50 protein-coding genes and 1 pseudogene (2 of these 51 only partly in view) are annotated in these 57,136 nt (G+C 63.0%); 25 read left to right on the plus strand and 26 right to left on the minus strand.

Annotated features, from left to right (window positions below):
* Both ABID26_RS03435 and ABID26_RS03440 read left to right on the plus strand, forming a co-directional pair.
* Window positions 1–398, plus strand: partial view of an SDR family NAD(P)-dependent oxidoreductase gene (locus ABID26_RS03435; RefSeq protein WP_292371719.1) — the 3' portion only. The gene continues 376 nt to the left of window position 1, outside the view; 398 of the gene's 774 nt are visible here — the last part of the coding sequence; its start codon lies beyond the left edge, outside the window; the stop codon is at window positions 396–398.
* Between the two features lie 43 nt (window positions 399–441).
* Complete coding sequence (locus ABID26_RS03440) at window positions 442–1,287, plus strand: DeoR/GlpR family DNA-binding transcription regulator (protein ID WP_354413821.1); 846 nt, start codon at window positions 442–444, stop codon at window positions 1,285–1,287.
* Between the two features lie 380 nt (window positions 1,288–1,667).
* Here the strand turns inward: ABID26_RS03440 and ABID26_RS03445 are convergent.
* A pseudogene (locus ABID26_RS03445) lies at window positions 1,668–1,932 on the minus strand (FAD-dependent oxidoreductase); the annotation flags it as partial.
* A 164-nt stretch (window positions 1,933–2,096) separates the two neighbouring features.
* Here ABID26_RS03445 and ABID26_RS03450 point away from each other — a divergent pair.
* The 6 genes from ABID26_RS03450 (at window position 2,097) to ABID26_RS03475 (ending at window position 10,592) form a co-directional block, all read left to right on the plus strand.
* Window positions 2,097–3,287 (plus strand): hypothetical protein, encoded by a 1,191-nt coding sequence (locus ABID26_RS03450; protein WP_354413823.1) that lies wholly within the window; start codon window positions 2,097–2,099, stop codon window positions 3,285–3,287.
* A 409-nt stretch (window positions 3,288–3,696) separates the two neighbouring features.
* Window positions 3,697–3,885 (plus strand): hypothetical protein, encoded by a 189-nt coding sequence (locus ABID26_RS03455; RefSeq protein ID WP_292371725.1) that lies wholly within the window; start codon window positions 3,697–3,699, stop codon window positions 3,883–3,885.
* Window positions 3,886–5,212: 1,327 nt separating this feature from the next.
* A complete protein-coding gene (locus tag ABID26_RS03460; RefSeq protein WP_354413825.1) occupies window positions 5,213–6,064 on the plus strand; it encodes a sulfurtransferase in 852 nt (283 codons plus the stop codon).
* Between the two features lie 20 nt (window positions 6,065–6,084).
* Window positions 6,085–6,327 carry a hypothetical protein gene (locus ABID26_RS03465; protein WP_354413827.1) on the plus strand — a complete coding sequence of 81 codons (243 nt, stop codon included), beginning with the start codon at window positions 6,085–6,087 and terminating at the stop codon, window positions 6,325–6,327.
* A gap of 223 nt (window positions 6,328–6,550) precedes the next feature.
* A complete protein-coding gene (locus ABID26_RS03470; RefSeq protein ID WP_292371731.1) occupies window positions 6,551–8,857 on the plus strand; it encodes an adenylate/guanylate cyclase domain-containing protein in 2,307 nt (768 codons plus the stop codon).
* Window positions 8,858–9,392: 535 nt separating this feature from the next.
* Window positions 9,393–10,592 (plus strand): NAD-dependent formate dehydrogenase, encoded by a 1,200-nt coding sequence (locus tag ABID26_RS03475; protein ID WP_354413829.1) that lies wholly within the window; start codon window positions 9,393–9,395, stop codon window positions 10,590–10,592.
* Window positions 10,593–11,670: 1,078 nt separating this feature from the next.
* On the opposite strand, the gene ABID26_RS03480 is transcribed toward ABID26_RS03475, so the two are convergent.
* The 5 genes from ABID26_RS03480 to ABID26_RS03500 all read right to left on the minus strand — a co-directional run bounded on the left by ABID26_RS03480 (window position 11,671) and on the right by ABID26_RS03500 (window position 16,883).
* On the minus strand, window positions 11,671–12,570 hold the full coding sequence (locus ABID26_RS03480) for a carbohydrate ABC transporter permease (protein ID WP_354413831.1): 900 nt from the start codon (window positions 12,568–12,570) through the stop codon (window positions 11,671–11,673).
* 70 nt (window positions 12,571–12,640) lie between these two features.
* Entirely contained in the window at window positions 12,641–13,918 is a 1,278-nt protein-coding gene (locus ABID26_RS03485; protein WP_354413832.1) for an ABC transporter substrate-binding protein, read from the minus strand.
* 51 nt (window positions 13,919–13,969) lie between these two features.
* The gene (locus ABID26_RS03490; RefSeq protein ID WP_354413834.1) at window positions 13,970–14,767 is read right to left on the minus strand and encodes a carbohydrate ABC transporter permease; all 798 of its coding nucleotides are present in this window, start codon (window positions 14,765–14,767) and stop codon (window positions 13,970–13,972) included.
* Between the two features lie 15 nt (window positions 14,768–14,782).
* Complete coding sequence (locus ABID26_RS03495) at window positions 14,783–15,931, minus strand: ABC transporter ATP-binding protein (protein ID WP_354413836.1); 1,149 nt, start codon at window positions 15,929–15,931, stop codon at window positions 14,783–14,785.
* A 148-nt stretch (window positions 15,932–16,079) separates the two neighbouring features.
* On the minus strand, window positions 16,080–16,883 hold the full coding sequence (locus tag ABID26_RS03500) for an SDR family NAD(P)-dependent oxidoreductase (RefSeq protein WP_354413839.1): 804 nt from the start codon (window positions 16,881–16,883) through the stop codon (window positions 16,080–16,082).
* A 187-nt stretch (window positions 16,884–17,070) separates the two neighbouring features.
* Between ABID26_RS03500 and ABID26_RS03505 the strand changes: the two genes are divergently transcribed.
* Genes ABID26_RS03505 through ABID26_RS03520 form a run of 4 tightly spaced genes read left to right on the plus strand, consistent with a single transcriptional unit; the run spans window position 17,071 to window position 21,000 of the window.
* Complete coding sequence (locus tag ABID26_RS03505; RefSeq protein ID WP_354413841.1) at window positions 17,071–17,910, plus strand: DeoR/GlpR family DNA-binding transcription regulator; 840 nt, start codon at window positions 17,071–17,073, stop codon at window positions 17,908–17,910.
* Between the two features lie 14 nt (window positions 17,911–17,924).
* Window positions 17,925–19,433 carry an FGGY-family carbohydrate kinase gene (locus ABID26_RS03510; protein WP_354413843.1) on the plus strand — a complete coding sequence of 503 codons (1,509 nt, stop codon included), beginning with the start codon at window positions 17,925–17,927 and terminating at the stop codon, window positions 19,431–19,433.
* The gene (locus ABID26_RS03515) at window positions 19,430–20,194 is read left to right on the plus strand and encodes an HAD family hydrolase (protein WP_354413846.1); all 765 of its coding nucleotides are present in this window, start codon (window positions 19,430–19,432) and stop codon (window positions 20,192–20,194) included. The genes ABID26_RS03510 and ABID26_RS03515 overlap by 4 nt, the downstream gene beginning before the upstream one ends.
* Window positions 20,191–21,000: a BtpA/SgcQ family protein gene (locus ABID26_RS03520; RefSeq protein WP_354413849.1), complete on the plus strand. Its 810-nt coding sequence runs from the start codon at window positions 20,191–20,193 to the stop codon at window positions 20,998–21,000. Before ABID26_RS03515 ends, ABID26_RS03520 begins: the two co-directional genes overlap by 4 nt.
* Before the next feature lie 387 nt (window positions 21,001–21,387).
* On the opposite strand, the gene ABID26_RS03525 is transcribed toward ABID26_RS03520, so the two are convergent.
* Both ABID26_RS03525 and ABID26_RS03530 read right to left on the minus strand, forming a co-directional pair.
* Window positions 21,388–22,743 carry an FAD-binding oxidoreductase gene (locus tag ABID26_RS03525; RefSeq protein ID WP_354413852.1) on the minus strand — a complete coding sequence of 452 codons (1,356 nt, stop codon included), beginning with the start codon at window positions 22,741–22,743 and terminating at the stop codon, window positions 21,388–21,390.
* 1,329 nt (window positions 22,744–24,072) lie between these two features.
* Window positions 24,073–24,582: a DUF1772 domain-containing protein gene (locus ABID26_RS03530; protein WP_354413853.1), complete on the minus strand. Its 510-nt coding sequence runs from the start codon at window positions 24,580–24,582 to the stop codon at window positions 24,073–24,075.
* Window positions 24,583–24,887: 305 nt separating this feature from the next.
* On the opposite strand from ABID26_RS03530, the gene ABID26_RS03535 reads away from it, so the two are divergent.
* Window positions 24,888–26,600: an HAD family hydrolase gene (locus tag ABID26_RS03535; protein WP_354413856.1), complete on the plus strand. Its 1,713-nt coding sequence runs from the start codon at window positions 24,888–24,890 to the stop codon at window positions 26,598–26,600.
* 28 nt (window positions 26,601–26,628) lie between these two features.
* On the opposite strand, the gene smc is transcribed toward ABID26_RS03535, so the two are convergent.
* From smc to ABID26_RS03550, 3 genes are all read right to left on the minus strand, one after another.
* Window positions 26,629–30,087, minus strand: coding sequence for a chromosome segregation protein SMC (gene smc / locus ABID26_RS03540; protein ID WP_354413858.1), 3,459 nt, complete (start codon window positions 30,085–30,087; stop codon window positions 26,629–26,631).
* A gap of 60 nt (window positions 30,088–30,147) precedes the next feature.
* The gene (locus ABID26_RS03545; protein WP_354413861.1) at window positions 30,148–30,891 is read right to left on the minus strand and encodes a DsbA family protein; all 744 of its coding nucleotides are present in this window, start codon (window positions 30,889–30,891) and stop codon (window positions 30,148–30,150) included.
* Window positions 30,892–31,083: 192 nt separating this feature from the next.
* On the minus strand, window positions 31,084–31,584 hold the full coding sequence (locus ABID26_RS03550; RefSeq protein WP_354413863.1) for a DUF721 domain-containing protein: 501 nt from the start codon (window positions 31,582–31,584) through the stop codon (window positions 31,084–31,086).
* 32 nt (window positions 31,585–31,616) lie between these two features.
* Between ABID26_RS03550 and mutY the strand changes: the two genes are divergently transcribed.
* Both mutY and ABID26_RS03560 read left to right on the plus strand, forming a co-directional pair.
* Window positions 31,617–32,735: an A/G-specific adenine glycosylase gene (mutY, locus tag ABID26_RS03555; protein ID WP_354413865.1), complete on the plus strand. Its 1,119-nt coding sequence runs from the start codon at window positions 31,617–31,619 to the stop codon at window positions 32,733–32,735.
* A 10-nt stretch (window positions 32,736–32,745) separates the two neighbouring features.
* Window positions 32,746–33,357 carry an HAD family hydrolase gene (locus ABID26_RS03560; RefSeq protein WP_354413867.1) on the plus strand — a complete coding sequence of 204 codons (612 nt, stop codon included), beginning with the start codon at window positions 32,746–32,748 and terminating at the stop codon, window positions 33,355–33,357.
* Between the two features lie 148 nt (window positions 33,358–33,505).
* Here ABID26_RS03560 and ABID26_RS03565 read toward each other — a convergent pair whose 3' ends face one another.
* Window positions 33,506–34,639 (minus strand): site-specific DNA-methyltransferase, encoded by a 1,134-nt coding sequence (locus ABID26_RS03565; protein ID WP_126101432.1) that lies wholly within the window; start codon window positions 34,637–34,639, stop codon window positions 33,506–33,508.
* A gap of 289 nt (window positions 34,640–34,928) precedes the next feature.
* Between ABID26_RS03565 and ABID26_RS03570 the strand changes: the two genes are divergently transcribed.
* Window positions 34,929–35,618 carry an HAD family hydrolase gene (locus ABID26_RS03570; RefSeq protein ID WP_126101433.1) on the plus strand — a complete coding sequence of 230 codons (690 nt, stop codon included), beginning with the start codon at window positions 34,929–34,931 and terminating at the stop codon, window positions 35,616–35,618.
* Between the two features lie 30 nt (window positions 35,619–35,648).
* On the opposite strand, the gene ABID26_RS03575 is transcribed toward ABID26_RS03570, so the two are convergent.
* Window positions 35,649–36,392 carry a hypothetical protein gene (locus ABID26_RS03575; RefSeq protein WP_126101434.1) on the minus strand — a complete coding sequence of 248 codons (744 nt, stop codon included), beginning with the start codon at window positions 36,390–36,392 and terminating at the stop codon, window positions 35,649–35,651.
* 128 nt (window positions 36,393–36,520) lie between these two features.
* Here ABID26_RS03575 and thrC point away from each other — a divergent pair, with 128 nt between their 5' ends.
* From thrC to ABID26_RS03595, 4 genes are read left to right on the plus strand one after another with little or no spacing between them, the layout of a single operon-like run.
* Window positions 36,521–37,918: a threonine synthase gene (gene thrC, locus ABID26_RS03580; RefSeq protein ID WP_354413871.1), complete on the plus strand. Its 1,398-nt coding sequence runs from the start codon at window positions 36,521–36,523 to the stop codon at window positions 37,916–37,918.
* A 14-nt stretch (window positions 37,919–37,932) separates the two neighbouring features.
* Window positions 37,933–39,225 (plus strand): M16 family metallopeptidase, encoded by a 1,293-nt coding sequence (locus tag ABID26_RS03585; protein ID WP_292372642.1) that lies wholly within the window; start codon window positions 37,933–37,935, stop codon window positions 39,223–39,225.
* A 15-nt stretch (window positions 39,226–39,240) separates the two neighbouring features.
* Window positions 39,241–39,837, plus strand: a complete 597-nt coding sequence (locus tag ABID26_RS03590; protein ID WP_292366830.1) for a GNAT family N-acetyltransferase — start codon at window positions 39,241–39,243, stop codon at window positions 39,835–39,837.
* A gap of 3 nt (window positions 39,838–39,840) precedes the next feature.
* Entirely contained in the window at window positions 39,841–42,729 is a 2,889-nt protein-coding gene (locus tag ABID26_RS03595; RefSeq protein ID WP_292339378.1) for an EAL domain-containing protein, read from the plus strand.
* Window positions 42,730–42,906: 177 nt separating this feature from the next.
* Here the strand turns inward: ABID26_RS03595 and ABID26_RS03600 are convergent, their stop codons facing one another.
* Complete coding sequence (locus ABID26_RS03600) at window positions 42,907–43,512, minus strand: YqgE/AlgH family protein (protein ID WP_126102807.1); 606 nt, start codon at window positions 43,510–43,512, stop codon at window positions 42,907–42,909.
* Window positions 43,513–43,639: 127 nt separating this feature from the next.
* Between ABID26_RS03600 and ABID26_RS03605 the strand changes: the two genes are divergently transcribed.
* The 3 genes from ABID26_RS03605 (at window position 43,640) to ABID26_RS03615 (ending at window position 45,484) form a co-directional block, all read left to right on the plus strand.
* Window positions 43,640–44,446 carry a protein-disulfide reductase DsbD domain-containing protein gene (locus ABID26_RS03605; protein WP_354413875.1) on the plus strand — a complete coding sequence of 269 codons (807 nt, stop codon included), beginning with the start codon at window positions 43,640–43,642 and terminating at the stop codon, window positions 44,444–44,446.
* A gap of 79 nt (window positions 44,447–44,525) precedes the next feature.
* A complete protein-coding gene (locus tag ABID26_RS03610) occupies window positions 44,526–45,008 on the plus strand; it encodes a peroxiredoxin (protein ID WP_292366828.1) in 483 nt (160 codons plus the stop codon).
* Complete coding sequence (locus tag ABID26_RS03615; protein ID WP_292303432.1) at window positions 45,008–45,484, plus strand: DUF2938 domain-containing protein; 477 nt, start codon at window positions 45,008–45,010, stop codon at window positions 45,482–45,484. Before ABID26_RS03610 ends, ABID26_RS03615 begins: the two co-directional genes overlap by 1 nt.
* A 12-nt stretch (window positions 45,485–45,496) precedes the next feature.
* Here ABID26_RS03615 and ABID26_RS03620 read toward each other — a convergent pair whose 3' ends face one another.
* The 12 genes from ABID26_RS03620 to coxB all read right to left on the minus strand — a co-directional run bounded on the left by ABID26_RS03620 (window position 45,497) and on the right by coxB (window position 55,314).
* Window positions 45,497–46,090: a histidine phosphatase family protein gene (locus ABID26_RS03620; protein ID WP_292366825.1), complete on the minus strand. Its 594-nt coding sequence runs from the start codon at window positions 46,088–46,090 to the stop codon at window positions 45,497–45,499.
* Between the two features lie 41 nt (window positions 46,091–46,131).
* Complete coding sequence (rnhA, locus tag ABID26_RS03625) at window positions 46,132–46,662, minus strand: ribonuclease HI (protein WP_292366823.1); 531 nt, start codon at window positions 46,660–46,662, stop codon at window positions 46,132–46,134.
* Window positions 46,659–47,621, minus strand: a complete 963-nt coding sequence (locus tag ABID26_RS03630) for a homoserine kinase (protein ID WP_292339382.1) — start codon at window positions 47,619–47,621, stop codon at window positions 46,659–46,661. Before ABID26_RS03630 ends, rnhA begins: the two co-directional genes overlap by 4 nt.
* 6 nt (window positions 47,622–47,627) lie before the next feature.
* A complete protein-coding gene (gene ispH / locus ABID26_RS03635) occupies window positions 47,628–48,632 on the minus strand; it encodes a 4-hydroxy-3-methylbut-2-enyl diphosphate reductase (RefSeq protein ID WP_292339383.1) in 1,005 nt (334 codons plus the stop codon).
* Between the two features lie 138 nt (window positions 48,633–48,770).
* Window positions 48,771–49,526, minus strand: coding sequence for an SURF1 family protein (locus ABID26_RS03640; protein WP_292372640.1), 756 nt, complete (start codon window positions 49,524–49,526; stop codon window positions 48,771–48,773).
* The gene (locus tag ABID26_RS03645) at window positions 49,523–49,939 is read right to left on the minus strand and encodes a DUF983 domain-containing protein (protein ID WP_292372638.1); all 417 of its coding nucleotides are present in this window, start codon (window positions 49,937–49,939) and stop codon (window positions 49,523–49,525) included. Before ABID26_RS03645 ends, ABID26_RS03640 begins: the two co-directional genes overlap by 4 nt.
* An 85-nt stretch (window positions 49,940–50,024) precedes the next feature.
* Window positions 50,025–50,906 carry a cytochrome c oxidase subunit 3 gene (locus ABID26_RS03650; RefSeq protein WP_292372636.1) on the minus strand — a complete coding sequence of 294 codons (882 nt, stop codon included), beginning with the start codon at window positions 50,904–50,906 and terminating at the stop codon, window positions 50,025–50,027.
* 1 nt (window position 50,907) lies between these two features.
* Window positions 50,908–51,540, minus strand: a complete 633-nt coding sequence (locus tag ABID26_RS03655; RefSeq protein WP_126101448.1) for a cytochrome c oxidase assembly protein — start codon at window positions 51,538–51,540, stop codon at window positions 50,908–50,910.
* Between the two features lie 7 nt (window positions 51,541–51,547).
* Window positions 51,548–51,730, minus strand: coding sequence for a hypothetical protein (locus tag ABID26_RS03660; RefSeq protein WP_126101449.1), 183 nt, complete (start codon window positions 51,728–51,730; stop codon window positions 51,548–51,550).
* On the minus strand, window positions 51,727–52,671 hold the full coding sequence (locus tag ABID26_RS03665) for a heme o synthase (protein WP_354413882.1): 945 nt from the start codon (window positions 52,669–52,671) through the stop codon (window positions 51,727–51,729). The genes ABID26_RS03660 and ABID26_RS03665 overlap by 4 nt, the downstream gene beginning before the upstream one ends.
* A 70-nt stretch (window positions 52,672–52,741) precedes the next feature.
* Entirely contained in the window at window positions 52,742–54,391 is a 1,650-nt protein-coding gene (ctaD, locus tag ABID26_RS03670; RefSeq protein WP_126101451.1) for a cytochrome c oxidase subunit I, read from the minus strand.
* Between the two features lie 38 nt (window positions 54,392–54,429).
* Window positions 54,430–55,314 (minus strand): cytochrome c oxidase subunit II, encoded by an 885-nt coding sequence (gene coxB / locus ABID26_RS03675; RefSeq protein WP_126101452.1) that lies wholly within the window; start codon window positions 55,312–55,314, stop codon window positions 54,430–54,432.
* A gap of 327 nt (window positions 55,315–55,641) precedes the next feature.
* On the opposite strand from coxB, the gene ABID26_RS03680 reads away from it, so the two are divergent.
* Both ABID26_RS03680 and tldD read left to right on the plus strand, forming a co-directional pair.
* On the plus strand, window positions 55,642–56,184 hold the full coding sequence (locus ABID26_RS03680) for an invasion associated locus B family protein (protein WP_126101453.1): 543 nt from the start codon (window positions 55,642–55,644) through the stop codon (window positions 56,182–56,184).
* 130 nt (window positions 56,185–56,314) lie between these two features.
* On the plus strand, window positions 56,315–57,136 hold the 5' portion of the coding sequence (tldD, locus tag ABID26_RS03685) for a metalloprotease TldD (RefSeq protein ID WP_292372634.1). The gene runs 591 nt beyond the window's last position; the window shows 822 of its 1,413 coding nt (coding positions 1–822); the start codon lies at window positions 56,315–56,317; its stop codon lies beyond the right edge, outside the window.

Raw genomic sequence — 57,136 nt, forward strand, 5'->3', positions numbered from 1 at the left:
GCTGTCGCGAGTTCGCCAGGCCAATGCTCGAGCGCGGCCGCGGCTCGATCGTGACGCTTGGCTCGATGTCCGGGCTGATCTCCAACAAGCCGCAGCGCCAGGCGCATTACAATGCCGCGAAGGCGGCCGTGCATCACATGACGCGTTCGCTCGCCGGCGAATGGGCGGCGCGCGGCGTGCGGGTGAACTGCGTGGCGCCGACCTATGTCGATACGGTGATGTCGCGCGGCGGCTTCAGCGACGACAAGCTGATGCCCATCTGGATGGACATGACACCGATGCGGCGTGTCGCGCAGCCGGATGAGATCGCCGCCCCCATCCTCTTTCTCGCCTCGGACGCAGCCAGCGCTATGACCGGCGCGGTGGTGGTTGTGGATTGCGGTTATACGATTTGGTAGGGATGCCGAATTGGTCCGGCGATCCGGGCCAGGCGGGTCGAATATGGATACTCCAAGCAAACGCGTCGAAATGGTTCCCGCCAAGCGGCAGGCGCTCATCCTGGAACATCTGCGCGTCAACGGCGCGGCCTCGATCCAGGAGCTTGCCGACACGATCGGCGGCTCGCAGTCGACGGTGCGCCGCGACCTCGAGCATCTGGTGGAGAAGGGCTATCTCGAACGCACGCATGGTGGCGCACATCTCTTACAGCCGATGCGCGCCACCTTCGAGCGCGAAACCACTGTCAACGCCGAATTGCAGCATGCCGAGAAGCTCGCCATCGGCCGCGAGGCGGCCGGGCGGCTCAGCGCCGGCGACAGTGTCATCTTCGACAGTTCCTCGACCGTGATGGAGGCTGTGCGCGCCGCCGCCGAACGCGACCTGCCGCTCACCGTGGTGACCAACAGCCTGGAGATCGCCGACTTCGCCGCCGACATCAAATCCTGGCGCATCATCCTGCCCGGCGGTACCGTGCGCCCGGGTTACCGGCACCTCGCCGGCGAGCCCGGCGAGAGCTTCATCAAGACGCTGCATGCCGATCTGTGCATGACAGGCGCCTCGGCGGTCACCGGAACCCTTCTCACGGAAACCTCGCTGGAAGTGGCCTCGCTCAAGCGCGCCATGATTTCCTCCGCCCGCAAGACGATACTGCTCGTCGACTCTTCGAAATTCACCGCGCCCGGCTTCTGCACACTTTCGGACATTTCCCAGATCGATGAAGTGATCACCGACGAAGGCGTCTCGCAGGATGCGCTGTCGTCGCTCTACGCCGCGGAGCGGAAGGTGACGGTGGTGCGGGTCGGCGGTGTTGCGGCGCGTCATCCCAGCAACAACATTCGGCCGTTGTGAGCGTTATCGCCCGTGGGCGAGCCTGGCCATCCTCGCAAGGCGGCTCGTCGTCGGGCGACAAAATAGACTCCGCTTGGGATCTACGAAGCAGAGTCGTTTTGCTTCATATAAGAGGTGTCGAAGTCCACCTGTTGTCTTCTGCGGAATCGTCGGGCCCATTTCGGCCTTTCCGACGGGCTTTAGAATGCAAAAAAACCGCCCCGGTTAGACCGGGACGGTTATTGATTTATGATAGAATTGGTTGCGGGGACAAGCAACCATCGATGCCGATATTCGCTAACCGTGGCGATTTGAGCGCGCGTTCCCGCCCTACCTAATACGATCCGTCCCTAGGATTGGCTGAGAGTTACCTCTCACGGTATCTGACACAAATGTCAGGTCTAGCACGCAACAGCTAGGTCGGTCGCATCGATCTCCGGCTTACGGCCGCTGACAATGTCGCTTATGACTCGGGCAGAGCCCGAGCTCATTGTCCAGCCCAGCGTGACGTGACCGGTGTTGAGGAAAAGCCCTTCATCTTCGTAGGGCCGATCATCGGGGTTCCGTCGGGCGTCATAGGCCGTAGCCCCGACCACAGCGTGCCCTTGCCCACATCCCCGCCTGGGAAAAGATCGGCACGGAGTGTCCGAGCGTCCGCCGGCGGGCCGCCGGTTGAAGTTCTAGGACTGACGGTGACGGAATACTGCACACCTGCACGCGCCGCTGTGCGAACGTGCAGAAACTCTGCCTGATGTTCACCAACTTCCCAACATTGAATCGACAGGCATTCGCTGTTCGCGCTAGACATATGGCCGGGGTTGTCTGGGGCTATGTTTCGCGTTTTTTTCATCCGCGTATTGCTGTTTATTGCATCGGCGCTGTTAGCCACAACGACGGCCCGCGCTGGCTTGCAATTCCAAGCAGGACAAACTGACTGGGGGCTGCATTACATCCTGGTGTCAGGCGATTTCGCCTACCAGGACGACCTGTCTATCTTTGAGAACCAGGTGCGATCCAATTCGGCGACCACAGTCACATTCGCGTCTCCAGGCGGCAACATTCAGAAGGCAATGGAACTAGGCCGCCTCATACGCAGGCTAGGCATCAATACGATCCAGTTCAAGGCTGTCGAATGTGCCTCCGCATGCTCTCTTGCTTTCCTAGGCGGCGTCATCCGCTACGCTGACCCGGGCTCCATTGGAGTTCACAAGTCATCTTTCCAGGGCAACGTTCCTCTCACCACCCAGGAAGCTGTCTCCGCCGTCCAGCAGATTACCGCCGATGTCATGACCTACATGATCGAAATGGGCGTGGACCCGGCCCTCCTCCAGCTTTCGCTACAATATGACAGCAACGACATCCGATATCTGTCGATGAGCGAGATGGTGAAATACCAGGTTGTGACCTTCGTACCAGGCGCCGGCCAAAGTCAGGTGGCGAGCCAAGCACCATCCTCGACGCCAACACCTCAGCCGCAAGTCACCCCGCCCCCGACTGCTGCTCCACCCCCGTCAGTTGCTCCGCCTCCTCCAGCTGCTCTGTCACTCGCTATTCCGCAGGCCCGCTCGGGTCGCATCGGCCACCCCAAGGGTTCCGCGCCCCTCAAGGCGGTGCCAGAGGGAAAGTCGGCAAATGTGGCGGTGCTGAGGAACGGAAGTTGGGTGGCGATCCTTGGTAACAGCGGTCGCTGGTACCGAGTCCAGGCCGGAAATCAAGTTGGCTACATGCACGACACCTGGGTTCACGTCGACCAATACGACAGCGGCCCATTCGGAAAGAGGCATATTCAGGTCAAGAGCTTCAACAACTATGCAGACGCCGAAGCATATGTGCGCTCCGCATCGATTCCTCTTTCTGCCTATCTTGCCACAAATGGCTGGTTCGCGATCACCTTGGAAAGCACGTATGACGAGCAAATGGCCAAGAGCTTGGTAAACGAGATGAAGGCCAGGGGCGCGATCCCCGACGACGCCTACGCGACCTTCGGCAACACCTACGTTCGCAAGGTGTGCTGCCAGTAACTCGGTCGAGGCCTAATCAGCCGCTATGCCTCGATGTCGAACCTTGCAGAAGTTCACCGAAGGGCAGTTGACCTGCTCCCCTGGAAAGTCCTCGCCTTGAGGTTAGCCTGTTCTCTGGAAGAGGAGACGGGCAATGAAACGATCCGGATTCACGGACGAACAGATCCTTGGGAGGATTGGCCTGGACGACCTTTATTTAGACTGTCGCCGATAGGAAAACACCGCCTCCTCGATAGTGGGTTTAGCGATGTAGCGATCCTCCGCTACCATTTGTGATTAACTTATTGATATTTCTATATAATTTGGCATTTAAGCGCTGAATTTCAGGCTCCACCCGTTACCATACCTCCCTGTAACAAGCCATCGGGACCGTGCACCCGCGCCAATACCGGCGCCGGAGACAACACAGATGGCAAAGCGTGGAAGACCCACCAAGGAAATGCTGGAGAAGCAGAAGCTGCTTGAAGAGCTCGTGAGGGCTTTGGCCAGGGACTTCGCCCGTCGCGATCATCAGATCGAGAAAAGGCTCAGGGAACCCGGCCCTGAAAACAAACTACCCGTTCTGAAACGAAGAAGAAAAACTCGTAGGCCAAATTAGCAAGTACCGGCGCGGGGCGTGGCCGATATGTCTCGCGCCAGCACTCAAGACCATCGCGTTTCTATGGGCGACTGTCGACTTCGCGGATTGCCGTCGCGGCGAGGCCGGTTGACCAGTAGCAGGCGGCCGGTTTCGGCGAGCTCTCCAACGTCGGAGCCAAGTTCACCGCGGGCCGGCAACGCGTCGGGATGCAGATGCCGTTTCGTCGCGACGTCGACCGGAGCATCGTGCGCTGGTATTTCCCAGATCCATCGTCAGGCCGCCAGCGAGCGCCTGGTTCTATTGCCAAAGGCGCGCCGAGTGGCTGCAGACCGGCCTCGGAGTGTTCGGCAGCCGCGCCCCTTGCCTTCGGCTTGGCGACCGGGATCGGCGCGGCGCTCTATATCGAATTCATGACGTCCGAGATGCTTGGCCCGGCTGAACTTGATCGCCTTCCTTGACGACGAGAGAAGCAACAACGCCGCATCGGACAAAGCAGCATCTTCGAGGCTTCCGGCGCCGGGCCAGCCGCGGCCAGCCGCGTGCCGGGCCGACAACATCGCCTGGAGGCGCATCGAAGCGGCCTGTCGGCATCCATCTCCGCCCTCCTTGGCGAGGTCCCAGCCATCGCCGACATCAGCCGCAAATCGAAATCCGCATAGCCGTCGCCTGTGGCCCACGGGTTCCTTCCTCGGGGACTTTCGTACGCCTGCCGGCGCCCGAAACTCTTCACGAGAGCGGAATGGCAGCTTCGGACTGGAGACCTTCAAGAGCGGACATTCCGGTCGGCGAGCGCGTCGTCGTGACCTGACCCAAAGCGGACTGCTGCTTGCTGAGCAACGAATGACAGCTCTGCGGTGGAGACGAGCCAATCGTGGCCCAGACGGTGAGGAGGCACCCTCTGGTTACGGGTCTCGAACGTCGGCGGCCTGAGGATCCAGCACCGCCCCGCCGGCAGGCGTCCGCGAGCCTTTACAAGAGCCGCCCGCCACCAACCCCTAGACAAACGCCGCAAAGCGCGATTCAATGCGTTGCTCGTCCGGAGATGCATCGCAGCCGCCCCATGCTGAAGTGCGAGTGCCTCTGTTACCAGCTTCTCGCAGAGTAATTTCGCTCTGCGCCAGATGCTGCAGCCTTCTCATTCAAAGATCAGGTGGCTGCTACTCCTCGACGCAGCCGCGGCCGCGGCAGCCGATGAGGCTGAGGAGTCATCCCCGATGGAAGCGCTCGTGGACGCGATGATGCAAGGGCGGGAGCGAGTAAGCGGTCCATTCGAGCTGTGACTGACCAAGCCGGCAACCTGCCGCGCGGACGCAGGCGTCCGTGAAAACCAAGAGGGAGAACTGTTATGAGCCCGTACGCTCATCCCGAATTGCTGGTTGATACCGCCTGGGTGGCTGCACACCGGGGCGATCCGAACGTGCGTCTTGTCGAAGTCGACGTCGATACGGATGGTTACGAACAGGGGCACGTTCCGGGTGCGATCGCCTGGAATTGGACCACACAGCTCTGCGACACGCTGCAGCGCGACATCGTCCCGCCCGAGGACTTCCGTCGGCTGATGGGGGAGGCCGGCATTGCGAATGACACGACCGTGATCCTTTATGGCGACAACAACAACTGGTTCGCCGCCTGGGCACTGTGGCAGATGAAGATATATGGCCACGCCGACGTTCGCCTGATGAACGGCGGACGCCGAAAATGGCTCGAGGAAGGACGCGAGCTGACAACCGACGTGCCGCAGATCGCTAGTAGCAGTTACACCATGGGCGGCGAGCCCGATCTCTCGATCCGCGCCCTCCTCGGCGATGCTCAAGCAGCCTCGACGCAAAAGGACGCCGCGCTGGTGGACGTGCGCAGCCCCGACGAGTTCACGGGGAGGATCCTGGCGCCGCCGGGCCTGCCGGAGACCTGCCAGAGGGGCGGACACGTCCCGGGTGCACGAAACATCCCATGGGGGAAGTCCTGCAATGAGGACGGCACCTTCAAGTCGGCGGACGAACTTCGTGCTCTCTACGAGAGCGAGGGAGTCACCCCGGATCGTCCGGCGATCGCCTACTGCCGTATTGGCGAGCGCTCGAGCCACACTTGGTTCGTGCTCAAGTACCTACTGGGCTACGCTGACGTGAAAAACTACGACGGCTCGTGGACCGAATGGGGCAACCTCGTCCGCGCGCCAATCGAGCGCGCCGCGGCGTGATCCTTGAAGTGGGAGGCGCCATGCAAAGCAAAACTTTCCTGCGCGCCGAGGGCTATCGCCGCCGGCGAGAGCGCCTCGGTGGCTGGGACATCGGCATCGCCTCGTACAAACTCGGCGGCCGGTACCGCTGCGAGGTCGAAACCTTTAGCCCGGGAGCACGACTGGCGCGAGGCGAAGGCGCCACCCGCGATGAGGCGGAAGCCGACGCGCTCAACAAAGCGAGAGAGATGTTGGCGAAAACGCGGGTGTACCCGGCGCGCTAACATTTTGCGCAGGAATACCGCTATCGGCCGCGCTCGATTCGGGCGCGGCTTCAATTATCCGGTCGCGCCGTAGCCAGTCTTGGGGGCTCATGGGATCAAATCCCCTTGGAGTCGTTGGGTCAGGGTGAGTCAGTGGCGTCTTCGGAGGGTCGCTGATGCACGAGCAGGGATTATCGTGCTAAACTGCTACCAAAATAATGCTCGCCCGATCAGGGAGCGGCGCATGGAATGTCCGAGCTGCCGGGCCGACATTTCGGAGGAGAGTAAGTTTTGCGACGTGTGCGGCGCGGCTCTTCCGGGCCGGTGCCCAAGCTGTGGCTCGCCCGCTCGGCCAGGTGCAAAGTTCTGTTCGACGTGCGGCAAGAGGCTGACGGCGGGTAGCCGCGACTTAACCGCCGCCGCGCCGGTGGTTCCGACTCCGCACATCGTGTCGGCCGGAGCATCCGCCGAGCGCAGGCAACTCACGGTGATGTTCTGCGATCTCGTCAGTTCGACGGCGCTCTCGGCGCGGCTGGACCCGGAAGACATGCGAGATGTGATGCGCGCCTACCATAATGGCTGCGCCAGCGTTGTCGCCAGGTTTGAGGGCTTCGTCGCCAAATATATGGGCGACGGTGTGCTTGTCTATTTTGGTTACCCGCATGCCCACGAGGACGACGCCGAGCGCGCGGTCCGCGCTGGCCTCGCCCTTATTGAAACCATCAGCGCAATCGCGCTTCCGCTCCCCGGCGAGTCCAAACTGCAAATGCGCGTCGGCATTGCGACGGGCCTGGTGGTGGTCGGCGATCTCATCGGAACTGGCGCCGCGCAGGAAACAGCGGTGGTCGGCGAAACACCGAACCTGGCGGCGAGGATACAAGGTTTGGCGGCCCCGAACACGGTCGTGATCGCCGCCGATACCTGGCGCCTGACGGGTGGGCTGTTCGAGTATCGCGACCTCGGTGCCGCCACGCTCAAAGGGTTTGCCGCCCCGGTAAGGGCGTTGCAGGCAGTCGGCCCGAGCGCTATCGAGAGCCGCTTCGAAGCGCTTCGCGCCGCCAGCGCCAGCATGCCGCTGATCGGCCGCGACGAAGAACTCGATCTGCTGATGCGCCGTTGGCAGCAGGCCAAGGACGGCGAAGGCCGGGTCGTCCTGCTTTCCGGTGAGCCGGGCATCGGGAAGTCGCGTGTGACCCAGGAAATGAAAGAACGGCTGAGCGGCGAGCCGCATATTAGGCTGAGCTATTTCTGCTCCCCTCATCACGGGGACACACCGCTTCACCCCATAATCAGCCAACTGGAACACGCGGCCGGTTTTGAGCGAAACGATAACGCCGAACGTCGGCTCGACAAGCTCAGGGCGATCCTCGCCCCATCAACAAAGGACATAAGGCAGATCACCTTCCTGCTGGCGGATCTGCTATCGATCGGTGGAGATCGCTACCCGCCGATGAACCTAAATCCGCAGAGGCGCAAAGAGAGAACGCTGGAGGCGCTCCTCGAACAGCTCGCCGGGCTAGCGGCGGTTCGACCGGTGCTGATGGTCTTCGAGGATGTGCATTGGATCGACCCGATTTCGTTGGAACTGCTCGAGCTGACGGTGGAGCGGGTTCCGTCCTTGCAGGTGTTGTTGGTGATCACCTTCCGCCCAGAATTCCAGTCGCCATGGACCGGCGATGCGCACGTTACGACATTGGCGCTCAACCGTCTGGACCGCTGGCACGGGGCCGAATTGGTGAACCACCTTACCGGTAACAAGGAAATGCCGTCAGTGGTCCTTGATCAGATCACCGCCCACGCAGATGGCGTGCCGTTGTTCGTCGAGGAACTAACCAAGACCGTGTTGGAAAGCGGTCTGCTGAGGAACGCGGGTGGCCGGTATGTCTTAACTGGTCCAGTGCCACCGCTGGCGATTCCAACGACGCTGCATGCCTCGTTGATGGCGCGGCTCGATCGGCTGGCGCCGATCCGAGAGGTCGCGCAAATCGGCGCAGCGATTGGCCGCGAGTTTTCATACGAGTTGTTGGCAGCCGTGGTCCCCCTAACGGAAGGCACGTTGCAAGAGGCTGTGGAGCGCCTCGTCCATTCCGAATTGGTGTTCTGTCGCGGCGCGCCGCCGAGCGCGACTTACACGTTCAGGCATGCCTTGATCCAAGACGCGGCGTACGCGACCTTGCTGCGGAGCCGACGTCAGGAGCTGCACGCGAGGATTGCAAACGTGCTGGAAGATCGGTTCCCGGAGACGGTGGAGATGCATCCCGAGATTCTCGCCCACCATTGGTCGCAAGCGGGCTTGGTCGAGAAGGCTGCCCATTATGCAGAGAGGACCTGGCTGCGCGCTGAGGGCTATCTGCGACGGAAGCAGCGCCTCGGTAGCTGGGAGATTGGGGTCAGTTCGTACAAGCTGGGAAGCCGATATCGCTGCGAGGTAGACAACGTGAGCCCCGGGACACGCCTCGCGCGTGGTGAGGGCGCCACCCGGGCGGAGGCGGAAGCGCGGGCCCTGAGTGAGGCGCGCGAGACGTTGGCCGGAACGCGGGTCCGCCCCTAACTTGACTGTAACCTCGATCATCGGAACCGCAAATACCCCAAGTGCGGTCGAACTTGCCTCACACTGGGCCAGCCTCTCATACAGTGGCCTTGCGGTGAGGCTCGAAAGGGCGCACCGGGAGGAGCTCACTCGGGTAGTGTTTCCGCTTCGTGTCGGAGTTTCCCGTCGGCTTCTGCGCGGCAAGGTTCGGAATGGGGTCGCAGCGCGACCTTGCGCTTGCTTTCACAGCACGTGTTAAGATGGCGCGACAGCGTCTGTTGAGTCCTTGGCGTCAGCGAAGACGGTCGGCTATCGCTCGAATCCTCTGAGGCAGCTCGAGATCTGGCAGTACAGTTCGCTGGCTCACTGCGAGCGCCGCAAGCCCGGCCACTCTACTTGAAACCGAGTCTGGATCCTCCACTTTTAGAGCGTGCCAATTTCACGAACGTGGAAGCGCCAGGCCATGAGCCTGCTGACCACAGACAATTCAACAGCGCAAATCGCCCTGCTGGAGCCGAGCGTCTTCTTCTTCGTTTTCAGATGAAGGGAGATGGAAATGGCAAAGGTTGTTTGTGTCCTCTATGACGATCCGGTCGACGGATATCCGACCACCTACGCGCGGGGCGGCCTCCCGAAGCTCAAGCGCTATCCGGGCGGCCAGACGCTTCCCGCGCCGAAGGCGATCGATTTCCAGCCGGGCGCCCTGCTCGGCAGCGTGTCCGGCGAACTGGGCCTACGGAAATTCGTCGAAAGCAACGGCCACAGCTTGGTGGTGACCTCGGACAAGGATGGTCCCGACAGCGTGTTCGAACGTGAGCTCTTGGATGCCGAGATCGTTATTTCGCAGCCCTTCTGGCCCGCCTATTTGACCGCGGAACGCATCGCCAAGGCAAACAGGCTGAAGCTCGCAATCACGGCCGGCATCGGGTCGGACCACGTTGACCTACAGGCCGCGATGGACCGCAACGTCACGGTTGCGGAGGTAACCTATTGCAACTCGATCAGCGTGTCCGAACATGTGGTCATGATGATCCTCAGCCTCGTGCGGAACTACATCCCTTCCTACCAGTGGGTCGTGAAAGGCGGCTGGAACATCGCCGACTGCGTCGCACGTTCCTATGATGTCGAGGGGATGGAGATCGGTACAGTCGGTGCCGGGCGGATCGGCAGCGCAGTGCTGCGCCGACTGAAGCCGTTCGACGTCAAGCTGCACTATACTGATCGCCACCGGCTTCCCGAGGCGGTCGAAAAGGAACTCGGTGTCACATTCCACAAGACGGCGGCGGAAATGGTGCCTATCTGCGATGTCGTTACCATCAACGCGCCGCTGCATCCGGAGACGGAAAACCTCTTCGACGACAAGATGATCGCCAGGATGAAGCTCGGCGCTTATCTGGTGAACACCGCACGCGGCAAGATCTGCAATCGGGACGCGGTTGCCCGCGCTCTCGAGACCGGGCAGCTTGCAGGCTATGCCGGCGACGTCTGGTTCCCGCAGCCTCCGCCTAGAGACCATCCCTGGCGGTCGATGCCGCATCACGGTATGACGCCGCACATCTCTGGATCATCGCTGTCCGCCCAGGCGCGTTATGCCGCCGGCACTCGCGAGATTTTGGAATGCTGGTTCGAAGGCAAGCCAATCCGCGAGGAATATCTGATCGTCGCCGGCGGCAAGCTCGCCGGCGCCGGCGCGCACGCCTACACCGCGGGAGATGCGACGCGCGGGTCTGAAGAGGCCAAAAGTTTCAAGACCTGAACGCGGCCGGCGATTCCGGACGCCCTCCGGACGGCCGCACAGCTGCGGGGTGCGTGGTTGGTGTCTCTCGGACTTCTGTGGTGCATTCGCCCGATGGCCTGCATCGCCGCAACGCCCGAATGGTGGCCGGGCGGGCCGCGTCAAATCATTAGGAGCAGAAACTGGCGGTGGAGCCTGAACGAAGATCACCGACACCGTTGCGGTGTTCAAAGGGCTTGGCCAGGCCAGTGGCGAAAATCCGACGCTTTGGTACCCGAAATCGTCACAGCACATGGCGCAGGCGCAAAGCTGCCGTCCGTGGCTGAGCCATAAGCCACTATCGGCCGAGGCGGTTACCCAAGCAGTTCCCGCCGGCTTTTCTGGCCGTATCGGGTTGGACTGCAGACCCAAGCCGCAAGGGAGTGTAACAAACTGCGTAACAAATAGCGAAAAAACTAATGTTTTCAACCGTATAAGCTTGAAATTGAAAGATACAAAGACACTCTGCGCCATTACAATGAGGCAGGGTCAAGCTTGGATACACTCGAATTCGAGGGCAAATACGAGCTCGTCCTGTCGGGGGGAACGGTGGTAACGGACCGCCGTCTCGATCCCCCGATAAGCCGGCAAACGCGACCCTTGATGGGCCTCGCTGTCATGACCAGCCGGTGCACCGATCAAGCTTGTCCTATGTCGTGTTCCGACATCTCTCTCACAAGCGCTCGCAACTCGGCAAGGGGCGCGAGACGGAAAGTTCCAAAGCTTCTAAGAACTAAGAACGCCAGGTGCGCTTGCACCTTGCTGCGGCGAAATGGAGTAGGGAGAAGTTTCCGGCCTCATCCCAGACACTACCGACGATCCAGGTCTGTTGACGCGTACTCGGTCTCACTGCAATCGATACCAGTCGGGCGAGGTCGACCAGATCGGCCATATCACAAAAGTTTGTGACTGTGAGACGCGGTCGGCTTTGTTCGAAGCGGCGAACGGCAAACTTAAAACTCGAAGCGCATCGCAACACGATAAGATTGGTTCCAGCCAATTATGTTGCCGCAAACGCGCTCAGCGCTCCTGCAGGCCATTGCCCAAACGACTCGCGCGCCTAGATCGAAACGCTCGCTGCCTTCCTCTCCAGAACCCAGAAGAACAGGACCGTAATGGCGAGAACGATCAAGAGCAAGATGAAGGCCGCCGCCGAGCCTTCGTTGAGCGACAGGCCCAAAAATGCCTGACGATAGGCGAAAAAGCTCAGCACTTCCGTAGAGGTGCCGGGACCTCCCTTGGTCAGAACATAAGTCAGGTCATAGGTGCGGAACTCATTGATGAGCTGAATGATGACCGCGATGGCCGCTACCGGCCGCAGCATCGGCAACGTCAAGTACCAGAACTGCTGGAGTTTGCCGGCGCCATCGACCTCGGCTGCCTCATAGGGGTCTCGCGGAAGCGAAGCCAGACCGGCAGCGAGGATAAGCACGACGAAAGATGTCTGCTGCCAGATGTCGATGGCAGCCATCGACCATAGAGCCATATCGGAAGATCCGAGCCAGTCGAGACGCGGCAATCCCATGGTTTCCATCAGGTGGTTGACGATACCGAGATTGGGCTGCAGCAGCATGCGCCATATGAGGGCGACGCTGACCGGAGACATGGCCATCGGGATCGTCAGTATGGCAAAATAGACCGGCTTCGTCTTGACGACGGCATTGAGCATCAGCGCGATACCCAGTCCGATGACGAATTCGGCCGCCACGGTGACAAGCGAATATTTGACGGTAAGCCAGAGTGAGCCCCAGAACTGGGCATTGTGCAGGACGCGGATATAGTTCTCAAGGCCGGTGAGCGGCAGCAGCACCGGCCGCATAAGGGTCATCGGCGACAGCGACATTAGCACCGCATAGACCAGCGGAAGGCCCATCACCACTGCCAGGGTAAGCAGGCCGGGCAGGGAAAACGCCCATCCCGTCTTCCAACCGCGATCGAGGCCATGGGGCCTTTGGGTCATGCGCGCTTCCTCATCCGATCCTGTACTGAACGTATGCCCCGCCGGCCAGCGACTGGCGGGGCATGGCATTTTACTTCTTGAGCAAGTCTTGCAACCCCGATGCCGCGGCCTTGATGGCGGCATCCGGCGTGATCTCGCCACCCGACGCCTGCGAGATCTGTGTACCCAACACATCCTCATACTGCGCGGAATAGGCGAAGATCGGGAACGACTTACCGGAAGCGACGATATCGAGCGCCTGCGTGTAGAAAGGATATTTCGTCAGCACAGCCGGGTCGGAATAGACTGCGGCGCTGACCGGCGCATGACCCTCCAAGGCGCGGTCCACGCCCACCTTCTTGCTTTGCACCCACTTGATGAAGGTCCAAGCCGCTTCCTGCGATTCCGGCGAGGTGTTCTTCGGGATACCCCAACCCCAGCCGCCGCTTTCGCCGTGACCGCCCGGCATTACCGAGAGGCCGACCTTGCCGGAGACTTTCGGGCATTTCTCCGCATTGTCCATCTGCGGCAGCATCCACCAGTAGGTCACCATGCTGAACGCCTCGCCGCTGCACATCAGCCGCATCGTATCATCGAGCGTGGCCGAAAGCGCACCCTGCTGGGCAGCATTCTTGATCGCATCGACATAGAGCGTGAGCGCCTTAACGGCTTCGGGACTGTCCAGCGTTACCTTGCGGTCAGCATCCATATAGGCGCCGCCGGATGAGAACAGATAGTTGGAGAACTCCATACTATTGGGATCGCCGCGCTGGCTTTGCATGGCTGCCCCCGCCACGCCAGCTTCCGCCTTCATGAACTTGGCAATCTGCACATATTCATCGAGCGTCTCGGGCTTCTTCAGCTCGGTGTTGAACTTGGCCTTATAGGCCTCCTTGAGCTTTGGATCCTCCAGAAGATCCGTGCGGTAGATCAGGCCCATGGAATAGTTGTACATGGGCAGGATCGGCATCGCATCGGCCGTACGACCGAGCAGATCCAGCGTCGAAGGGACGAATTCGTTGAGGTCCAGCTTGTCGCGCGCGGCCAGCGGCTTGAGGTCGATCAACCATCCTGCTGCCGGGAATTCGCCGGCCCAGAGGAAATCGACCTCCAGAAGATTGTAATAGCTCTCAGGCGAAACGAGCTGGGTGGCGAGCTTGTCGTGCATGTCGCCGTAGCCGACCTTCTCGAATTCCACCTTGATGCCGGTTTCCTTTTCGAACTCCGGCAGGAGTGTTTCGATGATGTGTGTTTCCGGCACGTCCTCCATCAGCGCGCGCAGCGTCACCGTTTCTGCATGGGCATTTACGAGACCTGCGACCATGAACAGGCTGATGCCTGCCATCAATTCAGTTTTGCGGATAATCATGACTGCTCTCCCGTTGTTGAGTTTCCCGAAGCTTGTTCCGACAGCAATCCGTCATTTGACGCTGCCGAAGGTCAAACCCTGGACGATGAAGCGCTGGATGAAGCGCGAGGCGATGACCAGCGGCAGAATGGCCATGACGACGCCAGCCGCCACCTTGGCGATCTGCACGCCGTTCGAAGTTTGAAGCGAGGCCAGCCCCACCGGCACGGTCGCAGTGGCGGGTCCGCTCAGCACGAGTGCGAACAGGAACTCGTTCCATGCCAGGATGAAACCGAGCACGCCGGCGGCCGCGATGCCGGGCAGCGACACAGGCACGACGATGCGCCAGAAGGCGCCCCACGCCGTCGCGCCATCGGTCTGCGCCGCCCATTCCAGATCAACGGGAATGCCCTCGAAAAAGCCCATCAGGATCCAGATCAGAAACGGAAGGTTCATCGCCCCATAGGCGATGGTGAGGCCCAGCACCGAATTGGTCAGCCCAACTGAGCGGAACAGCATAAAGGCGGGCAGGACGATCGCCACGGGCGGCAGCATCTGGGTGGCCAGCACAGTGAAACGGGCGACCCAGCCTCCGGTCTTGAAACGGGCGAAGGCGTAGCCTGTCATGGCCGCAAAAGGCAGCGCGAGCAGGACCGAGCATGTCGCAACGATCAGGCTGTTCAGGTAATAGGTGCCAAATCGTTTTTGGGTAAAGAGATCGACATAGTTCTGGAACGTGAGTTCCGGCAGGATCTGTGTCGAGTAGGCCATCGATTCGGGCACAAGGCTGGTGCGCAAGGCCCACAGCGGCGGCAACAGGATGATCAGCGAGACGATGATCAGGCCGAGGTGGATGCCGAACCGGCGCATTCGAACCTCCCGACCTCAAGCCGCCGCCGGCGCCGGCGTTGTTGTCTCGAGCGGCAGTCGGGGGACGACCCGCTCCGATTGTGCATCGAAGAGATGCATCGGCATCGCGTCGATGTAGAGCCTCACCGTCTGGCCGACTTCCGCATCGAAGTGACGGCTGACGCGGGCACTGAGCTCCAGTGGCTTCTCCCGGCCGATCTGGCCGACGATCACCGTCTCCACGCCGAGTTTTTCAACGGCGACGACCGTTACATCGACCGGCTGCCGGTCGGGACCAGCCTCGGTCTCGTAGATATCCTCAGGTCGGATGCCGAGCAGAAGCGGACGTCCGGAGGCATCGGCATAGGCCGGAACATGGCGCTGCGGTACCGAAAGACGGATGCCCTCGCCAACCACTTCGGGAACCCCCGCCCTGCCCGCCACTAGGCGCGCAGGAATGAGATTCATCGGCGGCGTCGCCAGAAACTTCGCCACGAAGGTGTCTGCGGGATTGGCGTAAACCTCGAGCGGATTGCCAACCTGCACCATCTTGCCCTCGCGCATGATGCAAATGCGGTCGCCCATCGTCATGGCCTCGACTTGATCGTGGGTGACATGGATGATGGTCTTGCCAAGGCGGCGATGCAGCTTCACCAGTTCGAGCCGCATTTCAGCACGCAGTTGCGCATCGAGATTGGACAACGGCTCATCGAGCAGAAACGCGTTCGGCTCGCGCACGATCGCCCGCCCCAGCGCAACGCGCTGACGCTGGCCCCCGGAGAGCGCCGCTGGCTTGCGGTCGAGATAGTTCGCCAGGCCGAGCATCTGTGCAGCGTCCCGGACCTTGGGCGCGATTGCGGCCGTGGACATGCCCCGCATCTTGAGGCCGAAGCCCATGTTCTGCCGCACCGTCATATGCGGATAGAGCGCATAGGATTGGAAGACCACCGCGACGTTCCGGTCGCGTGGCGGCAGGCTGGCGACGGATCGGCCGTCGATCCTGATGTCGCCCGAAGTAATGCCTTCCAGACCCGCGACCATCCGCAAGGTGGTGGATTTTCCGCAGCCTGAAGGACCAAGGAAAATGACAAACTCGCCGTCCTCGATCTTCAGATCGACGTCGCGCACGCCATAGGCTCCGTTGGCGTAGAGCTTGGAAACGTGCTCAAGTTCGATCGACGCCATTCAGCTTCGTCCTTCATTCGATCGGCGACACGACGGTCTTCGACCGGCCTGTCTGGAAATTCTCAGGAAGCGTCCGCCTTTCGAAAGTCTGTCGGCGGCTTCCCGCATGATCTTGCCCCGATTGCCTCGAGGGCGAGGCCATGTCGTTTCAGGTCGTGTAGACGCCGCCCGTGACGTTGATCCCCTGGCCGGTCATGAAGCGTGCACCTTCCGAGGACAGGAATACCACGAGGTCCGCGACGTCCTCCGGCTCCTCCAGGCGGCCGAGCGGCGTCTGGCCGATATAGTCGGCGATCACCTGTTCCGCCGTGATGCCGCGCAGTTTCGCCTCCCATTCGACCTCGCGTGACTGCATGGAGGTCTTGACGAAGCCGGGACAGACGGCATTCACACGGACATTGTTCGGCGCAAGCTCCCGTGCCAGCGCCTGCGTCCAGCCAAGCACGGCGAACTTGCTTGCCGAATAATGCGCCAGAAGCGGCGCGCCGACCTTGGCGGCAAGAGAAGCGGTGTTGACGATAACACCCGGCACGCTGGTCTTCAGGAAGTGACGCGCAGCGGCCTGGTTGGTGAGAAAGACGCCGCGCGTGTTGACGTCGAAGTTGAAATTCCATTCCTCGTCGGTGAGGTCGACTGCGCGGTTCATCGTCGAGACGCCGGCATTGGCGGCGAGAATCTCGAAACCACCCCACCGGTCGAGAAGAGTCGCGAAGCCACCCTCGACGGATTGGCGCTTGCTGACATCCATGGCAATGCCGATCGCATCGCCTCCAAGCTCTGCCGCCGCCGCTTCGGCCGCCTTGAGGTTGATGTCGACCACCGCGACACGCACACCATGCCGCGCGAAGGCAGCGGCGATCGCCTTGCCTATACCGGAACCCGCGCCCGTGACGATGGCCCGCTTTCCTGCCAAATCCGCGGCAAGCCTGCCTACATCCGCTGTTTGCATCATTCGCCACCCTTGCAGCAATTAACAATTTTCATCATAATCAAACATATTCAGCCTTTTCGGTGCTTGGCAATACGTTTTATGTGTTCGTATATGTTTTTTTTCGATTGAATTTGTTTTGATCCCCTTCTAGTAATGAACTCACTTCGCTGGGAGCCGGCGGCCAAGTCGACAAAAGGGGAAGCTCCAGTTGACGAACGACGAACGCACATCTGGCACCGCCGAGCACCGGCGCCTTCCGGCGCCTTTGAGGCACAGCCACCTTCTCGAAATCGCTCGCAAGCGCAATTTCGTTCATGTCGCCGAAGTCGCCGCCGAACTGGGTGTTTCGGAAATGACGATTCGCCGCGATCTCATCGAACTTGAGCGCGAAGGCATGCTGGTGCGCACCCATGGCGGCGCGATCCCGGAAGGCGACGGCGCGGCCGCTCCCTTCATCGACCGGGAGGAGCCGGCCTTTGCTGCCCGCCTGCGCGAACGCAATACGGAAAAGCGCCAGATTGCCGCCGCGGCCGCCACACTGGTCGACAAGCGCGTGAGCGTTGCGCTGGATGTCGGAAGCACCACCTATCTCCTGGCGCAAGCGCTGGCCGAAACCGCCAACGTCAAGTTCTTCACGTCCAGCCTGCGCACCGCGCTGCTGCTCGGTGAAGGTGGCCGCGAGGTTTATGTCCCGGCCGGCCAGATACGCGGTGAGGAAATGTCCATTTGCGGCAAGTCCGCCTGCGACGAGTTCGAACGCTTCTGGTTCGATATCGCCTTCATTGGCGTCTCGGGCATCACGGTGGACGGCCTCTACGACTATTCACCGGAAGACAGCGACATGAAGCGCGTTTACCTGCGGCGCTCCAAACGCAAGGTGCTTCTGTGCGACAGCGCGAAATACAATCACATGTCGCTGATCAGGATCGCTGACCTTGATCATATCGACCTCCTGATCAGCGATGCCCCGCCCCCGTCGAACATCGCCGCCGCGTTGGCCAAGGCGAATGTCGAAATCGAGATCGCGCCCACTTTGCCCGGCGCCTGACTGGAAACGACCTCATGCGCTGTGTTCTCGGTATCGACATCGGTACCACCTCGACTATCGGGATTCTCGTGCGCCTGCCCGATCAGGTGCTCGCCGTTGCCTCACGGCCCGTTACGCTGACCTCGCGAGAGCCAGGCTGGGCAGAGGAGGATCCCCGGCAATGGTGGGACAATAGCTGCGCCATCATCCGCGAATTGATCAGTAAAACCGGCATCGACGCGTCGGAGATAGGCGGTGTCGGCGTCACCGGCATGCTACCGGCTGTCGTCCTGCTGGACAGGAAAGGAGAGCTTCTGCGGCCGAGCATCCAGCAGAGCGACGGACGCGTCGCGGTCGAGGTCGAGGAACTGCGCGCCGAGATCGACGAAAGGGACTTTATCGGCCAGGCTGGCAACGGCATCAACCAGCAGCTCGTGGCCAGCAAGCTGCGCTGGATCGAAAAACACGAGCCTGACGTGTTCTCCAGGATCGCCACCGTGTTCGGCTCCTACGACTACGTCAACTGGCGGCTGACGGGCGAAAAGCGCGTAGAGCAGAACTGGGCGCTGGAAGCAGGCTTCGTGGATATCCGCGATCATGCGCTGTCGTCCGCGCTCATCGCATACTCGCATTTGTCAGCATCGGCTATCCCGCCGAAAGCTCGCTCGCATGAAGTGATTGGCTGGGTCAGCGACGAAGCCGCGCGAGTGACCGGCCTTGCCGCAGGAACGCCAGTGGTCGGCGGAGCGGCGGACATGATCGCCTCGGCATTTGCCGCCGGCGTGGTCGAGGATGGTCAGGTACTGCTTAAATTCGGCGGCGCCTTCGACATTCTGGTCGCGACCGACAAGATCACGCCCGATCCACGCATGTTCCTCGATTATCATCTGGTGCCCGGCCTCTATATGCCCAATGGCTGCATGTCGACCGGCGGCTCCGGTCTCAACTGGTTCGCGTCGAATTTCGCCGGCGGCGAAGGGGAAGCCGCGCTTGCCGCCGGCCTAACCCTGCATCAGCATCTGGACCGGCTGGCAGCGGCCGTACCGGCTGGTGCCGAGGGCGTGACGATCGTCCCCTATTTCCTCGGCGAGAAGACGCCCATTCACGACCCGTTCGCCCGCGGCACCATCACCGGGCTCAGCCTCAGCCATACGGTTGGACATATGTGGCGGGCGCTTCTGGAAGCCTATGGCTTCGCCGCCAGGCACCATATCGAGGTGTTCCGCGATATGGGGCACCAGCCAGCTCAGTATCTGGCCTCCGATGGAGGAGCCAACAGTCGTATCTGGATGCAGATAGTGGCGGACATCCTGCAAGCTCCGATCCAACTACTCAAAGGCCATCCCGGCTCCTCGCTCGGTGCCGCATGGGCAGCCGCCATCGGCACCGGCCAGACAAAAGATTGGTCGGGCGTCGGCGTCTTCGTCGAACTTGGCGAGATCCTGCACCCCAACCCCGCCAACGCTGCGATCTATGAGAGCGGCTATCGGCGCTTCCGCGGCGTATACGAAAGCCTCAAGCACCTTTACCGAGGCCGGCCATGACGATCAAAGCCGTTGCCTGGGACATAGACGGCACGCTGATCGACAGCGAACCACTTCATCACCGAGCTCTTGTCGTCGGCACGCTTGAGTTCGGCGTCGACCTATCCGATCTTCCCGAAAGCGCGTTCCGTGGGGTTCATATGCAGGATGTATGGGCGGCGATTCGGCCGCGCCTGCCGTCCGATACGGATGCGCGCCAATGGCTCGACGCAATTCATACCCACTACGCGGCCGCCACCCACAGGCTTGCTCCGATGGTCGGAGCCGTGGAAGCGACCGCCGAGATCGCGTCGCTAGGCTTGATTCAGGTTTGCGTTTCCAATTCAGATCGCGTGATCGTCGATGCCAATGTCGCCGCACTCGGCATCGGCGACAGATTGGCTTTCACCCTGGCCATCAATGACGTCGGCCACGGTAAGCCCGATCCTGAGCCCTATCTTACCGCAGCCGCGAATCTCGACCTTGTGCCGCATGACGTCATCGCGGTCGAAGACAGCATTACAGGAGCCCAGGCAGCCCGCGCCGCAGGGATGATCGTGGTCGGTTATCATGGCGAACGAGTTCCCTTCGCCGACCTGGATGATGTCGTCGCCAACCACAGCGAATTCGTGGCGATCATCACGCAGCGCCTCCGGACTCAAGGCCATCAGCCCCTTCGCCACCATCTGGAGCCGCAAGCCAGCTCCTCGCCGCCATCCGAAAAAGCTGGCCTTCATACAGGTCATACGGGCCAAAGTTCATCATCAAAGGAAATGTCATGAGCAAATTTGCCGCCTTGTTCCCCAACACCAAGCCGATCATCGCCATGGTGCATCTCAACCCCATGCCGGGAACCCCGCTTTACGATGCGGATGCCGGCATCGAGGGTATTGTCGAAGCGGCCCGGCGTGATCTCGCCGCGCTTCAGGCGGCCGATGTCGATGCAGTGATGTTCGGTAACGAGAATGATCGGCCCTATGAGCTCAACGTCGATATCGCCTCCACGGCCACGATGGCCTACGTGATCGGACGCCTGAGGAGCGAGATCGAGAAGCCCTTCGGCGTCAATGTGCTTTGGGATCCGAAGAGCTCTGTGGCGCTCGCCACGGCGACCGGCGCATCCTTCATGCGGGAGATATTGACTGGCACCTACGCCTCCGACATGGGACCCTGGACACCTAATGCCGGCGAGACCATGCGGTATAGCAATCGTCTTGGACGCTCCGATCTTGTCATGCTGGACAACGTGTCGGCCGAATTCGCGGATTCGCTCGACCGTCGCCCCCTGCCCGACCGCGCCCGTTCGGCGGTGTTCTCCTCCATCCCCGATGCCGTGCTGGTTTCCGGCGCGATTACCGGCGAGGCGGCCAACGCCTTGGATCTCGAGGCGGTCAAGCGCGTCCTGCCCAACACGCCGGTACTTGCCAATACCGGCGTACGCCATGCGACCGTCGCCGACATCCTGAAGATTGCCGATGGCTGTATCGTCGGCTCGTCTCTCAAAGTCGACGGCAACACCTGGAACCCAGTTGATCCAGATCGGGCCAAGGAGTTCATGGCCATCGTCAAGAAGGCGCGCAAAGCCTGACAGGACGATCCGATTTTTGAATCCCTCGCGATTTCAAAAACGAATATCGCGAGGGGAAGGGTAGGTACTCAGACTTACCTCATCGGGCGGCTAGCTCTCATGTTCCCTGTGGAGGTTGAGGGTGAGAAGGCTCGGCTGCTTGGCAGGTTTTGCTAAGCAGTCGGACGCCTGCGACAGTCGCCAATTGTGATTACCCGGCTTGTAGCAACGCAGAACGCGAAGAACCGCCCCGATTGATCAGATCGGGACAGTTATTGATTTATGAAGAAAGTGGTTGCGGGGACAGGGTTTGAACCTGCTAACCTCGCTTTCGAAGCCCCTATCGACAGACGAACGGGTTGCATCGCTGTATTGGCGGTAGCCTCCTACTGCCTCGAACGCCATATCCTAGGCGGGTGCTATGTTCACGTTGTGATGGAAGATGTTGTTGGGGTCATAGTGCGTTTTCAACTGCCGCAGCCTTGCGAGGTTTTGACCATAGGCGGCCAACGCTGCCGCGCCGGCGTCCTCGTCTGCTCCCAAATAATTTGCATAGCGACGCTTGCCAGCAAAGGGCTCGACGGCATCGAAGCTGGCGCGCGCCCAAGCGGTGGTGCGATCCGCAGAGGCCTTGTCCATCCATTGACCAAGCACGAGCGTGTTAAAGCCAATGTCACGGAGCGCGAAGGAGGTGGATCCTACCGGAACGCGCGACGCAAAGCCGTGGAAACCTTCCAGCAAGATCGAGCTTGTTGGAACCGGGCAGCGCTCATACGCGATCACGAGGGCCTCGACAGCGTCGTCGTCAAGGCGCGGAAGGAACGTGGACTTCCAGTAGTTGAATGCGCCGGAAGGGAAGCCCGCGTCCAGCATTCCATTGAGGTCCACATAGGGTATCGGCCCTAACGCATCCACCGCTACGGTGCCAAAGCTCCGGATCTGGCGTCCAACGATCTCCGCATCTTCGGGTGAGCCGATATGACAGGAAACGATGGCAACGATCGGGGTGCCCGACCCGTCTGGCGCGGTAGTTAAGGCGGCGACGAGCATAAGGTCGTCCGAGGCATTTTCGGCGAGGTCCCGGAACCCGCGGAGGACTTGTCTCGCCTCTCGGAATGGAAAGGCAACGATCCCTCCGAACACGACCGGGCCGACGGAATGCAGGCGGAACTCGAAGGAAGCGGCAACGCCGAAGTTGCCACCGCCGCCACGGAGCGCCCAGAAGAGATCGGGATTTGCGTCGGCGCTCGCCTTCACCACGGAACCGTCTGCGAGCACCAGATCGACGGAGATCAGATTGTCCAGCGCCATCCCGTATTTCGGCATAAGCCATCCAAGGCCGCCGCCGAGGGTAAGTCCAGCAACACCAGTACTTCCAATCACCCCTCCAGTGGTCGCAAGACCATGTAACTGGGTCTCTCTATTTAACTCCCTCCAAGTCACCCCGCCCTCGACTACGGCCGTCCGGGCGGCAGCATTCACGTGAACTCCTTTCATCAAGGAGAGGTCGATCATAAGGCCATTGTCGACCACCGCACGCCCAGCGACGTTGTGGCCGCCGCCGCGTACGCAAATCTCCAGACCGGTCGCTTGGGCGTAAAGGACAGCATCGACGATGTCGGCAATACCTCGACAACGGGCAATGACTGCGGGGCGTCGGTCGACGAGGCCATTGTGTATCCTCCTTACCTCATCAAAAGTGGGCGCGCCGGGCTGGAGAACTGATCCGAGAAAATTTCGAGCAAGTTCTGTTTGGACTTCCATGACGCTTCCCCTCCTGTCAGGCGACCGCCCTGCCGCGGAAGCCACGGTGAAACCGGCGCAGAAAGCGAACGGTCCGAACGATTCTACGCCGGAATTTATTAGCCAAGGGGATCATGATCCCGGCGACGATCCGATGCAACAGCTGACGTTGCCGCTGGATCCTAGGGCCCGAACCGCGCGGGGTTCTTATGCGGCTTCAGCGGCAAGCTTGAATATTCTCTTTAATATCTAAGCGCACTCGCCAAAAACCTCAGCCTTCTTCGCCGCGCTCAATCTCGGCATCTACGAACTCCTGTGGGCAAGAATCATCGTGCAGCAGAGACCGAAACCATCACGCCCAAAACAAGCGGCGTTCACTGGTCGCCTACGATTTTGGCCGAGGCCTTCCCTGTTATCTTGCAAGAATTCCCGTTTTCCACTTCACGGGAATTTTCCAATGAAGTGGCCGAAATGCGCCGAGTTGGGTGAGTGGAGTAGACGATATTTCTGCCATTTTTGCGGGGATCCCCCGATGTGTTCCCGGATATCCGTGAATTGCCGACCAGAGACGGGTACTCTCCAGACCGCCCCCACACCATCAATTTACTCGCTTAAGCCGTTGGAACAGAGGGGCTTTCTCTGAGGTTTTTTCTTCCCTACTCTCCTCCCCATTCAGCCGGCCTGTAGGCTCCTCGTCGCGTGCAACGGTTGAGCGACTTCGGCTAGTCACGACGGGCTGTTCGACTTTCTCGACAAACTGGAAACGCGATGGGCGGAAACAGGCTGAATTGCTTGGCAAGGCGCATGTTCACCAGATAGGCGAACTCTTCCATAGCGAGCACTGGGAGGTCGCCTAGCTGGTTGCCGTGGACGAGGTCCCCACTGCCTGACGTGCTGCAAACCTGCCGACATCTTAGTCGCGCGCGGCCACCAACATCAGCGCGTTGGCTTCGATGGCCAGATACCTGAGCGGATCACAAAGTCCCGGAGGCGGCGCAGCCTTGACCTCCTCCATGATCGCCGCAAGAGGTCTGCTTTCAAGAACTTCCGAATTCGATCTCTACTACCGAAATTGGGCGTTAAGCGGCCGTTCAAAACGTAGTGCGCTTAGAAGTTCGTGCTGACGCACTATCCGGCGCCCGTGCCCAGAAGTCGGTGCAATCCAAATACCGAATCTAGTGTCCCACTTTGTCCATAAGTACCCGCAATTCGGGCTGATGCGCGACGCAGAAAGTTCGAAAAGCTTCCAGGAACCCCAGCCATCCTCCAAACGAAGATTTACCACGACCGATAATTGGCCGCGCCTTGCCTTGAAGCTTCGTGTGAGTTGATCGAAGGCCCGGCCGGAGATCAGGCGCCTTGGATGGCGATTGCCGCGGTCAGCAGGATCAGGCTCAGCATCGCCAACGCCGCGCGGACGACGTGCGAGAGTTCCCACCGGTTACGAAGTGCGGTCCATTCTTCCGTTGGCGGGAGCGGGGCTCCGTCGTTGCCCTCGGTTGCGAAGAAGCGCTTCGCCGGCGCGTTCAATTCCACCTCCCGCAGCCAATGTTTGTTGATCGGCTGGGTCATGAGCCAGAAGACAAGCTGCATGGCGAGGAGTGCAACCAAAGCGCCGGCGGTCAGCCAGAACCGGACAGCGCCGCCCGACGTCAGCATCAACGCAAACGTCGCAACGATCCCGCCGACCTCGGCGATGCCGCCTCCGATCGTGAAGCCCGGATAATAAATTTGCTGCACGACAAAATACTCTTGCCTGCCGAGCCGCAATTTGCCCGGCAGTTCCAGCGCATGGGCGAGCGCCATGGCCATCGCGCTCGCCACGAGGATGACGGTCAGGACCTCCAGGAAAACATACATGGATGGGCCTCTCATTGCGGCTCGATTGCTTCCGCGAGGCGGCCTCGACGATTTCGAGCGACGCTCCAGACCGAACGTAGGCGCGCTGGCGAGGTTCCATCGAGCAAGTACGGCCTGCCGGGGAGCAATGCCGGAAGAGGTCTCGCCCGCAGGCGTCCCGCACCAGTCGCACATGGCGCGCTGGATGCGCCGTGCGCAGGGCCGAACGCCCCGGTCGTTTCGAAGCAAACCATCGGCTTAAACCTTTTGCGCCGACAGGCGTTGTTCGTTCCAGACGAGCGATCGCCAGCGGAGAGGACCATCCGATGTATTTCATGGCATTGGCCACCGACTACGATGGCACGCTGGCGCATAACGGCCTGGTCGCCGCAAGCACGCTCTCGGCACTGGAAAAACTGAAGCGATCCGGCCGCAAGCTGATCCTGGTCACCGGCCGCGAATTGCCCGACCTCAAGGAAGTGTTCCCGGAGATCGGCATGTTCGACAAGGTCGTGGCCGAAAACGGCGCGCTGATCTACACGCCTGCCAGTGAAGAGGAGCGCACGATTTCGCCCTCCCCGTCCGCCGATCTTGTCGACAGGCTGAAGAGACGCGGCGTCAAGCCGCTGTCGGTCGGCCGTTCGATCGTCGCCACCTGGGAACCGCACCAGGCCACGGTGCTCGACGTCATCAAGAAACTCGGGCTGGAGCTGGAAATCATCTTCAACAAGGGCGCTGTGATGATCCTGCCCTCAGGCATCAACAAGGCGACGGGACTGGGGGCCGCGCTTACCGATCTCAAGCTGTCGCCGAACAATGTGGTAGCCGTCGGCGATGCCGAAAACGACCACGCCTTTCTCAGGGCCGCGGGCTTGAGCGTGGCCGTCGCCAACGCCTTGCCGGCGGTGAAGGAAACAGCCGACTTCGTCACCAAAGGCGCGCGCGGCAAGGGCGTCGAGGACCTGATCCGCAAGCTGATCAAGCTCGACCATCTGATCGCTCGAAAGCGCTCGCGCGGCGTCCTGTTGGGAACGGCCCATGGCAAGAAGATCTATCTGTCGCCCGTCGAGACCGTTCTCATTGCCGGAAGCTCCGGCATCGGCAAATCCACATTGGCCACGGCGCTGACCGAGCGCCTGGTCGAGAAAGGGCTGCAGTTCTGCATCTTCGATCCGGAAGGCGACTATGACGGGCTGCAGGGCGCGGTGCCGCTCGGCGATGCCTCGAGCGCGCCGAGCAAGGACCAGTTGCTGGAGCTGATCGACAAGCCGGACAACAACATCGTGGTCAACGGGTTGGCGCTGAAGGTCGACGAGCGGCCCGATTTCTTTGCGGAGTTGTTGCCAGGCCTCGGCAGCGTCCGCTACCGCACGGCAAGGCCGAATTGGCTGATCATCGACGAGGCGCACCATCTCTTGCCCAAAAAGCGCGAGGACACCCGCGCGGTGCTTTCGCTCGAGCTGCCGGGCACGGTGCTGATCACGGTGCATCCGGAGGCGATCTCGACGGGCGCCTTGCGCCTGGTGACGGCGGTCATTGCCCTCGGCCCAAAGGCGAAGGGCGTCATCAAGACCTTCTGCAAGGAGGCCGGGCTGGAGGTGCCCAAGAATATCCCCACGCCGAAGGGCGAGCGTGTGCTGTTGTGGCGGCCGCAGGACGACAAGAAGCCTTTCACCGTCAAGGCGATCGAGCCCGACCAATCGCTGAAGCGGCACAGCCGCAAATATGCCGAAGGCGAGCTCGACGAGGCCGGCAGCTTCTATTTTACCGGGCCGAAGAAGGCGATGAATCTGAGGGCGCACAATCTGATCATCTTCGCCCGGATGGCGGAAGGCATCGACGACAAAACCTGGGAATACCATCTGCGCGCCGGCGACTATTCCAAATGGTTCCGCCAACAGATCAGGGACAAGGAGCTGGCGCGCGAGACGGCCGAGGCCGAGAAGGACAAGCGTCTCTCGCCCGAGGAAAGCCGCAAGCGCGTGCTGGAGGCTGTGCGCCGCCGCTACACCGCGCCGGCCACGGCACCGGAGAAGTAACTTAGTCGATCCGGACGGGCGCGTTGCCTCAGCTCGCCTCGCGCATCGCTTCGGCAGCCTGCAGGTCGACCGAGACCAGCTGGCTGACGCCCTGCTCGGCCATGGTGACGCCGAACAGGCGGTCCATGCGCGCCATGGTGATCGGGTTGTGGGTGATGATGACGAAGCGCGTCTCGGTGGTCTTCGCCATCTCTTCCATCAGGTTGCAGAAGCGCTCGACATTGTGGTCGTCGAGCGGCGCGTCGACCTCGTCGAGCACGCAGATCGGCGCCGGATTGGTGAGGAAGACGGCAAAGATCAGCGACATCGCCGTCAACGCCTGCTCACCGCCGGAAAGCAGCGTCATTGTCTGCGGCTTCTTGCCCGGCGGGCGGGCGAGGATTTCGAGCCCCGCCTCCAGCGGATCTTCCGACTCGATCAGTTGCAATTCGGCCGTGCCGCCGCCGAAGAGGTGCGAGAACAGTCGCTGGAAATGGCCGTTCACCACCTCGAAGGCCGACAGCAGCCGCTCGCGGCCCTCGCGGTTGAGGCTCTGGATCGCCTGGCGCAGCTTGCGGATCGCCTCGATGATGTCCTCGCGCTCGGAGACGATCGTTTCCAGCCGCTCCGACAGCTCCCTCTGCTCTTCCTCGGCGCGCAGATTGACAGCGCCGAGCCGCTCGCGCTCGATCTTCAACCGATCGAGTTGGCGCTCGATCTCGGCCATGTCGGGCATCGGATCATCGGCTTCGAGGCCGGTATGCTTGATGACGAGATGCGGCGGCGTGTTCAGCGCTTCCTGGATGCGCGCCTCGACCTCGGCGCGCCGCTCGTCCGCCGCCGTCAGCCGCTCCTCGGCGCGGACGCGGGTCTCACGCGCTTCGGCAAGCGATTGGATTGCGGCGGTCGCCGCCTTGTCGAGCTCGGCCTGATGGTTCTCAGCTTCCTGCAGCCGGTCGCCGGCGGCCTGGCGCAGCGCCTCGGCTTCGGAAAGCTGCGTCAAGAGCGCGCGGCGCTTGGCATCGATCTCGTCGGGCGCGTCGGCAAGCCTCTCGCGCTCGGCCTCGGCTTCGGCCTTGCGCTCGCCGAGGGCGGCGATCTGCGTCGAGGCGTTCTCGGCGCGCTCCAGCCAGTTTCTGCGCTCGGCGCCGATCGCGTCGAGCCGGCGTATGCGCGCCTCGGCCTCGCGCCGCAGCCCCTCATGCACGGCGCGCGCGTCGGCGAGCGTGGCGCGATCGCGCGCGACATTGGCGGAAGCCTGTTCGAGTTGGAGCTGCAGGTCGCCGAGATCGGGCGCGTCCTTGAGCATCTCCTCGGCTTCGAGGAACGTGGCTTGTGTTTCCTCGTGGCTGTCGACGATGCGCGCGCGCGCCTCCTCTAGCGCGGCGCGCCGGCTCGCCAATTCGCCGCCGGCCTTCTCGGCCTCGGCCAGCGCGTTGCGGGCGGCGTCCAGCCGGTGCTGGGCATCGCGGCCGGCCTGACGCGCGTTGCGCTCGGCTTCGCTCGCCTGCCGCATCGCCTGCTCGGCGCGCGCCAGCGCCTCCTCGGCCTCGCGCACGACGCGGGTCGCCTGCACCGCCTCGGCATCGAGCTCGGCCAGGCGGTTCTTCTGCGCCAGCCGCTGCGCGGCGGCGGTCGGCGCGTCGGCGCTGGCCGTCAAGCCGTCCCAGCGCCAGAGCGCGCCGTCACGGCTCACCAGCCGCTGTCCAGGCGCCAGCAACGCTTGAAGCCGGCGGCCGTCGGCGGCATCGACAATGCCGATCTGCGCCAAGCGGCGGGCAAGCTGCGCCGGCGCGCGCACCACGCTGGCAAGGCTCTTCACGCCTTCGGGCAGCGCCGCATCGCCGGGCTGGACCGCGCTCTCGCCCCAGTGCACCGGGGCGCTGCGGTCGAGCGGGATATCGAGGTCCTCGCCCAGCGCCGCACCCAATGCAGTCTCATAGCCGCGCTCGACGCTGATCTGCTCCAGCACCGAGGGGAAAAGATCGCCGCTCGCGGCGTTGAGGATCTTGGCCAGCGTGCGCGCTTCGGTCTCGATGCGCTGCAACTCAGCCTTGGCGTCCTGCAGCGGCGGACGAGCGGCGCTTTCGGCGAAGCGCGCCTCGGCGACAGCCTGCTCGGCGGCGATGGCGCCTAGCTCGCTCTCTTCCAGGCGGGCGAGCGCGTCCTCGACCAGAAGCTGCTTCTCGGCCGGATCGGGCAGGCCGGAAATGCGCGCGACGATGTCGGAGAGCTCGCGGTCGACCTCGGCGAGCTGGCGGGCGAAGCGGTCGCGGCGCTCGGCGGTCTCGCGCAAAGTGCGCTCGATCTGGTGGCGCGAGGCGGCCGCCTCGGCCCGTTCGGCGGTCAGCGCGGCAAGTTTTGCTTCGCTTTGCGACAGCGTCGCGCCGGCCTGCTCGAAAGCGGCGCGCGTGGTGGCCTCGCGCTCGGCGGCACCGGCGTTTTCCGAGTTGAGCTCGGCCTCCTCGGCGCGCAGGCGCTCCAGGATATCGGCGTTGTCGCGCACCATCCGCTCCTCGCGGGCGATGTCGGCATCGAGCTGTTGCAGCCGGCGTTCCAGCTCCGCCTGGCGCGAGCGGATGCGGCCGGCTTCCTCCTCGATCTGCGTCTTGGCGATCGACAGGCGCTGGAAAGCGGCGGCCGCGGCGGCTTCCGCGTCGCGCAGGTCGGGCAGCCGGTGCGCGGCGATGCCCTGCTCCTTGGCGGCCGCCATTTGCGCTGCGGCGCGGTCGCCGACCAGCGTGGTGGCAATAGCCAGCGCCGAGCGCGCCTCGCCTTCCTGGGTCTTGGCCAATGTCCAGCGCAAGTGCAGTAGCGTCGCTTCGGCCTTGCGGATGTCGGCCGACAGGTTCTTGAAGCGGGAGGCCTGGCGCGCCTGGCGCTTCAGGCTCTCGATCTGGCTTTCCAGCTCGCCGACGACGTCGTCCAGCCGCTCGAGGTTCTGCTCCGCCGCCTTCAGCCTCAGCTCGGCTTCATGACGGCGCGTGTGCAGGCCGGAGATGCCGGCGGCCTCTTCGAGGAGGGCGCGGCGGGCCTGGGGCTTGGCCTGGATCAGCTCGCCGATGCGGCCCTGCCCGACCATGGAGGGCGAGCGGGCACCGGTCGACTGGTCGGCGAAGAGCAGCTGCACGTCCTTGGCGCGGGCCTCCTTGCCGTTGATGCGATAGAGCGAGCCGGCCTCGCGCTCGATGCGGCGCGACACCTGCAATTCATCGGCATCGTTGAAGGCGGCGGGCGCCGTGCGGTCGCTATTGTCGAGAAAAAGCGTGACTTCGGCGGTGTTTCGTGCCGGCCGCGCGCCGGAGCCTGAAAAGATCACGTCGTCCATGCCGGACGCGCGCATGTTCTTGTAGGAGCTTTCGCCCATCACCCAGCGCAGCGCCTCGACGAGGTTCGACTTGCCGCAGCCGTTCGGCCCAACGATGCCGGTCAACCCGCGTTCGATGACGAACTCACCGGGCTCGACGAAGGACTTGAAACCGAGGAGGCGAAGGCGCGAAAACTTCATTCGCGCCGCCCCATACAGGCGAACGCGCCGAAGCTAGGCCGCTTCGGCGCGGCCTGGACGTCAGAGCAGAGGGTCGATGATGGCCGACATTTCCTCAATCGACATCGCCCCTTTGTAGGTCTTTCCGTTGATGAAGAAGGTCGGCGTCGAGTCGACCTTGAACTCGTCCGCTCCGCGTTTCTGGACTGCTCTCACATCGTCCAGAAGTTTCTGGTCCGTCAAGCAGGCCTCAAAGGACTCCTGTGTAAAACCGGCAAGCTTGGAGATCTGCAGCAGCGCTTCCTTGGTGTTGCTGACGCCAACCCAGCTCGGCTGCTGCTTGAACAGCACGTCGACCATGGCGAAATAGTTGTCCTTGGCGCAGCGCGCCAGCATGAAGCCGGCCTCGGCGCTCGGGTCGAAGGGGAATTCGCGCAGGATGTAGCGCGCCTTACCGGTGTCGATGTATTTCGACTTCAACTGCGGGAAGGTTGCCTCGTTGAAATGCGCGCAATGCGGGCAAGTCATCGAGGCATATTCGACGATAGTGACCTTGGCATCGTCCTTGCCGAGTTGCTTGTCGGGCAACGCGCCGGGCTTCAGCAGCTCGGCCATGTCGACGGTGCCCTGCGCTTCCGGTACCTGAACGGCCGCCGGCGTCGCAGGTTTGGCCGGCGTCGACGGATTGGCAGGCTTCACGTCGGCCGCCTTTGCGTCCTCGCCCGAGTCGCTGCATGCGGCAAGCAGCGCCACCGCCGGCACAGCGGCCAGCGTGGTCAGAAGGTTTCTGCGGGACAAGCTTTTGCCAAACGGGGCACGGTTCATGCGAATCACCTGATATCGGTTGGATTTTGCAATGCAAGGGCTAGAAAAGGCGAGAGTTGGCGCGAATTAAGGCATCGCCGTCCCCAATCCAATCGCCAAATTTTTCGGGCGCGATCACGAATACGCGATATTGGCGACAATTTTGCAGCACGGCGCATGTCTTTTCCCGAAACGACGGCAGACTTTCGGCAGTCATGGTCTTTTTTGTCCCAGGATGGTCGCCCCAAGCCGCTCCAGCGAAGCGCGCAGGCCATCGTCCTCGATCTTGCCGACCGTGCGCGCCAGCTTCGATTTCTCGGCCTCGCTGAGCGGCCTCGGCGCCGGTTTCGGCCGGTCTTTCGCCGAAAGGACTGGCTTCTGCAAGATCTTGATGCGGCCGATGGCGTTGAAGCCCAGAAAAGCGTTGACGCGGTTGATGACCTCGCCGGCCTCGTGCTGCAAATGCAGCGCCGCCATGCCTTCGCAGGCGATGATCAGCGTCGCGGGCTCGAACGGGTCGTCCTCATGCAGGCGGCGCGGCCACTGGATCTTTTCCGGACGCGAGTGGCTGGCCAGGCGCGGTCCGGCGATCTCTTCCCAGGATTGCACCAGCCCGATCGAGATGCCGGCGCGCTTCTTCAGCACCGGATCGAGGATCTCGGTCGCGAGGTCGCTCACCGGAACGGGATTGCCGAAGGGCCTTTTCCCTGCCATGTGCGTTCTCCAATCCCCGGTTCACCCGATCAATGGCACCGCAAGACCAGACCCGCAAGGCCGACAAGGCCGTATCCGGAGACAGCAGCGTCGCTGCCAGCCTGCTTGGCTGGTACGACGCGCATCACCGCGACCTGCCCTGGCGCGTGACGCCGGGCGCGTTCGCGCGGGGGACAAGGCCTGACCCTTATCGCGTCTGGCTGTCCGAGGTGATGCTACAGCAGACCACGGTCGAGGCGGTGAAAGCCTATTTCCGGACCTTCGTCGAGAAATGGCCGACCGTCGCTGCGCTGGCTGCCGCGCCCGCCGAGGATGTCATGAAGGCCTGGGCCGGGCTCGGCTATTATTCCCGGGCGCGCAACCTGAAGGCCTGCGCCGATCTCGTGGCGCGGCAGGGCGGCCGTTTTCCCGACACCGAGGCCGGGTTGAAGGAATTGCCGGGAATCGGCGCCTACACGGCGGCGGCGATCGCGGCGATCGCCTTCGATCGCCCGGCCGCCGTCGTCGACGGCAATGTCGAGCGCGTCGTGTCGCGGCTCTACTCCATTGAAACGCCGCTCGGCGAGACCAAGCAAGAAATCCGCGCGCTGGTCGAGAAACTGGTGCCTGAGACGAGGCCCGGCGATTTCGCCCAGGCGATGATGGATCTCGGCGCAACGATCTGCACGCCGCGGCGGCCGCGTTGCATGCTGTGCCCATTGCGGGAAGGTTGCAGCGCGATCCTCTCTGGCGATCCGGAGCGTTTTCCCGTACGCCTGCCGAAGAGCGACAAGCCGCTCAGGCGGGGTGCTGCCTTTGTCGCCCAGCGCGAGGATGGCGCCATCCTGCTGCGCAAGCGACCGGACAAGGGCCTGCTCGGCGGCATGACCGAGGTGCCGACCACGGCCTGGACGGCGCGGATCGACGGGGCGACCACGCAAGATGCAGCGCCCTTCCCGGCCGGCTGGCGGCGCGCCGGGCGGATCGGCCATGTCTTCACCCATTTCGCGCTCGAACTCGACGTCTTCCATGCCCACATCGAGGGTGGTGCGCCGGATGGGCATTTCTGGTCGCTGGCCCATGAAATTTCCGGTGAAGCGCTGCCAACCGTCATGAAAAAGGTAATCGAGGCGGCGATACCGGGCGCGACCAGGAAACAACGCGCTCATTGAAAGGACAGGCATGACCGAAATCCGCCACATCGTCTTCGACATCGGCAGGGTGCTGCTACACTATGACCCGAATATCCCGTTCAGCCGCCTCATTCCGGATGCCGAGGAGCGCAAGTGGTTCTTCGACAACGTCTGCACGCATGACTGGAACATCGAGCAGGATCGCGGCCGCTCATGGCAAGAAGCGGAAGCGCTGCTGATTGCCGAGTACCCCGCTCACGCGGAAAACATCCGCAATTTCCGCCGCCATTGGCATGAGATGGTGCCGCATGCCTATGAGGACAGCGTCGCCATCATGCTCGGCCTGATCGAGACCGGCCACGATGTGACCTTGCTGACCAACTTCGCCGCCGACACGCTTGCCGAAGCCAGGCAGCGCTTCGACTTTCTCAGCCGACCGCGCGGCGTCACGGTGTCGGCAGACATCCGCCAGATCAAGCCCGACCGCGCCATCTACGATCATCACGTGGCCGCGTTCGGCCTTGAGCCATCGGCTACGCTGTTCATCGACGACAGCCAAAAGAATGTCGACGGCGCCAAGGCCGCCGGCTGGCAGGCGGTGCTGTTCACCGACGCCAAGACGCTTAAAGCGGACCTTGAGCGGTTCGGGATTGCGGCCTGATCTGAATCGCTTGAGGCGATCCGTTGAAGTCTTGATTCAAGAGCGGTTCGGCGATTCCATGGGATCGCCGAACCGCTCTTGAATATTGTTCTTCCGTAATTCCGGACGGAAAACCGCCGTGCACTTTTCCTGGAATTGCTCTGGCGGATCAGGCCCCTGCCCGCTCCATGCCGAGACGGGCAATACGGCGCAATTCATCGATCGGGGTGAGGCCGCCGCTGCGCTCATAATGCCAGAAGGTCCAGCCGTTGCAGGCATCCAGCCCCTGCACCTCGGCGCCGATCTTGTGGATCGAGCCGGCGCTGTCGCCGATGGCCAGCGTGCCGTCGGCGCGCACCTTGGCGGCCCAGCGCTTCTTGGCGTCGTAGAGCGTGGCGCCCGGGGCCATCAGGCCGGTATCGATCAGGCTGATGAAGGCGACGCGCGGCTCGGCGCGCTTGCCGGAGAGCACGGTGAGATCGGCGTCCTCCAGCGGACGAACGGCCGCGATGCGCTCATTGGCGGCGTCGATATAGGCCTGCTCGCGCTCGATGCCGACGAAATGGCGGCCGAGGCGCTTGGCGACGGCGCCCGTGGTGCCGGAGCCGAAGAAGGGATCGAGCACAACATCGCCCGGCTTGGTCGAAGCCATCATGATGCGGGCAAGCAGCGCTTCCGGCTTCTGCGTCGGATGCAGCTTGTTGCCGTTGTCGTCCTTCAGGCGCTCGCCGCCGGTGCAGATCGGGAACAGCCAGTCGGAGCGCATTTGCAGATCGTCGTTCGAGGCCTTCAGCGCTTCGTAGTTGAAGGTGTAGCTTTTGCCCTTCTGGTCGCGCGAGGCCCAGATCATCGTCTCATGCGCATTCTGGAAACGGCGGCCGCGGAAGTTCGGCATCGGGTTGGTCTTGCGCCAGACGACGTCGTTCAGGATCCAGAAGCCGAGGTCCTGCATGCGGGCGCCAACGCGAAAAATGTTGTGATAGGAACCGATGACCCAGATCGTGCCGTTGGGCTTCAGCACGCGGCGCGCCGCCAGCAGCCAGGCGCGGGTGAAGGCGTCATAGGCCTCAAAGCTCTCGAACCGGTCCCAGTCGTCGTCGACGGCGTCGACCTTGGACTGGTCGGGCCGGTGCAGGTCGCCGTCGAGCTGCAAATTGTAGGGCGGGTCGGCGAAGATGACGTCGATCGACTTTTCCGGCAGCCTGTCGAGGGCCGCGACGCAGTCGCCTTTCAGGATCGTGTCCAGCCATTCGGACGGCTGGGGAGCGTGGGAAAGCTCGTCGAGAAGACGCACGGCAGACATCGAAACACCCAAAGCACGCGTTATGGTTTACTGGCTGTTATGGTTATCGATCAGCGTAAACATTCGGTGAAGGCCGAGCGAGCCTGCGCCGGCGGTTTGCGAAGACCGGCCCATTGGTGTATGCCGCGCCGCCTAGAGCCGGATGATTTCAGGTCTGTTCGACTTGAAATCTGAATCCGGCTCCAAATCAAAGAAATAGAGCATGATGTCGTCCGAAAACCGCTCCACACTTTTCGGCATCATGCTCTAAGCCAGTCAGGCCATGTTCCCTGCCAATTTCCGGATTGCCATGCCCCAGCCAGACCTTGTCATCTTCGATTGCGACGGCGTGCTCGTCGATTCCGAAATCGTCGCCGCGCGCGTCGAGGCCGAGCTTCTGACGTCGGCCGGGTTCGAGATCTCGGCGGAGGAGATTTTCGAGACCTATGCCGGGCTGACCTTCAAGGACATCATGCTGCGGCTCGAAGAGAAGTCCCACATTCCGTTCCAGGCCTCGCTGATCGACCGCGCCGAGGAGCTCGTCGACCGCAAGCTGCGCGCCGACGTGCGCGTCATCGACGGCGCCCACGAGGCGGTGGCGGCCGTCACCGCGCCGCGCGCCGTCTGCTCCAATTCCCGCACCGAGCGGATCGAGTTCATGCTGGAGAAGGTGCGGCTTTTGCCGTTCTTCGCCGGCCGCATCTTTTCAGGGCTCGACATCCCCAGCAAGAAGACAAAGCCGGCGCCGGACGTGTTCCTCTATGCCGCCGAAAAGCTGGGCGCCAACCCGAAGAACACTTTCGTCATCGAGGATTCCGTGCACGGCGTCACCGGCGCCAGGGCGGCCGGCATGCGCGTCATCGGCTTCACCGGCGCCGGACACAGCTATCCCGGCCATGCCGACGCGCTGACCGAAGCCGGCGCCGAGACGGTCATCCGCCGCTGGGCGGAGCTGAACAGCACGATCGCGGCTTTGTCGGAATGGTCGGAAGACGCTTAGGGTTCGTTGGAAACTCTAGCTAACCCTCGGCTAGTTCGTCGCCGCTGCGGCGACCCGCTTCTTCCTTTTGCCCTTCGACTTGTCCGTGACTGCCGGCGCGTTCTCGTCATAGCCGGCATAGGCCTGGTAGTCGGTCGCGCTGGGCTCCGGCACCACGACATTGGCGTCTGTGAAGACGAACTGCGTGGCCGCAGACGGGTCGGTGACCTGCACCTGGTACTGGTGGAGCTGCGAATAGAGCACGTCAGGCCCGTGCTGGACCGCGACGCGGATCGGCATGGTGACGGTGCCCGGCGCGAACATCGGGCCTGGCACGACCTTGCCGGCGACCGCGATCTTCATTGTCAGTTGGCCGTTTTCGTGTGTGCAGTCGCGCGTCACGTCGGTAATCGAGGCCTGGTAGATGACCTTGGCGGGATCGCGATTGGGATCGACCGGCGCGCCGTCGGGTCCGGTCTGCGCGGCCGCGGCGGCTGCCGCGTCGGCGTCCGCGGCAGCGTCAGCCTTCTTTTTCTTCGGCTTGGCGGCCGTGCCCTTGGCGTAGGTGTTGAAGAAGGCGGTGCCGTCGCGCAGCGTCACCTTCGGGCAGTAGGCGCGCAGCTGGCTGGCGAGCACCTTGGGGTCCTGCGGCGGCGGCGGCGCGGTCGGGTCCTTCTTGCCGAAGCCGAAGTTCAGAATGCCGTTGTCGCTCGATTGGCAGCCGGCGGCGGCAAGCATAAAGCCGGCAAGCGCCAGACCCGCGACAAAACGACGGTTGACCGAATTAAACGCCATGAACTGCTCTTCCCTCTCACAAAGCCGGTGACGTATATCAACGCCACGGCAAAAATGCGACTGAGCCGGCTCGGAAAATTAACCAATTTGCCGTGGATGACGCGGCCGGCAGCAATGGGTCTTTTACGATGCAATATGTGAGTACCCGCGGGGATGCGCCCGTGCTTGGATTTTCCGACGCGGTGCTGGCCGGTCTAGCGCGCGACGGCGGGCTTTACGTGCCGCGCGAGTGGCCGCAATTTTCAGCCGCCGACATCCGCGCCATGCGCGGCCTTGCCTATCCCGACCTTGCCATCCGCGTGCTCACTCCCTTCCTCGGCGGCGAGATCGCGGCACCCGTCTTCGAGCGGCTGGTGCGCGAGGCCTATGCGACTTTCCGGCACGATGCGGTGTGCCCGCTCGTGCAGACCGGCGCCAACAGCTTCGTCCTCGAGCTCTTCCACGGCCCGACGCTCGCCTTCAAGGACGTGGCGATGCAGCTGCTGGCGCGGCTGATGGACCATGTGCTTGCCGAACGGGGCCAGCGCGCCACCATCGTCGGCGCCACCTCCGGCGACACCGGGGGTGCGGCAATAGATGCCTTCGCCGGCCGCGACCGCACCGACATCTTCATCCTTTTCCCCAACGGCAAGGTCTCGCCGGTGCAGCAGCGGCAGATGACGACGTCGGCTGCTGCGAACGTCCATGCGCTGTCGATCGAAGGCAATTTCGACGATTGCCAGGGCCTGGTGAAGGACATGTTCAACGACCACGCCTTCCGCGACCGTGTGTCGCTGTCGGGCGTCAATTCGATCAACTGGGCCCGCATCATGGCCCAGATCGTCTATTACTTCTCCTCGGCGCTGTCGCTCGGCGCGCCCGAGCGGCCGGTGTCCTTCACCGTGCCGACCGGCAATTTCGGCGACATTTTCGCAGGCTACGCCGCCAAGCGCATGGGGCTGCCGGTCGAGCGGCTGATCATCGCCACCAACGACAACGACATATTGGCGCGCACGCTGTCGAGCGGCGAATATCGCACCAAGGGCGTGTTCGCCACCACTTCGCCGTCGATGGACATCCAGGTTTCGTCGAACTTCGAGCGCCTGCTGTTCGAGGCAGCTAGCCGCGATGCCGCGACGGTCAGGCGCTACATGAACGGGCTGAAGCAGTCCGGCGCCTTCACCATCGAGGCCGGCGAAATGGCAAGGATCCGCGCCGAGTTCGACGCCGGCCGCGCCAGCGTCGACGAGGTCGCCGCAACCATCCGCAAGACGCTTGAAAAAACCAGCTATCTGCTCGATCCGCATACGGCGGCCGCCGTGCATGTGGCGGCCTCTCACGCTTCCGGCACTGTCCCCATGGTGGTGCTCGGCACCGCGCATCCGGCGAAGTTCCCGGCAGCGGTCGAGGCTGCCAGCGGCATTTCACCTGCCCTGCCCGCATGGCTAGGTGGCTTGATGACAGCCGACGAAAAATACACGATACTTCCATCCGAGCTGAAAATGGTGGAAGATTACGTGAGCCGCCACACGCGGGCGGCCCGTTAGGGAGTAGTTGCCATATGGGTGTTGAGGTAAGCCGTCTGTCGAACGGCCTGACAGTCGCCACCGAAACCCTTCCAAGTCTCGAATCCGTTGCCCTTGGTGCCTGGGTAAAGTCGGGCGCCCGCAATGAACGCGATGAAGAGCATGGCATGGCCCATCTGCTCGAGCATATGGCGTTCAAGGGAACGAAGCGGCGCAGCGCCTTCCAGATCGCCTCGGAAATCGAGAATGTCGGCGGCGAGATCAACGCCGCCACCAGCGTCGAAACGACCTCCTACTACGCCAGGGTGCTCTCCGACGACGTGCCGCTGGCCGTCGATATCCTGGCCGACATCCTGCAGGAATCGGAATTCGACCCCGAGGAGCTGGAGCGCGAGCAGCATGTGATCCTGCAGGAGATCGGCGCCGCGCATGACACACCCGACGACATCGTCTTCGACCGTTTCACCGAAACCGCCTTCCGCCACCAGACCATCGGCCGCTCGATCCTCGGCACGCCGGAGACGGTCAAATCCTTCACCTCCAGGCAGTTGCACGATTTCATCGAACGGCAGTACGGCGCCGAGCGCATGGTGATCGTGGCCGCCGGTGACATCAAGCACGACAGTTTCGTGCGCGAGGTCGAAAAACAGCTCGGCGGCTTCCGCGCCAAGGCCTCCAGCAACATTCCGCAATATGCGCAATATGTCGGCGGCGACTTCCGTGAGGACCGCGACCTGATGGACGCGCAGATCGTGCTCGGCTTCGAGGGCCGCGCCTATCATGTGCGCGACTTCTACGCCTCGCAGGTGCTGTCGATGATCCTCGGCGGCGGCATGTCGTCGCGGCTGTTCCAGGAAGTGCGCGAGAAGCGCGGCCTGTGCTATTCGGTCTATGCTTTCCACTGGGGCTTCTCCGATACCGGCATTTTCGGCGTGCACGCCGCGACCGGGCAGAGCGATATCGCCAAGCTGGTGCCGGTGATCATCGACGAATTGCAGAAGGCCGGCGAAAGCATCCAGCAGGAAGAGCTCGACCGGGCGCGCGCGCAATATCGCGCCGGCCTGATCATGTCGGCCGAGAGCCCGGCAAGCCGCGCCTCGCAGATCGCCAGGCAGCTGCTCCTGTTCGGGCGGCCGATCGCCAAGGAGGAGCTGATGGAGCGGCTGGCGGCGCTGACCGTCGACCGGCTGACCGACCTCTCCTCGCGGCTGTTCTCGACCAAGCCAACGCTGACTGCGGTCGGCCCCGTCGGCACGCTGGCGCCCTACGAGGCGATCCTCGATTCGCTTGCGGGCCCGCAGACGACGGCCCGCAGGCTCGCCGTCTAAACTTCGTCACGCGCCATGTTCGCGCTTCCTTTCTTTCGCCGCGACCTGCCGGCACTGAAGGGCGAAAAGGTCACGCTGCGCGTGCCGCTGACCAATGACTACCGCGAATGGTCGACGCTGCGCGGCGAAAGCCGTGCCTTCCTGGAGCCATGGGAGCCGCGCTGGCAACCGGACGAGCTCGACCGCGCCGCCTGGCGGCTGCGCATCGGCCGCTACCGCGAGGATTATGCGCAAGGCACGGCCATCGCCTTCTTCATCTTCGAGAAGTCCAGCGGCAAGCTCGCCGGCGGCATCACGCTCGGCAACATCCGCCACGGCGTCGCGCAAAGCGGCCATATCGGCTACTGGATCGGCGAGCGCTTCGGCGGCCGCGGCCTGATGACCGACGCCGTCAAGCTGGTGTCGCGTTTTGCCTTCGATACGCTGAGGTTGCACCGGATCGAGGCTGCCTGTATTCCCGAAAACGCCCGATCGATCCGCGTGCTTGAAAAAGCCGGATTCCGGCGCGAAGGACTTTTGCGATCCTACCTCAGGATCAACGGCGTCTGGCAGGATCACTACCTCTACGCCCGGATCGCGGACGATCCGCCGGGTGATGGAACGAAGGGCTGATATGTGACGAATTTTTCGCGAATCGCGTCGCTGTTCGCCCTCATCCTTGCGGTCGTCGTCACGCTTTCGGCGGCCGCGCCCGCGCTTGCTGTCGAGCCGATCAAGATCGCCCGCGACGACAAGGCGCTCGACCTTTCGGGCGCCGTCGAGATCTACCGGAACCAGGGCGAGAATTTCCAGGTTTCGACCGCGCCCGGGCCCGACGGTATCGTGCGGCGCATCGAGGTCGAGGCCAATGACGCGCGCTCGACCGGCGATTGGGCGGTGTTCGCGCTCGCCAACACCACCGACCAGCAGCTCGACCGGCTGATCGTCGCGCCGCATTTCCGCCTGGTGAATTCCGGCATCTTCTGGCCGGACCTCGGCTCGACGCGCATCGCGGCGATCACACCCAGCGAAGGCTTCGCGCTCGACCGCCAGACCAGCCCGGACGCCGACGTCTTCCGGGTGACGCTGAACCCCGGAACGGTCGTCACCTTCATCGCCGAGCTTGCCTCGCCGAAGCTGCCGCAGGTCTATCTTTGGGATCCGGAATCCTACAAGGACTCGGTCAATTCCTACACGCTGTTTCGCGGCATCGTCATCGGCATCGCCGGGCTTCTGGCGCTGTTCCTGACGATCCTGTTCGTGGTCAAGGGAACCTCGATGTTCCCGGCAACCGCCGCGCTCGCCTGGGCGGTGCTTGCCTATATCTGCGTCGATTTCGGCTTCCTCAACAAGGTCATCGAGATCTCGCCCGGCAACGAACAGATGTGGCGTGCCGGCACCGAGGTGGCTCTGGCCGCAACCTTCGTGGTGTTCCTGTTCGCCTATCTCAACCTCAACCGATGGCACGGCCATTTCAGCTATGGCGCCCTGGTCTGGATCCTCGGGCTGCTCTTGATTGCCGGTGTGGCCATCGTCGATCCGGCGGTGGCCGCCGGCATCGCCCGCATCTCGTTCGCCGCCACCGCGCTCACCGGCCTCGGCCTGATCATCTTCCTCGGTATTCGCGGCTACGACCGCGCCATCATGCTGGTGCCGAGTTGGGTCATGGTGCTGCTCTGGCTATGCGGGTCGTGGATGGCGATCACCGGCATGCTGGACAACGACATCGCCCAGCCGGCGCTGGGCGGCGGCCTGATCCTGATCATCCTTTTGATCGGCTTCACCGTCATGCAGCACGCCTTTGCCGGCGGCGCGCTGCACCAGGGCCTGTTCTCGGATCTCGAGCGCCAGGCGCTCGCCGTCGCCGGGTCGGGCGACATCGTGTGGGACTGGGACGTGCTGCGCGACCGCGTGGTGACCAAGCCCGACATCAGCATTCAGCTCGGGCTTGCCCCCAACAGCCTGTCGGGCGCGGCGCGCAACTGGCTGCCGGTGCTGCATGCCGACGACCGCGACACCTTCCGCACCACGCTCGACGTGGTGCTTGAGCACCGCCGAGGCCGGGTGGCACAGAACTTCCGCCTGCGCGGCGCCGACGGCCACTATCACTGGTTCTCGCTGCGCGCACGGCCAGTGATCGGCTCGGACGGCGAAGTGATCCGCTGCGTCGGCACGATGGTCGACGTGACCGAGCAGAAGAAGTCCGAGGAGAGGCTGCTGCACGACGCCGTGCACGACAACCTCACCGGCCTGCCGAACCGCGAGCTGTTCATGAACCGGCTGGAGGCGATCATCTCGATCGCCCGCACCGAGGACAAGGTGCGCCCGACCGTCTTCGTCATCGACATCGACCGCTTCAAGCAGGTCAATGACGGTCTCGGCATCTCGGCCGGCGACACCATTCTGCTCACCATCGCGCGCCGGCTGCACCGTTTGCTCAAGCCCAAGGATTCGCTGTCGCGCTTTGCCGGCGACCAGTTCGCGCTGATGCTGCTCTCCGAGCAGGATCCGGCCCGCATCGCCGCAATGGCCGACGCCGTGAAACATGCCATCAACAATCCGATCACCTTCGCCAAGCGCGAGATCGTGCTGACCGCCTCGATCGGCCTGATCACCTGGACGACGGCGCAGACCTCGTCCGAGGACATGGTCAAGGACGCCGAGCTTGCCATGCACCAGGCCAAGCGCTTCGGCGGCGACAGGATCGAGCCGTTCCGGCCGGCCTTCCGCACCGTCGGCACCGACCGGCTGCAGTTCGAATCCGACCTTCGCCGCGCCATCGAGCGACGCGAATTCACCCTTGCCTACCAGCCGATCGTGCGGCTGGAGGACGGCAGCGTCGCCGGCTTCGAGGCGCTGCTGCGCTGGGATCACCCGCGGCGCGGCATGATCCCACCGGGGGATTTCATCCCGGTGGCCGAAAATTGCGGGCTGATCGTGCAGCTCGGCCTGTTTGCCATGCAGCAGGCGGCCGAGGACCTGGCGGCCTGGCAGAAGCAGATCGGGGACGCACCGCTGTCGGTCTCGGTCAATCTCTCCAGCCGGCAGCTCATCCGCCGCGATCTCGTCAGCGATGTCCGCTCGGTCATCGCGCGCGCCAATCTGAAACCGCGCTGCTTCCGGCTCGAGCTCACCGAGTCCCTGGTGATGGACAACCCCGAGCAGACCGCGCATGTGCTGACCAAGCTCAAGCAGCTCGGCATCGGGCTATCGCTCGACGATTTCGGCACCGGCTATTCCTCATTGTCCTATCTGACGCGCTTCCCCTTCGACACGATCAAGATCGACAAGAGCTTCGTCGACGACGACACACCGAAGCGGGCGGTGCTGCTCAAATCCATGGTCAACATGGCGCATGAGCTCGGCCTGTCGGTCGTCGCCGAAGGCATTTCCGACGAGAGCGACGCGCTGGAGCTGCGCCAGATGGGCTGCGAATATGTCCAGAGCTTCATGTTCGGCGCGCCGATGCCCGGCGACCAGGTGCTGAAGACCTTGAGGGAGCAGTATCCTCTGACGCAGGCTTAGAGGCACATCGCTTCGTCATCCTCGGGCTTGACCCGAGGATCCATGCCGTGACGTTAAAGCGTTGAAACCGGTGCAGAATTCTGCACCGGTGCACTCTATGGTCCATGTCACGGAATGGATCCTAGTATCTCCGCGACGGAGCTTCGCTCCTGCTTCGCCCTAGGATGACGAAGGTGCTCAAGCGTGACCGGCGGCGGCGCTCAAATGGGCGAGGTCGATGCCGATCGAGGCGAGGATGCGGTCGTATTTGCGCTCGATGTCGGCGTCGAACAAAAGCTCGGTCGTGGCCGGGCAGGTCAGCCAGCCATTCTCGGCGATCTCGCTTTCGAGCTGGCCGGCACCCCAGCCGGCATAACCGAGCGCCATCAGCGCGTGCCGCGGTCCGCGGCCCGTCGAGATGGCACGCAAGATGTCGACCGTGGCGGTCAGGCAAATGTCGTCGGAGACGCTGAGCGAGGATTCCACGCGATAGTCGCCAGAATGCAGCACGAAGCCGCGGCTGCGATCGACCGGCCCGCCATTGCGCACGACGAAGTCGCGGGCATGCGCCGGCAGGCGGATCGCCTCCTGCTCGTTCATGATGCCAAGCTGCACCAGAAGGTCCGGGAACAGCATCTGCTGCGTCTGGTTGATGATCAGGCCCATCGCGCCCTCGTCGCTGTGGGCGCAGATATAGATGACCGAGCGCGTGAAACGGTCGTCCTTCATGCCGGGCATGGCAATCAGGAACTGATCGTCGAGAAAGCCGCGCCCGGCCCTCTTCTTGTGGCGCAATAGGTCCATGAGGCTGAGCGTAACGCGTTTCCGCCGCGCCGAAAAGATGGTGAGGCTGCCGGATGTCACGCAAATATGATACCGGCTGGAACATGAAATCATTGCGCGGCCAAGAACGGGCGATCAAATCACCGCCATGCGATACCTGAACATTGTGGCGCTCGGCGCCGTCATCGGCCTGGGTGCGGGCCTGCCTGCCGAGGCATCGTCCTCGGCCTGGTACAACAGCGAAGGCGGCAGAGTGCGGCTGGTGACCAGCGGCAAGCCGGACGAGGCGGGCAAGATCCACGGCGTGCTCGACATCGCGCTGAAGCCCGGCTGGAAAACCTATTGGCGCGACCCCGGCGACGCCGGCGTGCCGCCGCAGCTCGATATTTCGGCCAGCACCAACATCGCCGACGCAAGGCTGTCGTTTCCGCCGCCGCAGCGCCACGACGACGGCTATGGCAAATGGTCCGGCTACGACCGCCCGGTGTCGCTGCCGGTGACCTTCACGCTGTCGGCGCCCGACCAGCCGGCGACCATCGATGCCAACGTCTTTCTCGGCATATGCGAGACGATCTGCATTCCGGTGCAGACGCGGCTCAGCGTCGATCCGGCGTCCGATCCGGACAACGCCACGGACGCAGCACTGGTGAAAACGGCGCTTGCAACGCTTCCCTCTCCCGCGCGGCCGGATTTCGGCGTCCGCGTGCTGCCCGGCGACCACGAAACCCTTGTCGTCGAGGCGCATTCGCCAGGCGATCCGGATTCCGTCGATTTCTTCATCGCCGGCGAGCGCGACTACATGTTCGGCGCGCCGGTGCGGAGCGAGAAGGACGGCAAGGTCGTCTTCACCGTGCCGATCCTCGACCGGCCGTCGGCGACGCCCACGGATTGCGGGCTCTACTACACGCTGACCAGCGCCGAGGGTTCGGTCGACGGGGTGCTGCCTTTCCCTTGATCCAGGCTCGCTCGGTGATTGCGGAAAGCAGCTCGGTCCGATACGCACAGATCCTTCCAATCTCCCAAGCGAGGAACCCATGACCATTTCGGTTGGCGAAAAACTGCCCCAGGCGACATTCAAGATCATGACCGCCGACGGCGCGAAGCCGATCACAGGCGCCGAAATCTTTGCCGGAAAGAAGGTCGTGCTGTTCGGCGTGCCAGGCGCCTTCACGCCGACCTGCAGCAACAACCACCTGCCCGGCTACCTCGAGAACCACGACGCCATCCTGGCGCGCGGCGTCGACACCATCGCGGTCGTCTCGGTCAATGACGTCCATGTCATGGGCGCCTGGGCGCGCTTCACCGGCGGCGAAGGCAAGATCCTTTACCTCGCCGACGGCAGCGGCGATTTCGCCAAATCGGTCGGGCTCGACAACGACCTTTCCGCAAACGGCATGGGGCTGCGCTCGAAGCGCTTTTCGATGATCGTCGACGACGGCAAGGTTACGGCGCTCAACGTGGAAACCAAGCCGGGTGTCGACCAGAGCGGCGCGGCCAAGATCCTCGAGCAACTCTGATGCTCGACATCGTCTGGCGCGCCGTCGCGATCGGCATCGGCGCCACGGTCTTCATGGACGTCTGGGCGATTTTACTCAACAAGGCCTTCGGCCTGCCCAGGCCGAATTGGGGCCTGGTCGGACGCTGGGTGCGGCATCTGCCGGAGAAGGTGTTCCACGACGACATCGGGAAGGCCGCGCCCTATGCGCATGAAAAGGCGCTGGGCTGGGCGTTCCACTATCTCGTCGGCATGCTTTACGGCGTCATCCTGGTCGTGCTTGCGGGAGCGGGCTGGCTTGCCGCGCCGACCTTCCTGCCGGCCTTCATCCTCGGTATCGTCACCGTCGGCGCCGGCTGGTTCCTGCTGGCGCCCGGCATGGGCGCCGGCTGGGCTGCGTCCAAACTGCCCAACCCGATGCTGGTCCGCACGCTCAACCTCGTCTCGCACACGGTGTTCGCGCTCGGCCTGTTCTCGACGGCGCTACTGGTCCGCTGAATTCTCGAGTGGTTAACTGCCGTGCTGCGGCGCCGGCCTGTCGATCGGCCGCCATCCGTGGATGATCCGTCGTGCGCCGACATCGTAAGCGAAATAATTACCGCCGCCCGCCGGTTGATCCGCTTCGCGGCTGATCTCCCGTCCGCTGAGATGGAGCAGCAAGAGCGTTCCCACTCCTCCATGGCCGACGAAAGCGACGTCATCGCCTTGGTTGGTTCCGAGCGCGCGTTCGACTTCGCCCACGATACGACTTTGGGCATCGACAGCCCGCTCCCATCCGCGGATGCTGACGTGCGGATTGGCGAAGAACTGGTCAGCGACCGCTTCGAATTCTGGCGGCGGCAGAAAGCCGGTTGCCGACCGGTCATTCTCATGCATGCGTTCCCTCACCTCGACGGCAAGACGAAGATGCTTCGCCAGGATTTCGGCGGTTTCGATTGCCTTGCGCTCACCCGACGAAACGATACGCCGGATCGATCCCACCCAGGGCTGATCGAGCATTGCAGAGGCTCTCGCTCTGCCGATGTCGGACAGTCCCCATTCCGGCACCGGGATGCTGCCGTCGATCTGAACCTGGGGGTGCGTGATGTAGTAGGCGATCGGCACGACAGAGCTCCTCCGATCAGAGCGCGAACTGCTTGGGGAACTCAGTAACTTTGGGTCGAGCGCCGCGCCTTTGCGACCGAAGGCTGCTTTGCGCGCGTAACCGGCTGCGAAGCCGCAACAGGTTTGACCGGGCCTTTCTTGAACGGCGCCATGCCTTGCCGCGCCAGTTCGTCGGCGCGCTCGTTCTCGGGGTGGCCTGCATGGCCCTTCACCCAGTGCCAGATGACCTTGTGGCGCCGGTTGGCATCGTCGAGCGCCTGCCAGAGTTCGCCGTTCTTGACCGGCTTCTTGTCGCCGGTCTTCCAGCCGTTCTTCTTCCAGCCATGGATCCATTTGGAAATGCCGTCCATGACGTATTTGCTGTCGGTGTAGAGGTCGACCGTGCAGGTCTCTTTCAGCGCATTCAACGCCGTGATCGCGGCTAGCAATTCCATGCGGTTGTTGGTGGTCTCCGCCTCGCCGCCCGACAGCTCCTTGGTGACGCCGTTGTAGCGCAGCACGGCGCCCCAGCCGCCGGGCCCTGGATTGCCGGAGCAGGCGCCATCGGTGAAGATCTCGACTTGCTTGCTCATGTCAGCCCGTATTCGGAAGGAGACTTGATCGCGCGGTGGAAGCGCATGCGGCGGATATATTCGGTCGGATCGCGCTTCATCACCAGGCCGCCATTGGGAATGGTCAGCCAGTCATAGAGCCTGGTCAACATGAAGCGCAGCGCCGAGCCGCGCGCCAGCATAGGCAGCGCCGCCTTTTCCTCGCTCTCCAACGGCCGCACCGACTGGTAGCCGGCAAGCAGCGCCGTGCCTTTGGTGAGGTTGAAGGAAAAATCCTTCTCGAAGCACCAGGCGTTGAGGCAAGTGGCGACATCGTAGGCGTAGAGGTCGTCGCAGGCGAAATAGAAGTCGATCAAGCCGGACAGCTTCTCGCCAAGGAAGAAGACATTGTCCGGGAACAAATCGGCATGGATGATACCTTGCGGCAGACCGGCCGGCCAGTTGCGCTCGAAGTCGAGGAAGTCGGCGTCGACCTCGGCCGCCAGCCCCGGCTCGACCTCGTCGGCGCGGTCGCGCGATGCGGCCCAGAGCTTGCGCCAGCCATCGATGGCAAGCGCGTTCGGCCGCTTCATCGGAAAATCCCGGCCGGCGAGATGAAGCGCGGCCAGAGCCTTGCCGACCTCGGCGCAATGCGCCGCGGTCGGGCGCCTGAGCGAGAGGCCCTCGAGGAAGGTGATGATGACGGCGGGGCGGCCGGCAAGCGTGCCGATGACGGTGCCGTCATGCGCGGTGACCGGAAGCGGGCAGGAAATGCCCTTTCGTGCCAGATGGCCCATCAGGCCGAGGAAAAAGGGCAGATCGGCCTTGTCGACGCGCTTCTCGTAGAGCGTCAGGATGTAGGACCCTGTGGAGGCGTGGACAAGGAAATTTGAGTTCTCGGTGCCCTCGGCGATGCCCTTGTAGGACAAGAGCTCGCCCACCGGATAGGCTTTCAAGAACGTGCTGAGCTCGTTTTCGTTGACGTCGGTGTAGACGGCCATTTGGGTTTACGCGGCTCCATTGACGAAGGCCATGTCGGCCGCCGTCAGTTCGACATCGCGCAACACCCGCATCACCGGAAAATCCTCCGTTTCCGTGGCCGTGATGGCCAGATCGATGGTGACGTCGAAGCGCTGCCGGAACGCGTCGATGATCTCGTCGACGATGATTTCCGGCGCCGAGGCGCCGGCCGACAGGCCGAGCGTCGAAATCTCGCCGATCTCATCCCACGGAATTTCGGAAGCCCGCTGCACGAGAAGCGACATCGCGGCACCGGCGCGTTCCGCCACTTCGACAAGGCGCCGCGAGTTGGACGAGTTCGGCGCGCCGACGACGAGGAAGAGGTCGGCGCCGGCGGCCGTTTCCTTCACCGCCTCCTGGCGGTTGGTGGTGGCATAGCAGATCGATTCGGCCGCCGGCGCATGCAATTCGGGGAAGCGCTGCTCAAGCGCCCGGATGATGCCGGCGGTGTCCTCGACCGACAATGTCGTCTGGGTGACGAAGCCAAGCGCCGCCGGGTCCGCCGGCACAAAGCGCGCCGCGTCCGCCTCGGTTTCTATCAGGGTCACAGCACCTTCCGGCAGTTGGCCCATCGTGCCGATCACCTCCGGGTGGCCGGCATGGCCGATCAAGAGCACGTGGCGGCCGAGCCGCTGGTGGCGCATCGCCTGCTTGTGCACCTTCGACACCAGCGGACAGGTGGCGTCGAGATAGAAGAGGTTGCGCGCCTCGGCATCGGCCGGCACCGATTTCGGCACGCCATGCGCGGAAAAGACGACCGGTGACCGCCGATGCTCGGGCGGGATCTCGGATAGTTCCTCGATAAACACGGCGCCCAGGCTCTGCAGCCCCTCGACCACATAGCGGTTGTGCACGATCTCGTGGCGGACATAGACCGGCGCGCCGTACTTCTTCAGCGCCAGCACGACGATCTGGATGGCGCGGTCGACGCCGGCGCAGAAGCCGCGCGGCTGGCAGAGCCTGATGGTCAGCGGTGGCTTTTTCTCGGTCATGAATGCGAAACCGGTTCAGTCGGAATCAAGAGCATGATGCCGAAAAGTGTGAAGCGGTTTTCGGACGACATCATGCTCTATCTCTTTGATGTAGGCGAAATGAGACGTGCACCCCTGCCCTGTCAAGAGCGGCGGCGTTCACCCTTCTTTCGCCGTGCGGCGGAGCCTGAGGATGAGCACGGCGGCAAGGGCGGCGGCAAGGCCGTACCAGGTGACGGCATATTGCAGATGGTTGTTCGGCAGATCGATGATGGTGACGCCGCCGACCGGCAGGCCGCCGGGGTTCGGTGTCTTGTCGGCGTCGATGAAGAACGGCACCAGCACGGCGCCGGCAGGCAGGCCCGCGGTCGAAGCCATGACGTCGCGGTCCTTCCAGTAGAAGATGTTCTTGGCGACATCGTTGTCGGGCAGCATCATCGAGGGCTTTTCCGGCAGCGGATTGCGGGCGAGCCCGGTCACCGTCACCTTGCCGGCGACCTCGCCCTGCCGGCGCTTGACCGGATCCTTGAGATCGTAGGGAACGAAGCCGCGGTTGACGAGCACGAAACGGCCGTCGTCGAGCCGCAGTGGCGTGTAGACGTTGAAGCCGGTATCGCCTTCCCAGGTCGAGAAGAAATGCCGCTCGCCCTGGTGCAGGAAAGTACCGGTCACCGTCACCGGCATGTAGTCGACATCGTGTGTGGCGGCGAATTGCTTCTCGACATCTGCCAGCGGCAGGGGCGCCGCATGGGTGCGCCTGTCGATGGTTTCGAGCAGCCCTTCCTTCCAGTGCAGGCGCTGGACCTGCCAGGTGCCGAGACCGAGGAGAATGGCGAACAGGACAAGGCCAAGCCCAAGCAGCAATGCGTTGCGCGGCCGCGAATGGCCGGCAGCCGAACTGGTCGCTTCGCTCATTGGCCCGGGTCCAGCCTACCTTCCGCGGCCTTCTTCGAATATTGCAGGGTGATCAGCACGCCCTTGATGAGGCGCAACGCCGTCAGGCACAGCACCAGCGCCAGCGGTATCCACAAGATGAAATGCAGCCAGAGCGGCGGGCTGAGCGTCACTTCCATCCACAGCGCCAAGCCGACGACGATGAAGCCGATGATCAGGATGACGAAGACAGCCGGGCCGTCGCCGGCATCGGCGAAGGAATAGTCGAGGCCGCAATTGTAGCAGCGCTTGCCGACGGTGAGGAAGCCGGAGAACAGCTTGCCCTCGCCGCAGCGCGGGCAGCGGCCGTGCAGTCCGGCCGAAACCGGGTCGATGGGGGGCCAGATCGCCTTGTCTGCGATCGCCCTATCTTCGATCGCCTTGTCTTCGCTCATGTCCGCACCCTAGACCCTTTCGCTCAAAAAGATAAGGCGGCCACGTCGCCGCAGCCGCCTTTTTGGGATTCCGAAAGCCGTTGATTTAATGGGCTTCGATCATCGCGCCGTTCGAGGCCCAGACATAGATGCAGCTGAACAGGAACAGCCACACCACGTCGACAAAGTGCCAATACCAGGCGGCCGCCTCGAAGCCGAAATGCTGCTTCGGGGTGAAGTCGCCGCGTATCGCGCGCACCAGGCAGACGGCGAGGAAGATGGTGCCGATGATGACGTGGAAGCCGTGGAAGCCGGTCGCCATGAAGAAGGTGGCGCCGTAGATGGAATCCTTGAACGCGAAGGGCGCGTGCATGTACTCGTAGGCCTGCACCATGGTGAACAGCATGCCGAGGCCGACGGTCAGCACTAGGCCGTTGATCAGCCCCTTGCGGTCGCCATGGATGAGCGAGTGGTGCGCCCAGGTCACCGTCGTGCCCGACAGGAGCAGGATGATGGTGTTGTAGAGCGGCAGGTGGAAGGGGTCGAGAACCTCCAGGCCCTTCGGCGGCCAGACGCCGCCGGTGAAGGTGGTGCGGGCATATTGCGCCGCCTCGCCGGGGAACAGGCTGGCGTCGAAGAAGGCCCAGAACCAGGCGACGAAGAACATCACCTCGGAGGCGATGAACATGATCATGCCGTAGCGCAGGTGCAGCGACACGACGCGCGTGTGGTGGCCCTCATGCGCTTCCTTGATGGTGTCCGACCACCAGGCGAACATCGTGTAGAGCACGATGATCAGGCCGATGAAGAACAGCCACGGATTGGCGATGTTGTGGCCGAAGATCGGGAAGTTGCCCGCCTTCAGATACTGCATCAGGCAGACGCCGCCAATGGCCGTGACCAGCGCGCCGATCGAGCCCAGGAAAGGCCAGGGGCTCGGATTGACGAGATGGTAGTCGTGGTTCGGTTTTGCGTGCGCGTCTGCCATATCAACCCCCGAGGCTTGCTTCGGAATCTGGAACTTTGTTGCTGCTGCCAGCGGCCGGCGCCGACGACGCGACCGGCTGTTTCTTTTCGACCGGGAACATCGTGTAGGACAAGGTGATGGTCTTCAAGTCCTTCAGCTCCGGCACGTTGACGATGTCTGGATCGACATAGAACACGACCGGCATGTCCAGCGTCTCGCCGGGCTTCAGCGTCGTGTCGGTGAAGCAGAAGCACTCCACCTTGTTGAAATAGGCGCCTGCCATTTCCGGCTGCACATTGAAGGAGGCGCGGCCGGTGATGGGGCGGTCGAACTTGTTGGTGGCGCTGTAATGCGCCTGCGTGGTCTCGCCGATCTTGATCGTCACCGAGCGGGCGACGGGCTCGAACTGCCACGGAATGCCGTTGGTGTTGGCGTCGAAGCGGATGGTGATGTCACGGTCGAGCACGCGGCCGGCATATTGCTTCTCGGCGCGTTGCGTCGTACCGCCATAGCCGGTGGCCTGGCAGAACATCTTGTAAAGCGGCACCGCCGCGTAGGCCATGCCGACCATGCCGGTGAAGAAGGCCAGGCAGACCGCCACGACGACGCGGTTGCTGTTCTTCCTGACGGGCCTGGTGGTGATCTCGCCGCTCATCGCCGCCTCACATCAAGTTCGTAGGCGTGAGGCCAGAAGCATTGTGGCCGAACTTCACGATGGTCGCGACGTAGAAGATGATGACCAGCGCGGCCAGCGCCACGCCGATGGCGACGGAGCGGTTGCGCCGCGCCTTCCGCTGGCGCTCGGTCAAGGTGACCAGTTCGAGGTTCTTGTCGGCCACGATCATGCTCCCCCCGTCATGAGGGCGCGCCCGACCACGCTGTCGACGAGATAGGCGGCGAAGATTGCGAAGAGATAGAGCAGCGAATAGCCGAACAGCGCCTTGGCCGGCTTCATCGCGCGGTCGATGTCGCTCATCCACAGCACCTTCCAGGCATACCAGACGAAGCCCGCGCCCAGCACGGCAGATATGGCGCCATAGGCAGCGGTGGTATAGCCGAGCAGCCAGGGCAGCACGCCAACCGGCGCGAGGATCAGCGCATAGGCAAATATCTGGCGACGCGTGGAGGCAGGTCCGGCAACGTTCGGCATCATCGGAATGCCGGCGCGGGCGTAATCATCGGACTTGAACAGCGCCAGCGCCCAGAAATGCGGCGGCGTCCAGAGGAAGATGATGAGGAACAGGATCAGGCTTTCGAGGCTGACCGATCCGGTCACCGCCGCCCAGCCGATCACCGGCGGGATGGCGCCGGCGGCTCCACCGATGACGATATTCTGCGGCGTCCAGCGCTTCAGCCACATCGTGTAGACGACGGCATAGAAGAAGATGGTGAAGGCAAGAAGTGCCGCAGACAGCCAGTTGACCAGCACGCCAAGCGTCATCACCGACAGAACGGAGAGCACCAGACCGAAGCTCAGCGCCTCGCCGGGCGTGACGCGGCCCGCCGGCACCGGACGGCCGGCGGTCCTGGTCATCACCGCGTCGATGTCGGCGTCGTACCACATGTTGAGCGCGCCCGAGGCGCCTGCGCCGATGGCGATTGCCAGGATGGCTATCACCGCCAACAGCGGATTGATGGCCACCGGCGCCGCGACCATGCCGACAAAGGCCGTGAAGACGACCAGCGACATGACGCGCGGCTTCAGGAGGGCGAAGAAATCGCCCGCGGTCGCTTCCGACATGTGAAAGCCCGCTTTCTCCATCAATCTGTCGTCGGCAAGGGCCATGCGTACTTAAAGTCCATCATTCCGTTGACCAAGACCGCCGGCTCACCGGCGGCCTCGCATGCATCGCTGCTTACTTGATCTTCGGCAGCTGTTCCCACTGGTGGAACGGCGGCGGTGAAGGCAGCTGCCATTCGAGCGTGGTGGCACCCTCGCCCCACGGATTGGCGCCAGCGACGCGCTTCTTCTGGAAGGCCTCGAACACGCCATAAAGGAAGATCGCCACGCCGACGGCCGCGATGTAGGAGCCGTAGGACGAGACCATGTTCCAACCCGCGAACGCATCCGGATAGTCGACGGTGCGGCGCGGCATGCCAGCGAGACCGAGGAAGTGCTGCGGGAAGAAGATCAGGTTGACGCCGACGAAGGTGACCCAGAAGTGGGTGTTGGCGATCACCGGCGAGTACATGTAGCCGGTCATCTTCGGGAACCAGTAGTACCAGCCGGCGAAGATGGCGAACACCGCGCCCAGCGACAGCACGTAGTGGAAGTGGGCGATCACGAAATAGGTGTCGTGCAGCGAGCGGTCGAGGCCGGCATTGGCGAGCTGGACGCCGGTGACGCCACCGATCGTGAACAGGAAGATGAAGCCCAGGGCCCACAGCATCGGCGGCTTGAAGGAGATCGAGCCGCCCCACATCGTGGCGATCCAGGAGAAGATCTTCACGCCGGTCGGCACCGCGATGACCATGGTGGCGAACACGAAATAGCGCTGCGTGTCGAGCGACAGTCCGGTCGTGTACATGTGGTGCGCCCAGACGATGAAGCCGACAGCGCCGATCGCGACCATGGCGTAGGCCATGCCGAGATAGCCGAAGACGGGTTTCTTCGAGAAGGTCGAGACGATGTGGCTGATGATGCCGAAGCCCGGCAGGATCAGGATGTACACCTCGGGGTGGCCGAAGAACCAGAACAGGTGCTGGAAGAGCAGCGGATCACCGCCATTGTCCGGCACGAAGAAGGAGGTGCCGAAGTTGCGGTCGGTGAGCAGCATGGTGATGCCACCAGCCAGAACCGGCAGCGACAAGAGCAGCAGGAAGGCCGTGATCAGCACCGCCCAGGCGAACAGCGGCATCTTGTGCATGGTCATGCCAGGCGCGCGCATGTTGAAGATGGTGGTGATGAAGTTGATCGCGCCGAGGATCGACGAGGCGCCGGCGATGTGAATCGACAGAATCGCCAGGTCCATCGCGGGGCCAGGCTGGCCGGAGGTCGAGAGCGGCGGGTAGATCGTCCAGCCGCCGCCGACGCCGAATGCGCCCGGTGCGCTCGGCACGAACATCGAGCCGAGCAGCAGCAGGAAGGCCGGCGGCAGCAGCCAGAAGGAGATGTTGTTCATGCGCGGGAAGGCCATGTCCGGCGCGCCGATCATGATCGGCACCATCCAGTTGGCGAAGCCGCCGATGAGCGCCGGCATCACCATGAAGAAGATCATGATCAGGCCGTGCGCGGCGCCGAAGGCATTGTACATGCTCTTGCCGCCGTCGATGGCGGCATCGCCCTGCATGCCGTAGACCATCTGCGCCAGACCGCTGAAGATCTGGATGCCCGGCTCCTGCAGCTCCATGCGGATGGCGACCGAAAGCGCGCCGCCGACAATGCCTGCCATGATCGCGAAGATCAGGTAGAGCGTGCCGATGTCCTTGTGGTTGGTCGAGTACACCCAGCGGACCCAGCCATGCGGCCTGTGGTCGTGGTGGTCGTGAGCTGCAGCCTCTGCCATATTCCGCTCCGTTCCCTAAATCTTGCTAACCCGCGGCGTCAGTTGCCGGCGGCCGCTACCTTGTTGGTACCATCGATCGCGGCCATCAGCGCCTTGTTGGCGGCAGGCACGTCGGTCTTGGCCGTCTCCAGCCAGGTCTTGAACTGCGCGTCGGAGACGACGCGGACCGCGATCGGCATGAAGGCGTGATCCTTGCCGCAGAGCTGCGAGCACTGGCCATAGTAGAGACCTTCCTTCTCCGCCTTGAACCAGGTCTCGTTGGTGCGGCCGGGCACGGCGTCCATCTTGATGCCGAAGGACGGAACGGCGAAGGAATGGATGACGTCGGTGGCGGTGATCAGCACGCGGGTCGTCGTATTGACCGGCACCACCAACTCGTTGTCGACGGCGAGCAGGCGCGGATAAAGGTTGCGGTCTTCCTTGCCGGCCTTGGCGCGGTCAGCATCCTGGAGAACGGCCGAGTTGAAGGAGAAGCTCTTGTCGATCTGGTATTCGTAGTCCCAGTTCCATTGGTTGCCGGTCGCCTTGACGGTGAGCTTGGCTTCTTCCGGAGGCGTGTACTGCGCGGTCAGCAGCTGGAAGGAGGGGATAGCGATGAGCAACAGCACGATCACCGGCCCGACCGTCCAGATCACCTCGATCAGCGTGTTGTGACTGGTCCTGGAAGGAACCGGGTTCACGCTGGCGCGGAACCTCAGGACGCAAACGGCAAGCAGCGCCAGCACCAGGACCGTGATCGGGACGACGAACCACATCGTGTAGTTCCCGAACCACTCGATCTGCCGCATCATTTCGGTCGCGGGCGCCTGGAAGGCGGTCTCCCAAGGCTGCGGCTGATCCGCATAGGCGGGCACGCCGGAGAGGAGCGCGCCAGCAGCCGCGGCACCTGCCAGAAGCCTGGCGCTTGCCATGAATTTTCTCATCGCCCTCTCGTCTCCCACTTCCTGCAATCGGATCGCACCAATAACGAACGACGCCGGGATTGGGAATCCCGGTCAGTCCCTAGCTGGTTCAAACCATACTCTAATTCCCTCCGCAAGGAAGGAGCGGGCGAAACCGTGCGGCATTTTTGCGCGCAACCTAAAGGGCATCCCCGGCCATCGGGGCGGTGCGCGCGGGGCGGTCGCAATTCGGGCGAATTTGCTCTGGAAAAGCGCGTAATTGCCGGTATCTGGGCGGGCCGGCGACGGTCTCGTCCTTTACTTGGCCTTGGCGCAGCTTAAAGTGCCCTGATTCGCAATGGAGCCGTCATGACTTCCTGGCTTTCGAGACCCTTGGCGAAGGTCGTCTTCCTTGCCGCCTTGCTTGGCGCCGGCCTGACCGGCGTGGCGAGCGCCGCGCCGCCTCAGACCGCCGCGCCGCCCAGCGGCACGGTCAAGTCGACGCATGGAGCGTGGTCGATCATCTGCGACACGCCGGCCGGCGCGACCTCCGAGCAATGCGTGATGATGCAGAACGTCGTCGCCGAGGACCGTCCGGAAATGGGGCTTTCGGTGGTGGTGCTGCGCACCGCCGACAACAAGGCCGAGATCCTGCGGGTGCTGGCGCCGCTCGGCGTGCTCTTGCCCAACGGGCTTGGCCTCAATGTCGACGGCAAGGACATCGGCCGCGCCTATTTCGTGCGCTGCTTCCAGGACGGCTGCTATGCGGAAGTGATCCTCGAGAAGCCGCTGCTCGACACGCTGAAGAGCGGCACCTCGGCCACCTTCATCGTGTTCCAGACGCCGGAGGAAGGCATCGGAATTCCCGTCGATCTGAAGGGATTCGCCGAAGGCTTCGCCGCCCTGCCCTGAGCCCTGCGTTGCAATGCGGTCGTCAGCCGGCCCGCGGCGACGACGATCCCGTGTGAACGGCGGCGATTGTCTTGACCTGTCTTCGCCCCTACATCGGGGAAAGACGAAACCGCCAGCGGACAGCCCTGCCATGAACAGCCTGATCGGCCAATTCGACATTTCCGACGACCGCGTCAAAGAGATCGTCGCCGACACCATCAAGGGCGCCGACGACGGCGAACTGTTTCTCGAATACAGCGAGAGCGAAGCGCTGATGTTCGACAACGGCCGGCTGAAGACGGCCAATTTCAACACCGACCAGGGTTTCGGCTTGCGCGCCGTCGCAGGCGAAGCCAGCGGCTATGCCCATTCCAGCGATCTTTCCGAGGCCTCGCTGCTGCGCGCGGCCGATGCCGTCTCGGCGGTCAAGGGCGGTTACTCCGGTACGCTCGCCGCGGCGCCCGCCGGCACCAATCGCCACCTCTATGGCGACGAGAACCCCATCCCCTCGCCCAGTTTCGAGGCCAAGGCCAAGCTGTTGCAGGAGATCGACGCCTGGCTGCGCGCCGCCGATCCGCGCGTACGCCAGGTGACGGCTTCGCTCGCGGCCTCCTGGCAGCATGTCGAGATCGTGCGCGGCGACGGCCAGGTTGTGCGCGATATCCGCCCACTGGTCAGGATCAACGTCTCGGTGGTGGTCGGCGACGGCGACCGGCAGGAGAGCGGCTCCTACGGCATGGGCGGCCGCAAGAGCTTTGGCGAGTTCCTCACCGAGGAGAGTTGGAAGCACGCCGCGGGCGAGGCGCTGAGGCAGGCGCTGGTCAATCTCGAGGCCGTACCGGCGCCGGCGGGCACTTTCGACATCGTGCTTTCCAGCGGCTGGCCGGGCGTGATGCTGCACGAGGCGGTCGGCCATGGGCTGGAAGGAGACTTCAACCGCAAGAAGACCTCGGCCTTCGCCGGCCTTATGGGC

Source organism: Mesorhizobium shonense (assembly GCF_040545255.1).
In the GTDB taxonomy this organism is placed as follows: Bacteria; Pseudomonadota; Alphaproteobacteria; order Rhizobiales; family Rhizobiaceae; genus Mesorhizobium; species Mesorhizobium shonense.

Coding starts and splice junctions, on each gene's coding strand:
- ABID26_RS03515 (WP_354413846.1), top strand. CDS start 19,430: ATGACGATCAAAGCCGTTGCCTGGGACATAGACGGCACGCTGATCGAC.
- ABID26_RS03570 (WP_126101433.1), top strand. CDS start 34,929: ATGCCCCAGCCAGACCTTGTCATCTTCGATTGCGACGGCGTGCTCGTC.
- ABID26_RS03590 (WP_292366830.1), top strand. CDS start 39,241: ATGTTCGCGCTTCCTTTCTTTCGCCGCGACCTGCCGGCACTGAAGGGC.
- ABID26_RS03535 (WP_354413856.1), top strand. CDS start 24,888: ATGTATTTCATGGCATTGGCCACCGACTACGATGGCACGCTGGCGCAT.
- ABID26_RS03665 (WP_354413882.1), bottom strand. CDS start 52,671: ATGGCCCTTGCCGACGACAGATTGATGGAGAAAGCGGGCTTTCACATG.
- ABID26_RS03600 (WP_126102807.1), bottom strand. CDS start 43,512: ATGGACCTATTGCGCCACAAGAAGAGGGCCGGGCGCGGCTTTCTCGAC.
- ABID26_RS03645 (WP_292372638.1), bottom strand. CDS start 49,939: ATGAGCGAAGACAAGGCGATCGAAGATAGGGCGATCGCAGACAAGGCG.
- ABID26_RS03460 (WP_354413825.1), top strand. CDS start 5,213: ATGAGCCCGTACGCTCATCCCGAATTGCTGGTTGATACCGCCTGGGTG.
- ABID26_RS03630 (WP_292339382.1), bottom strand. CDS start 47,621: ATGGCCGTCTACACCGACGTCAACGAAAACGAGCTCAGCACGTTCTTG.
- ABID26_RS03520 (WP_354413849.1), top strand. CDS start 20,191: ATGAGCAAATTTGCCGCCTTGTTCCCCAACACCAAGCCGATCATCGCC.
- ABID26_RS03510 (WP_354413843.1), top strand. CDS start 17,925: ATGCGCTGTGTTCTCGGTATCGACATCGGTACCACCTCGACTATCGGG.
- coxB (WP_126101452.1), bottom strand. CDS start 55,314: ATGAGAAAATTCATGGCAAGCGCCAGGCTTCTGGCAGGTGCCGCGGCT.
- ABID26_RS03660 (WP_126101449.1), bottom strand. CDS start 51,730: ATGATCGTGGCCGACAAGAACCTCGAACTGGTCACCTTGACCGAGCGC.
- ABID26_RS03440 (WP_354413821.1), top strand. CDS start 442: ATGGATACTCCAAGCAAACGCGTCGAAATGGTTCCCGCCAAGCGGCAG.
- mutY (WP_354413865.1), top strand. CDS start 31,617: ATGGCACCGCAAGACCAGACCCGCAAGGCCGACAAGGCCGTATCCGGA.
- ispH (WP_292339383.1), bottom strand. CDS start 48,632: ATGACCGAGAAAAAGCCACCGCTGACCATCAGGCTCTGCCAGCCGCGC.
- ABID26_RS03560 (WP_354413867.1), top strand. CDS start 32,746: ATGACCGAAATCCGCCACATCGTCTTCGACATCGGCAGGGTGCTGCTA.
- ABID26_RS03475 (WP_354413829.1), top strand. CDS start 9,393: ATGGCAAAGGTTGTTTGTGTCCTCTATGACGATCCGGTCGACGGATAT.
- thrC (WP_354413871.1), top strand. CDS start 36,521: ATGCAATATGTGAGTACCCGCGGGGATGCGCCCGTGCTTGGATTTTCC.
- ABID26_RS03490 (WP_354413834.1), bottom strand. CDS start 14,767: ATGCGCCGGTTCGGCATCCACCTCGGCCTGATCATCGTCTCGCTGATC.
- ABID26_RS03565 (WP_126101432.1), bottom strand. CDS start 34,639: ATGTCTGCCGTGCGTCTTCTCGACGAGCTTTCCCACGCTCCCCAGCCG.
- rnhA (WP_292366823.1), bottom strand. CDS start 46,662: ATGAGCAAGCAAGTCGAGATCTTCACCGATGGCGCCTGCTCCGGCAAT.
- ABID26_RS03550 (WP_354413863.1), bottom strand. CDS start 31,584: ATGGCAGGGAAAAGGCCCTTCGGCAATCCCGTTCCGGTGAGCGACCTC.
- ABID26_RS03500 (WP_354413839.1), bottom strand. CDS start 16,883: ATGATGCAAACAGCGGATGTAGGCAGGCTTGCCGCGGATTTGGCAGGA.
- ABID26_RS03470 (WP_292371731.1), top strand. CDS start 6,551: ATGGAATGTCCGAGCTGCCGGGCCGACATTTCGGAGGAGAGTAAGTTT.
- ABID26_RS03655 (WP_126101448.1), bottom strand. CDS start 51,540: ATGAGCGGCGAGATCACCACCAGGCCCGTCAGGAAGAACAGCAACCGC.
- ABID26_RS03480 (WP_354413831.1), bottom strand. CDS start 12,570: ATGACCCAAAGGCCCCATGGCCTCGATCGCGGTTGGAAGACGGGATGG.
- ABID26_RS03640 (WP_292372640.1), bottom strand. CDS start 49,526: ATGAGCGAAGCGACCAGTTCGGCTGCCGGCCATTCGCGGCCGCGCAAC.
- ABID26_RS03585 (WP_292372642.1), top strand. CDS start 37,933: ATGGGTGTTGAGGTAAGCCGTCTGTCGAACGGCCTGACAGTCGCCACC.
- ctaD (WP_126101451.1), bottom strand. CDS start 54,391: ATGGCAGAGGCTGCAGCTCACGACCACCACGACCACAGGCCGCATGGC.
- ABID26_RS03450 (WP_354413823.1), top strand. CDS start 2,097: ATGTTTCGCGTTTTTTTCATCCGCGTATTGCTGTTTATTGCATCGGCG.
- ABID26_RS03545 (WP_354413861.1), bottom strand. CDS start 30,891: ATGAACCGTGCCCCGTTTGGCAAAAGCTTGTCCCGCAGAAACCTTCTG.
- smc (WP_354413858.1), bottom strand. CDS start 30,087: ATGAAGTTTTCGCGCCTTCGCCTCCTCGGTTTCAAGTCCTTCGTCGAG.
- ABID26_RS03615 (WP_292303432.1), top strand. CDS start 45,008: ATGCTCGACATCGTCTGGCGCGCCGTCGCGATCGGCATCGGCGCCACG.
- ABID26_RS03650 (WP_292372636.1), bottom strand. CDS start 50,906: ATGGCAGACGCGCACGCAAAACCGAACCACGACTACCATCTCGTCAAT.
- ABID26_RS03465 (WP_354413827.1), top strand. CDS start 6,085: ATGCAAAGCAAAACTTTCCTGCGCGCCGAGGGCTATCGCCGCCGGCGA.
- ABID26_RS03495 (WP_354413836.1), bottom strand. CDS start 15,931: ATGGCGTCGATCGAACTTGAGCACGTTTCCAAGCTCTACGCCAACGGA.
- ABID26_RS03485 (WP_354413832.1), bottom strand. CDS start 13,918: ATGATTATCCGCAAAACTGAATTGATGGCAGGCATCAGCCTGTTCATG.
- ABID26_RS03455 (WP_292371725.1), top strand. CDS start 3,697: ATGGCAAAGCGTGGAAGACCCACCAAGGAAATGCTGGAGAAGCAGAAG.
- ABID26_RS03605 (WP_354413875.1), top strand. CDS start 43,640: ATGCGATACCTGAACATTGTGGCGCTCGGCGCCGTCATCGGCCTGGGT.
- ABID26_RS03680 (WP_126101453.1), top strand. CDS start 55,642: ATGACTTCCTGGCTTTCGAGACCCTTGGCGAAGGTCGTCTTCCTTGCC.
- ABID26_RS03525 (WP_354413852.1), bottom strand. CDS start 22,743: ATGGAAGTCCAAACAGAACTTGCTCGAAATTTTCTCGGATCAGTTCTC.
- ABID26_RS03575 (WP_126101434.1), bottom strand. CDS start 36,392: ATGGCGTTTAATTCGGTCAACCGTCGTTTTGTCGCGGGTCTGGCGCTT.
- ABID26_RS03610 (WP_292366828.1), top strand. CDS start 44,526: ATGACCATTTCGGTTGGCGAAAAACTGCCCCAGGCGACATTCAAGATC.
- ABID26_RS03530 (WP_354413853.1), bottom strand. CDS start 24,582: ATGTATGTTTTCCTGGAGGTCCTGACCGTCATCCTCGTGGCGAGCGCG.